The sequence below is a fragment of the Allobosea sp. OK403 genome (assembly GCF_900113835.1).
GTDB lineage: Bacteria > Pseudomonadota > Alphaproteobacteria > Rhizobiales > Beijerinckiaceae > Allobosea.
Genome location: NZ_FOQV01000007.1, coordinates 177478 through 233134 on the forward strand (window position 1 = coordinate 177478; position 55657 = coordinate 233134).

General features: G+C 65.5%; 54 protein-coding genes and 2 tRNA genes (2 of these 56 running past the window's edge). 33 read left to right on the plus strand and 23 right to left on the minus strand.

The window, feature by feature from the left end; all coding sequences use genetic code 11:
• Nucleotides 1-123, minus strand: the 5' end (the start) of a protein-coding gene (locus BMZ97_RS21690) for an ABC transporter substrate-binding protein (RefSeq protein ID WP_092174511.1). Its footprint begins 909 nt before the window's first position; the window shows 123 of its 1032 coding nt (coding positions 1-123); its start codon is at nt 121-123; its stop codon lies beyond the left edge, outside the window.
• Nucleotides 124-345: 222 nt separating this feature from the next.
• Between BMZ97_RS21690 and BMZ97_RS21695 the strand changes: the two genes are divergently transcribed.
• Nucleotides 346-885: a MarR family winged helix-turn-helix transcriptional regulator gene (locus tag BMZ97_RS21695; protein ID WP_092174514.1), complete on the plus strand. Its 540-nt coding sequence runs from the start codon at nt 346-348 to the stop codon at nt 883-885.
• Nucleotides 886-1010: 125 nt separating this feature from the next.
• Here the strand turns inward: BMZ97_RS21695 and BMZ97_RS21700 are convergent, their stop codons facing one another.
• Nucleotides 1011-1778 carry an SDR family oxidoreductase gene (locus tag BMZ97_RS21700; RefSeq protein WP_092174516.1) on the minus strand — a complete coding sequence of 256 codons (768 nt, stop codon included), beginning with the start codon at nt 1776-1778 and terminating at the stop codon, nt 1011-1013.
• An 11-nt stretch (nt 1779-1789) separates the two neighbouring features.
• Nucleotides 1790-2989, minus strand: a complete 1200-nt coding sequence (locus tag BMZ97_RS21705; RefSeq protein ID WP_092174519.1) for a mandelate racemase/muconate lactonizing enzyme family protein — start codon at nt 2987-2989, stop codon at nt 1790-1792.
• A 208-nt stretch (nt 2990-3197) separates the two neighbouring features.
• Here BMZ97_RS21705 and BMZ97_RS21710 point away from each other — a divergent pair, with 208 nt between their 5' ends.
• The 11 genes from BMZ97_RS21710 to BMZ97_RS21760 all read left to right on the plus strand — a co-directional run bounded on the left by BMZ97_RS21710 (nt 3198) and on the right by BMZ97_RS21760 (nt 13877).
• Nucleotides 3198-3959, plus strand: coding sequence for a GntR family transcriptional regulator (locus tag BMZ97_RS21710; RefSeq protein ID WP_092174521.1), 762 nt, complete (start codon nt 3198-3200; stop codon nt 3957-3959).
• A 58-nt stretch (nt 3960-4017) separates the two neighbouring features.
• Nucleotides 4018-4998, plus strand: coding sequence for a 2-hydroxyacid dehydrogenase (locus tag BMZ97_RS21715; protein WP_092174524.1), 981 nt, complete (start codon nt 4018-4020; stop codon nt 4996-4998).
• A 98-nt stretch (nt 4999-5096) separates the two neighbouring features.
• A complete protein-coding gene (locus BMZ97_RS21720; protein ID WP_092174526.1) occupies nt 5097-5900 on the plus strand; it encodes a transporter substrate-binding domain-containing protein in 804 nt (267 codons plus the stop codon).
• 225 nt (nt 5901-6125) lie between these two features.
• Nucleotides 6126-6818, plus strand: coding sequence for an amino acid ABC transporter permease (locus BMZ97_RS21725; protein WP_244546533.1), 693 nt, complete (start codon nt 6126-6128; stop codon nt 6816-6818).
• A complete protein-coding gene (locus BMZ97_RS21730) occupies nt 6818-7471 on the plus strand; it encodes an amino acid ABC transporter permease (protein WP_092174762.1) in 654 nt (217 codons plus the stop codon). Before BMZ97_RS21725 ends, BMZ97_RS21730 begins: the two co-directional genes overlap by 1 nt.
• Entirely contained in the window at nt 7452-8183 is a 732-nt protein-coding gene (locus BMZ97_RS21735; protein ID WP_092174532.1) for an amino acid ABC transporter ATP-binding protein, read from the plus strand. The genes BMZ97_RS21730 and BMZ97_RS21735 overlap by 20 nt, the downstream gene beginning before the upstream one ends.
• A 432-nt stretch (nt 8184-8615) precedes the next feature.
• The gene (locus BMZ97_RS21740) at nt 8616-9848 is read left to right on the plus strand and encodes an ABC transporter substrate-binding protein (protein ID WP_092174534.1); all 1233 of its coding nucleotides are present in this window, start codon (nt 8616-8618) and stop codon (nt 9846-9848) included.
• 4 nt (nt 9849-9852) lie between these two features.
• Nucleotides 9853-10803, plus strand: a complete 951-nt coding sequence (locus tag BMZ97_RS21745; RefSeq protein ID WP_244546534.1) for a carbohydrate ABC transporter permease — start codon at nt 9853-9855, stop codon at nt 10801-10803.
• Nucleotides 10803-11630: a carbohydrate ABC transporter permease gene (locus BMZ97_RS21750; RefSeq protein WP_092174537.1), complete on the plus strand. Its 828-nt coding sequence runs from the start codon at nt 10803-10805 to the stop codon at nt 11628-11630. The genes BMZ97_RS21745 and BMZ97_RS21750 overlap by 1 nt, the downstream gene beginning before the upstream one ends.
• 13 nt (nt 11631-11643) lie before the next feature.
• On the plus strand, nt 11644-12831 hold the full coding sequence (locus BMZ97_RS21755; RefSeq protein WP_092174539.1) for an ABC transporter ATP-binding protein: 1188 nt from the start codon (nt 11644-11646) through the stop codon (nt 12829-12831).
• A 14-nt stretch (nt 12832-12845) separates the two neighbouring features.
• Complete coding sequence (locus BMZ97_RS21760; RefSeq protein ID WP_092174542.1) at nt 12846-13877, plus strand: L-idonate 5-dehydrogenase; 1032 nt, start codon at nt 12846-12848, stop codon at nt 13875-13877.
• Nucleotides 13878-14013: 136 nt separating this feature from the next.
• Here BMZ97_RS21760 and BMZ97_RS31615 read toward each other — a convergent pair whose 3' ends face one another.
• Both BMZ97_RS31615 and BMZ97_RS31620 read right to left on the minus strand, forming a co-directional pair.
• Nucleotides 14014-14244, minus strand: a complete 231-nt coding sequence (locus tag BMZ97_RS31615) for a hypothetical protein (RefSeq protein ID WP_244546535.1) — start codon at nt 14242-14244, stop codon at nt 14014-14016.
• Nucleotides 14245-14344: 100 nt separating this feature from the next.
• The gene (locus tag BMZ97_RS31620) at nt 14345-14689 is read right to left on the minus strand and encodes a hypothetical protein (RefSeq protein ID WP_244546536.1); all 345 of its coding nucleotides are present in this window, start codon (nt 14687-14689) and stop codon (nt 14345-14347) included.
• Between the two features lie 69 nt (nt 14690-14758).
• Here BMZ97_RS31620 and BMZ97_RS21765 point away from each other — a divergent pair, with 69 nt between their 5' ends.
• The 7 genes from BMZ97_RS21765 to BMZ97_RS21795 all read left to right on the plus strand — a co-directional run bounded on the left by BMZ97_RS21765 (nt 14759) and on the right by BMZ97_RS21795 (nt 23265).
• Complete coding sequence (locus tag BMZ97_RS21765; protein WP_280141772.1) at nt 14759-16909, plus strand: heavy metal translocating P-type ATPase; 2151 nt, start codon at nt 14759-14761, stop codon at nt 16907-16909.
• Between the two features lie 65 nt (nt 16910-16974).
• Complete coding sequence (locus BMZ97_RS21770; protein WP_092174549.1) at nt 16975-17247, plus strand: heavy-metal-associated domain-containing protein; 273 nt, start codon at nt 16975-16977, stop codon at nt 17245-17247.
• Between the two features lie 295 nt (nt 17248-17542).
• Nucleotides 17543-19048, plus strand: a complete 1506-nt coding sequence (locus BMZ97_RS21775) for an ABC transporter substrate-binding protein (protein ID WP_092174551.1) — start codon at nt 17543-17545, stop codon at nt 19046-19048.
• A 261-nt stretch (nt 19049-19309) separates the two neighbouring features.
• Complete coding sequence (locus BMZ97_RS21780) at nt 19310-20257, plus strand: ABC transporter permease (RefSeq protein ID WP_092174554.1); 948 nt, start codon at nt 19310-19312, stop codon at nt 20255-20257.
• Nucleotides 20250-21152 carry an ABC transporter permease gene (locus tag BMZ97_RS21785; protein WP_244546538.1) on the plus strand — a complete coding sequence of 301 codons (903 nt, stop codon included), beginning with the start codon at nt 20250-20252 and terminating at the stop codon, nt 21150-21152. Before BMZ97_RS21780 ends, BMZ97_RS21785 begins: the two co-directional genes overlap by 8 nt.
• A gap of 26 nt (nt 21153-21178) precedes the next feature.
• A complete protein-coding gene (locus tag BMZ97_RS21790) occupies nt 21179-22228 on the plus strand; it encodes an ABC transporter ATP-binding protein (protein WP_092174770.1) in 1050 nt (349 codons plus the stop codon).
• 68 nt (nt 22229-22296) lie between these two features.
• Complete coding sequence (locus BMZ97_RS21795) at nt 22297-23265, plus strand: ABC transporter ATP-binding protein (protein ID WP_244546545.1); 969 nt, start codon at nt 22297-22299, stop codon at nt 23263-23265.
• 212 nt (nt 23266-23477) lie between these two features.
• On the opposite strand, the gene BMZ97_RS21800 is transcribed toward BMZ97_RS21795, so the two are convergent.
• Both BMZ97_RS21800 and BMZ97_RS21805 read right to left on the minus strand, forming a co-directional pair.
• A complete protein-coding gene (locus BMZ97_RS21800) occupies nt 23478-24668 on the minus strand; it encodes a nickel/cobalt efflux protein RcnA (RefSeq protein WP_092174559.1) in 1191 nt (396 codons plus the stop codon).
• Between the two features lie 141 nt (nt 24669-24809).
• Nucleotides 24810-25367: a GNAT family N-acetyltransferase gene (locus BMZ97_RS21805; RefSeq protein WP_175525662.1), complete on the minus strand. Its 558-nt coding sequence runs from the start codon at nt 25365-25367 to the stop codon at nt 24810-24812.
• A gap of 194 nt (nt 25368-25561) precedes the next feature.
• Here BMZ97_RS21805 and BMZ97_RS21810 point away from each other — a divergent pair, with 194 nt between their 5' ends.
• The 4 genes from BMZ97_RS21810 to cueR all read left to right on the plus strand — a co-directional run bounded on the left by BMZ97_RS21810 (nt 25562) and on the right by cueR (nt 30080).
• Nucleotides 25562-25852 (plus strand): metal-sensing transcriptional repressor, encoded by a 291-nt coding sequence (locus BMZ97_RS21810; RefSeq protein ID WP_092174564.1) that lies wholly within the window; start codon nt 25562-25564, stop codon nt 25850-25852.
• An 89-nt stretch (nt 25853-25941) separates the two neighbouring features.
• Nucleotides 25942-26589, plus strand: a complete 648-nt coding sequence (locus tag BMZ97_RS21815) for a hypothetical protein (RefSeq protein ID WP_092174566.1) — start codon at nt 25942-25944, stop codon at nt 26587-26589.
• Nucleotides 26590-26909: 320 nt separating this feature from the next.
• Entirely contained in the window at nt 26910-29450 is a 2541-nt protein-coding gene (locus BMZ97_RS21820; protein WP_244546539.1) for a heavy metal translocating P-type ATPase, read from the plus strand.
• 147 nt (nt 29451-29597) lie between these two features.
• Nucleotides 29598-30080, plus strand: coding sequence for a Cu(I)-responsive transcriptional regulator (gene cueR, locus BMZ97_RS21825; RefSeq protein WP_092174569.1), 483 nt, complete (start codon nt 29598-29600; stop codon nt 30078-30080).
• Between the two features lie 421 nt (nt 30081-30501).
• Here the strand turns inward: cueR and BMZ97_RS21830 are convergent, their stop codons facing one another.
• Genes BMZ97_RS21830 through BMZ97_RS21850 form a run of 5 tightly spaced genes read right to left on the minus strand, consistent with a single transcriptional unit; the run spans nt 30502 to nt 34543 of the window.
• Nucleotides 30502-30792, minus strand: coding sequence for a copper-binding protein (locus tag BMZ97_RS21830; protein ID WP_175525663.1), 291 nt, complete (start codon nt 30790-30792; stop codon nt 30502-30504).
• A 35-nt stretch (nt 30793-30827) separates the two neighbouring features.
• On the minus strand, nt 30828-31322 hold the full coding sequence (locus BMZ97_RS21835; protein WP_092174572.1) for a cupredoxin domain-containing protein: 495 nt from the start codon (nt 31320-31322) through the stop codon (nt 30828-30830).
• A 27-nt stretch (nt 31323-31349) separates the two neighbouring features.
• On the minus strand, nt 31350-32822 hold the full coding sequence (locus tag BMZ97_RS21840) for a multicopper oxidase family protein (protein ID WP_092174574.1): 1473 nt from the start codon (nt 32820-32822) through the stop codon (nt 31350-31352).
• A 21-nt stretch (nt 32823-32843) separates the two neighbouring features.
• Nucleotides 32844-34310 carry a TolC family protein gene (locus BMZ97_RS21845; protein ID WP_244546540.1) on the minus strand — a complete coding sequence of 489 codons (1467 nt, stop codon included), beginning with the start codon at nt 34308-34310 and terminating at the stop codon, nt 32844-32846.
• 17 nt (nt 34311-34327) lie between these two features.
• Nucleotides 34328-34543: a hypothetical protein gene (locus BMZ97_RS21850; protein WP_092174580.1), complete on the minus strand. Its 216-nt coding sequence runs from the start codon at nt 34541-34543 to the stop codon at nt 34328-34330.
• A 190-nt stretch (nt 34544-34733) separates the two neighbouring features.
• Between BMZ97_RS21850 and BMZ97_RS21855 the strand changes: the two genes are divergently transcribed.
• Both BMZ97_RS21855 and BMZ97_RS21860 read left to right on the plus strand, forming a co-directional pair.
• Entirely contained in the window at nt 34734-35498 is a 765-nt protein-coding gene (locus tag BMZ97_RS21855) for a response regulator (protein ID WP_092174582.1), read from the plus strand.
• A gap of 5 nt (nt 35499-35503) precedes the next feature.
• Nucleotides 35504-36931 carry an ATP-binding protein gene (locus BMZ97_RS21860; protein WP_092174585.1) on the plus strand — a complete coding sequence of 476 codons (1428 nt, stop codon included), beginning with the start codon at nt 35504-35506 and terminating at the stop codon, nt 36929-36931.
• Nucleotides 36932-36966: 35 nt separating this feature from the next.
• Here BMZ97_RS21860 and BMZ97_RS21865 read toward each other — a convergent pair.
• Nucleotides 36967-37041, minus strand: a tRNA-Gln gene (locus BMZ97_RS21865).
• 147 nt (nt 37042-37188) lie between these two features.
• On the opposite strand from BMZ97_RS21865, the gene BMZ97_RS21870 reads away from it, so the two are divergent.
• Nucleotides 37189-37265 (plus strand) — tRNA-Pro (locus BMZ97_RS21870).
• A 169-nt stretch (nt 37266-37434) separates the two neighbouring features.
• On the opposite strand, the gene BMZ97_RS30825 is transcribed toward BMZ97_RS21870, so the two are convergent.
• Nucleotides 37435-37683 carry a hypothetical protein gene (locus BMZ97_RS30825; RefSeq protein WP_139221284.1) on the minus strand — a complete coding sequence of 83 codons (249 nt, stop codon included), beginning with the start codon at nt 37681-37683 and terminating at the stop codon, nt 37435-37437.
• 145 nt (nt 37684-37828) lie between these two features.
• Between BMZ97_RS30825 and BMZ97_RS21875 the strand changes: the two genes are divergently transcribed.
• The 3 genes from BMZ97_RS21875 to BMZ97_RS21885 all read left to right on the plus strand — a co-directional run bounded on the left by BMZ97_RS21875 (nt 37829) and on the right by BMZ97_RS21885 (nt 41591).
• Complete coding sequence (locus tag BMZ97_RS21875; protein WP_092174588.1) at nt 37829-39562, plus strand: ATP-binding protein; 1734 nt, start codon at nt 37829-37831, stop codon at nt 39560-39562.
• Between the two features lie 142 nt (nt 39563-39704).
• Nucleotides 39705-41315: a putative bifunctional diguanylate cyclase/phosphodiesterase gene (locus tag BMZ97_RS21880; protein WP_175525664.1), complete on the plus strand. Its 1611-nt coding sequence runs from the start codon at nt 39705-39707 to the stop codon at nt 41313-41315.
• Nucleotides 41316-41393: 78 nt separating this feature from the next.
• Complete coding sequence (locus BMZ97_RS21885) at nt 41394-41591, plus strand: hypothetical protein (RefSeq protein ID WP_092174593.1); 198 nt, start codon at nt 41394-41396, stop codon at nt 41589-41591.
• Nucleotides 41592-41675: 84 nt separating this feature from the next.
• Here BMZ97_RS21885 and BMZ97_RS21890 read toward each other — a convergent pair whose 3' ends face one another.
• Complete coding sequence (locus BMZ97_RS21890; RefSeq protein ID WP_092174777.1) at nt 41676-42293, minus strand: biotin transporter BioY; 618 nt, start codon at nt 42291-42293, stop codon at nt 41676-41678.
• A 147-nt stretch (nt 42294-42440) separates the two neighbouring features.
• On the opposite strand from BMZ97_RS21890, the gene BMZ97_RS21895 reads away from it, so the two are divergent.
• A complete protein-coding gene (locus BMZ97_RS21895) occupies nt 42441-43355 on the plus strand; it encodes an MBL fold metallo-hydrolase (protein ID WP_092174595.1) in 915 nt (304 codons plus the stop codon).
• 2 nt (nt 43356-43357) lie between these two features.
• On the opposite strand, the gene BMZ97_RS21900 is transcribed toward BMZ97_RS21895, so the two are convergent.
• The gene (locus BMZ97_RS21900; protein WP_092174598.1) at nt 43358-44134 is read right to left on the minus strand and encodes a DUF1499 domain-containing protein; all 777 of its coding nucleotides are present in this window, start codon (nt 44132-44134) and stop codon (nt 43358-43360) included.
• A 122-nt stretch (nt 44135-44256) separates the two neighbouring features.
• Here BMZ97_RS21900 and BMZ97_RS21905 point away from each other — a divergent pair, with 122 nt between their 5' ends.
• A complete protein-coding gene (locus BMZ97_RS21905) occupies nt 44257-45042 on the plus strand; it encodes an enoyl-CoA hydratase/isomerase family protein (RefSeq protein ID WP_092174780.1) in 786 nt (261 codons plus the stop codon).
• Nucleotides 45043-45324: 282 nt separating this feature from the next.
• Here BMZ97_RS21905 and BMZ97_RS21910 read toward each other — a convergent pair whose 3' ends face one another.
• From BMZ97_RS21910 to BMZ97_RS21930, 5 genes are all read right to left on the minus strand, one after another.
• The gene (locus BMZ97_RS21910; protein WP_092174600.1) at nt 45325-46947 is read right to left on the minus strand and encodes an ABC transporter ATP-binding protein; all 1623 of its coding nucleotides are present in this window, start codon (nt 46945-46947) and stop codon (nt 45325-45327) included.
• Complete coding sequence (locus BMZ97_RS21915) at nt 46944-47774, minus strand: ABC transporter permease (protein WP_092174603.1); 831 nt, start codon at nt 47772-47774, stop codon at nt 46944-46946. The genes BMZ97_RS21910 and BMZ97_RS21915 overlap by 4 nt, the downstream gene beginning before the upstream one ends.
• A 4-nt stretch (nt 47775-47778) precedes the next feature.
• The gene (locus BMZ97_RS21920) at nt 47779-48756 is read right to left on the minus strand and encodes an ABC transporter permease (RefSeq protein ID WP_092174606.1); all 978 of its coding nucleotides are present in this window, start codon (nt 48754-48756) and stop codon (nt 47779-47781) included.
• 40 nt (nt 48757-48796) lie between these two features.
• Nucleotides 48797-50401, minus strand: coding sequence for an ABC transporter substrate-binding protein (locus tag BMZ97_RS21925; protein ID WP_092174608.1), 1605 nt, complete (start codon nt 50399-50401; stop codon nt 48797-48799).
• Nucleotides 50402-50496: 95 nt separating this feature from the next.
• Complete coding sequence (locus BMZ97_RS21930) at nt 50497-51348, minus strand: VOC family protein (protein WP_092174611.1); 852 nt, start codon at nt 51346-51348, stop codon at nt 50497-50499.
• A 329-nt stretch (nt 51349-51677) separates the two neighbouring features.
• Between BMZ97_RS21930 and BMZ97_RS21935 the strand changes: the two genes are divergently transcribed.
• The gene (locus BMZ97_RS21935) at nt 51678-53006 is read left to right on the plus strand and encodes an NAD(P)/FAD-dependent oxidoreductase (protein WP_092174614.1); all 1329 of its coding nucleotides are present in this window, start codon (nt 51678-51680) and stop codon (nt 53004-53006) included.
• A gap of 84 nt (nt 53007-53090) precedes the next feature.
• The gene (locus tag BMZ97_RS21940; RefSeq protein ID WP_092174617.1) at nt 53091-54002 is read left to right on the plus strand and encodes a polysaccharide deacetylase family protein; all 912 of its coding nucleotides are present in this window, start codon (nt 53091-53093) and stop codon (nt 54000-54002) included.
• Between the two features lie 59 nt (nt 54003-54061).
• Here BMZ97_RS21940 and BMZ97_RS21945 read toward each other — a convergent pair whose 3' ends face one another.
• Nucleotides 54062-54910 carry an NHL repeat-containing protein gene (locus BMZ97_RS21945; RefSeq protein WP_210188302.1) on the minus strand — a complete coding sequence of 283 codons (849 nt, stop codon included), beginning with the start codon at nt 54908-54910 and terminating at the stop codon, nt 54062-54064.
• A gap of 11 nt (nt 54911-54921) precedes the next feature.
• A protein-coding gene (locus BMZ97_RS21950; protein ID WP_092174620.1) for an allantoinase PuuE crosses the window boundary here: on the minus strand, nt 54922-55657 show its 3' portion. The gene runs 179 nt beyond the window's last position; 736 of the gene's 915 nt are visible here — the last part of the coding sequence; the start codon falls outside the window, past its right edge; it ends in the stop codon at nt 54922-54924.

Consider the following 55657-nt stretch of genomic DNA (forward strand, 5'->3'; position numbering starts at 1 on the left):
GTTGTCGGCGAAGGAGCCGCCGAAGGAGCCGACGACGAGCTCCTCAGCCTGGGCGGAGAGCGAGAAGCCGGCGCAGAGGATGGCGGTGGCGGTGGCGGTCGCGAAGCAGAACTTGTGGCGCATGGTTGCAGGTCCCCGTCTGTTGCGTGGCGCCAACCGCTGTTCCGCGGCTTCTCGGCGCGAAGAGCAAGGCCTTTCGCCCGCCATTCCAGGGAAGCATGGCATGCCTCAATTTATCTTTCAAGAAAGATAAATGAAAGATACTCTGGGCGCCTCAAGCCCTTGCGATCACCCTTGCGGCGCGGCGCATAGCATGGTCGGAAGGGCAGGATCAGGAGGATCAGCATGCGCAACGATGCCCAGCGACGCATCGAGACCGAAGAGCCGATTGCGCTCTGGGAGAACGATCGTGTCGGCGCTGGCATGCAGCGCTGGCGCCGCGAGTTCCCCGAGATCGACTGCTCGGGCAAGGCCGTGGTCGGCCGCCTCTTGCATCTGCACGAGGTCTTCCTGACGGCGGTCAACCGCACCCTGGGCAAGCACCGCCTGAAATATCCCGCCTTTGCCGTGCTCGCGACCTTGCGCGTCGAGGGAGCGCCCTATCGGATGTCGCCCAAGGCCCTGCTCGACTCGCTGATCCTGACCTCGGGTGGTCTGTCGAACCTGCTGCGCAAGCTGGAGAAGGCCGGCCATATCCGCCGCATGGCCGACGAGACCGATGGGCGCGGCGTCATCGTCGAATTGACTGAAGCCGGCCGCCGCCTGGTCGAGCCGGCCATGCGCGACCATGCCGAGACGGAGCGCAGATTGCTCAGCGCGCTCTCGGCGGAGGAGCAGAGCGCGACCGCCCGCGCGCTCGGACAGATGATGCTCGGCGCGCCATAGGGCGGTCGGTCGCGTCCTCTAGCCCGTCTTTGCGAACGAAGTGAAGCAATCCAGGGGGACTTGGGGCGCAGCCCTCTGGATTGCTTCGTCGCTACGCTCCTCGCAATGACGGCCAGGGTTCGAGTCTAGAGGACAGACGACATCCCGCCATCGACATAGATGATCTGGCCGTTGACGTAGTTCGAGGCGTCGGAAGCCAGGAAGACGGCGGTGCCGACGAGTTCTCCGGGCTTGCCCCAGCGCTTGGCCGGGGTGCGGCCCTTGACCCAGGCGTCGAAGCTCGGATTGTCGATCAGGGCCTGGTTCATGTCGGTGATCATGTAGCCGGGCCCGATCGCATTGGCCTGGATGCCGTGCTCGGCCCATTCCGCCGCCATGGCCCGCGTCAGCATCTTGATGCCGCCCTTGGCGACCGTGTAGGGCGCGACCGTGGCGCGGGCGAGCTCGCTGGTCAGCGAGCCGATATTGATGACCTTGCCGTGGCCGCGCGCGATCATGCGTTTGGCCGCCTCGCGCCCGATCATGAAGGCCGAGGTCAGGTTGGTGTCGATGACGCGCTGCCAGTCGGCCGTGGCGAGCTCGACCATCGGCTTGCGGAACTGGATGCCGGCATTGTTGACGAGGATGTCGACAGCGATGCCCGCTGCGTCGAAGGCCTCAAAAGCGCGCAGGATCTCGGCCTCGTCGGTGACGTTGAACGGGGCGGGTTCGGCCTGATGGCCGAGCGCACGGAATTCCGCCACGGTTTCCGCCACGCGGCCCGGATCCGTGCCGTTGATCAGGATGCGCGCGCCGGCGACGGCCAGCCCTTCCGCCATGGCGCGGCCGAGCCCGCGCGACGAGCCGGTGACGAGCGCGGTCTTGCCGCTGAGGTCGAAGAGGGGATTGCTCATTTGGGCACCCGTCAGAGGCTGGTGCGGCGGACGGTGAGGTCCGAGCGCTCGAAGACCGCTGGCAGGAGTTCGACACCGAGCCCCGGCCCTTCCATCGGCAGGACATAGCCGTCCTTGATCACCGGCATGGTGGTGACGAGCTCATTGTACCAGCCGGTATAGAAGGCGCGCACCGATTCCTGGATCAGCGTGTTGGGCTGGCTGAAGGAGGCGTGGATGGCGGCGATGAAGCCGACCGGGCCGATGCAGTCATGCGGCGCGAAGGGGCGGTGATAGGTTTCCGCCATCGCCGCGATCTTGCGCCCCTCGGTCAGGCCGCCGGTCCAGCACAGGTCGGCCATGACGATGTGCATGGCGTCGCGGTCGAGCATGTCCTTATAGGGGAAGCGCGAGCCCAGGGTCTCGCTGGCGCAGACCGAGACCGTCGTCGAGCGGGCGTATTCGGCCAGCGCCTGCGGCGAGTTCATCCGGATCGGATCCTCGTACCAGGTCGGGCTGTACTGCTCGAGCTCGCGGGCGATCTTGATCGCGGTCGGCAGGTTCCAGAGCGAGTGGAACTCGACCATGATCTCGATCTTGTCGCCGACGGCCTTGCGGATCTTCTCGAAGGGCTCGACTGCCTTACGCATCTGCGCGGGCGTGATGTAGAGGCCCTGGTTCTCGATCGCGGGCGGGTCGAACGGCCAGATCTTCATCGCCGTGATGCCGCTTTCCAGCAGGCTCTCGGCCACCGCATCGGCGCGGTTCATGAAACCGTCGAGGTCCTCATAGGGGCCGGAGGTTTCGCCGAGATTCCAGGTCGAGACCGGCTTGATGTTGTGCGAGCGGACATATTTGTAGCCGGCGCAGGTGTTGTAGATGCGCTGCTTGTCGCGGCAGAGGCCGCCGAGCATCTGGTGCACCGGCTGGCCGCAGACCTTGCCGAACACATCCCAGAGCGCGATGTCGACGGCCGAGGTTGCGCGGGATTCGACGCCGGTCGAGGCCTGCGCCATCGGCAGGTTCGACATCTCGCGATGCAGCGCCTCGATATGCAGCGGGTTCTTGCCGAGCAAGCGCATGGCGAGCGTGTCGTGCAGGTGGGATTCGACCGCGCCGGCGCCGTAGAAGGTCTCGCCGAGTCCGATCACGCCGGCATCGGTATGCACGCGCACCCACAGGACATTGGCGAACTCTTCCGTCCGCAGCGTTTCGATGGCGGTGATCTTCAAGGCCTGCCTCCCATGGCGGCTGGCGTTCTTCGCCGGCTTGCGCGCCGGGGAACGCCTTGGTTGATTGTCGTGTCGACCATAGCTCCGAGTGGAGGCATCAGGTCAAAGCAGGGCGACCATAGGAGCGCTTGTAAAATATCACAACATGTTTATGGTCGATGCCAAGATGGAGCCGCACTAATGAGCTCCACGGCGGAGGAGATGCAAATTGGCTAAGCGCGCAAGCCGGCCGGCCTTGATCGAGGTGGGAGAAGCGGGCGCTCCGCCGCGGCGCAACCGCGTCAATCTGTTCGAGCTGGCCTATCACCGCATCGAGGAATTGCTGGTGAAGTGCGAGCTCGCGCCCGGCCGCTTCCTCGCCATGCAGGATCTCCAGGACATGACCGGTTTCGGCCGGACGCCGGTCCATCATGCCGTGAACCGTCTCGCCGCCGACACGCTGATCATCATCCGCCCGCGTCACGGCCTGCAGATCGCGCCGATCGACCTCGCCCGCGAGCGCGTGCTTTTACATCTGCGCCGCGATATCGAGCGCTTCGTCATCAGGCTCGCCGCCGAACGCGCCGGACCCTCGCACCGCAACCAGATGCTGCATATGGAGCGGCTGCTGCGCGAGAAGCGCGATGGCTTGACGCTTGCCGAGTTCAATACGCTCGACCGCCGCATCGACCAGATGGTGCTGGCCGCCGCCGGCGAACCCTTTCTGGAGCATACGCTGCGGCCGCTCCACACCATCTTTCGCCGCATCGGCTTCATCCATCACAGCTATATGGCTGAGAGGACGAGTCTCGACGGCACGATCGACCACCATCTTGCCGTGCTCAACGCCGTCGCCACCAGGCATGTCGACCGCGCGGTCGCGGCCTCGGATGCGCTGATCGCCTTCGTCGACGGCATGTTCGACGAGATGGAGAGCCGTATCGACCCTTCTCTCCTGGATTGCAGCATCGAGCCCCTGCTCGGCGCCTGAACCGCAAGAAGCCCTGAAACACGACAAGTCCCTGAAACACGAAAAGTCCTGCCCGCCCATGCGCATCATCTTCCACGGCGAGAACGCCGCCTCCTTCAGCAGCGGTTTCGCTGAACTCGTCGGTCCGCAGGCCGATATCCGCATCCTGCCGGATGTTCTCGGCGTCGGCGCCGATCAGCGCGCTTATGCCGATGCCGATGTCATCATCGGCACGAAGTTCGGTGCGAGCCTGCCGGTTCCGTCGCGGTTGAGGCTCTTCCATGTGCCTGGCGCCGGCTATGACGCGGTCGATCTCGGCCTGCTCCCGGCCTCGGCGAGCGTCTGCAACTGCTTCGGCCATGAGCAGGCGATCGCCGAATATGTGATGAGCGCATTGCTTGCCCGCAGCATTCCGCTCGCGGATGCCGACCAGCGTCTGCGCCGGGGCGATTGGGCCTATTGGGCGGGCTCTCCCGAGCGGGTCCATGGCGAGATCGCCGGCAAGACCATCGGCCTGCTCGGCTTCGGCCATATCGGCAAGGCGATCGCAAGGCGCGCCAAGGCCTTCGAGATGAACGTCCATGTCGCCAACCGCAGCGCCGTGCCGGTTTCGGACATCGTCGATCGCGCCTTCACGCTCGACCGGCTCGACGCGTTCTGGGGCTCGGCCGACGCCATCATCGTCTCGGTGCCGTTGACTGAGGAGACCAAGGGCATCGTCGGGGCCGCGGCCTTCGCCGCGATGAAGCCTGACGCCGTGGTCGTCAATGTCGGGCGCGGCCCGACCATCGATGAGACGGCGCTGTTCGAGGCGCTCAAGGCCGGCCGGATCGGCGGCGCGATCATCGACACATGGTATCAGTATCCCGGCCCGGACCAGGCCGAAACCTTGCCGTCGAAACAACCTTTCCACGAGCTTTCAAACGTTTTAATGACGCCGCACATGTCCGGCTGGACCAGCGGAACCATCCGCCGCCGCCAGCAGACCATGGCCGACAACATCAAGCGTTGCTTCTCCGGCTCCTCGCTCGAGAATGTCGTGAGAGCAAGCGTGTCGTGAGAGAAGGACGTTCCGCGACCTGACGATCAAGCAACCGGCCACACGAAGCCGGGGCATAAAGAGCAAACCCATCCGCGAAGCCCAAGGAAACGCAACCAATGAACCTGATGAAACATCTCAAGGTCGCCGGGACGCTGCTCGCGCTCGGCGCCGGCATGCTGGCGGCGAGCCAGGCCTCGGCCCAGTCGATCACCGACATCATCAAGCGCGGCTCGGTCAAGATCGGCGTGCTGATCGGCGCTCCGCCTTATGGCTCCGTCGACTCGCAGGGCAATGCGGTTGGCTATGATGCCGACGTCATCGCGCTGATCGGCAAATATCTCGGCGTCAAGGTCGAGATGGTGCAGCTCACCCCGCCGGCCCGCATTCCGGCGCTGGAAGCCAACAAGGTCGACTTCCTCGTCGCCACGCTGGCCCCGACGCCCGAGCGCGCCAAGGCGGTGATGTTCTCGATCCCCTACAGCGCCTTCCAGACCGGCATCTACGCCAAGAAGAACGTCGCCATCAAAACCTGGGACGACCTCAAGGGCAAGAAGGTCGGTGTCAACCGCGGCTCCAGCGTCGAGCGCGAATTCACCAGCCGTGAGAAGGAGCTGAACCTCACCATCCTGCGCTTCGAGGACGACGCCACCACCATGCAGGCGCTGTTCTCCGGCCAGGTCGAGGCGATCGCCGGTCCCGACGCCCAGGCCAACGCGGCCATGAAGGCGCGCGGAGAGACCGAGACCGAGCTGAAGTTCTTCTTCGGCATGCAGCCCAACTCGATGACCATGCGCAAGGACGCCTATGAGCTGCGCCAGTGGCTCAACAACTTCATCTACTACGTCAAGCAGAACGGCGAGCTCGACGCGATCTCGCAGAAGTGGGTCGGCGGCCCGCTGCCGCCGCTCCCGACCTTCTGATCCGCCTGAAGGCGGAACGGAAACGTAGCCCTCATCCTGAGGTGCCGCGACAGCGCGTCTCCTAGGATGATCCAGCGCCCTTTGAAACATCCTGCGAGGCGCGATCGACGATCGCTCCTCGGGATGAGGGCTCGGGGCTCTTTCGTTCGATCTCCGAAACATCGGTGCGACATATCCCGTGTCGCGCCGGTGGTCCTCGACCTCAAAGGCCGAAGGAGCGCGCTGTTGCTCTTCCAAGACGTCATTTCCAAATGGCCCATGATCCTGAACGGGGTCATGCTCACCATCGCGCTGTCCTTCGTCGCGATCGCGCTCGGCCTTGTGCTGGCGACGCTGATGAGCGCGCTGCGCAGCCTCGCGGGCAGCTGGGCCGGCTACATCGTCGACGCCTATGTCGAATTGATGCGCAACACACCCTTCCTGGTGCAGCTCTTCATGATCTTCTTCGGGCTGCCCCAGATCGGCATCCGCATGAACGGCCTCGAAGCCTCCATGCTGGCGATGACGCTCAATCTTGCCGCCTATGCGACCGAGATCATCCGCGCCGGCGTCGACTCGATCCACAAATCGCAAATCGAGGCCGGGCTGGCGCTGGCGATGAGCCGGCGCCAGGTCTTCCAATATGTCGTGCTGCAGCCGGCCTTCGCTCGCGTCTGGCCGGCGCTGTCGAGCCAGTTCGTGCTGATGATGCTCGCCTCCAGCATCTGCTCTTTCGTCTCGGTGCAGGAGCTCTCCGGCACGGCCGCGATCATCGAGCAGGACACCTTCCGCAGCTTCGAGACCTACATCATCGTCACCGTGATCTACCTCGTGCTGGCGCTCTCGCTGAAGCTCTTCCTGAACTGGCTCGGCCGCAGGATCTTCCCCCAGGTCTCCGGGCTCGCCCGTGTCACCGAAGCGCATGGGGAGGCCGCCTGATGCAGACCTTCGGTTGGCCCGAGGCCTATTTCATTCTTCGCGCCGCGAGCTGGACAATCGCGCTCACCGCCATTGCCTTCGTCATCGGCGGCATCTTCGGCGGCGTTCTCGCGATTATGCGGCTGTCGCGGGTGAAGCTGCTGCGCCGCTTCGCTGCGGGCTACATCCTGGTGATCCAGTCCATTCCCGTGCTCATGGTGCTGTTCATGAGCTATTACGGGCTCTCGGCAGTCGGCATCGAACTGCCGCCCTTCCTTGCGGCGTCGGCCTCGCTTGCGATCTACGTCTCGGCCTATCTCGCCGAGATCTGGCGTGGCTCGATCGAATCCGTGCCGCGCCAGCAATGGGAGGCCTCGGCCTCGCTGGCGCTGACGCGCGGCCAGCAATACCGCTACATCATCCTGCCGCAGGCCGCGCGCATCTCGCTGCCACCGACAGTCGGCTTCCTCGTCCAGCTCGTGAAGAACACCTCGATCGTCCAGGTCGTCGGCTTCGTCGACCTGATGCGGGCCGGCATGCTGGTCAACAATGCGACCTATCAGGCCTTCCAGATCTTCACCCTGGTGGGAGCGATCTACTTCGCCATCTGCTTCCCGCTTTCCAGGCTCAGCCGACATCTCGAAAAGGTGATGAATGCCAGCCGTAGTCATTGACGACGTCTACAAGAAGTTCGGCGCGCTCGAGGTCCTGAAAGGCGTCTCGCTCAGCGTCGACACAGGCCAGGTCGTTGCGATCATTGGCCGCTCCGGCTCGGGCAAGAGCACGCTGCTGCGCTGCATCAATGGGCTCGAGGTCTTCCATGCCGGCCGCATCGAGGTTGCCGGCCACAACGTCGACCAGGACCCCAAGCGCCTGCGCGAATTGCGCAAGGATGTCGGCATCGTCTTCCAGAGCTACAACCTCTTCCCGCATCTGACTGTCGGGCAGAACATCATGCTCTCGCCGCGCATCACTCAGGGCGTCTCGCCGGCCGAGGCGATGACGCTGGCGCGCGACGTGCTGGCGCAGGTCGGCCTCTCCGAGAAATTCGACAGCTATCCCGATAATCTCTCGGGCGGGCAGCAGCAGCGCGTCGCCATCGCCCGTTCGCTGGCGATGCGCCCGAAGGTGATGCTGTTCGACGAGGTCACCTCGGCGCTCGATCCGGAGCTGACCGGTGAGGTGCTGCTGGTGATGGAGAAGCTCGCCAAGGGCGGCATGACCATGCTGCTGGTGACGCATGAAATGAATTTCGCCCGCACCGTGGCGAGCACGACGGTGTTCATGCACCAGGGCAAGATCTGGGAAAGCGGGCCGTCGAAGACGCTGTTCGCGGATCCGCAGACGCCGGAACTGCGCAATTTCGTCAGCGCCGGCGCGCATTAGAGCGTTTTCGACCGTCATCGGGAACGAAGTGAAGCAATCCAGGGAGACGTCGGGCACGGCCCTCTGGATTGCTGCGTCGCTCTGCTCTTCGCGATGATGGCGGGGTGGCTCATATTGTAAAATATCACAATATGTCTATCATCGCTCGCGATGGAACCAGGCTTAAGAAGTTCCGAAGTGGAGGAAAGTCAGACGGCATGCCCCGGGGGGAATTCCGGGGCGCCGAGGGAGCGAGCGCTCCATCCCACCTTCGCTGGCTGGAGATGCGGCCCGTTGTCCGGGCTGGACTTCATGAATCGAACGGGCAGCGGCATTTGGAATGCCGTTTGACGTGGCGAGAGACAAAAAATCCGCGGCTGAGCGAGCTGCTTCAACCATCGCGACCCGGAAAACCGGGCGCTTTCGCCCATTGGGGCATATCGGAGGAACGCCATGACTGGGATTTCGAGACGCACATTGCTGCAGGCCGCATCGGGCGCCGCAGCCATGAACGTGACGCGCAGCTTCGCGCAGGCCAAGGAGACCGTGACCTTCGCGGCCGCGACTTTTGCGGAAGCCGGCCGGGGCGACAAGCTGAAGGCCTGGATCGAGAAGTTCAACGCCTCGCAGGACAAGGTCGAGGTCCAGCCGGTGGCGATCCCGTTCTCCCAGCTCGCCAATACCGTCTTCACGCAGATGGGCGGCGGCGGTGGGCCGGACCTCGTGCGCTTCGACCAGACCGACTTCTTCGCGGCCCTCCCCGCCAAGCGAATCCTGCCGATCGACGACATCGTCGACGCGAGCAAGTACACCTTCCAGGCGCCGGACAAGTTCCTCAACGTCGAGGGCAAGCGCTACGGCGTCGTCTTCGAGCTGGCCAACTACCAGCTCATCTACAATCCGGCGCTGCTGAAAGGCGGCGAGCCGCCGAAGACCTTCCCCGAGTTCCTCGCCGCGGCGAAGGAGGCGACGGGCAAGGGCCAGTTCGGCTATGCCTTCCGCGCGACGATGCCCGAGCGTTCCGGCTTCTGGCAGGACCTGACGAACTATGTCTACGGCTTCGGCGGCAACTGGGCCGACGGCAAGCAGCTCACCCTCAACAGCCCCAAGGTCGTCGAGGCCATCACCGCCTACAAGCAGGTCTACGATGCCGGGGTGATCCCGAAGGGCGCCGATGCGGCGACCTATCGGCGCATGTTCTGGGAAGGCAAGATCGCCATGAACATCGACAATGGCGGCGTCGCCGGCATCTTCGCCGCGCAGAACCCCAACCTGAAGTTCGCCGCCGCGCCCTCGCCCTTCCCGAACCGCCAGCAGGGCCTGATCCTGACCGCATTGTCGGTCAACGCCAACACCAAGAACAAGAAAGCCTGCGGCGTCTTCATCAACTGGATGCTGCAGCAGGCCGCGCAGTCCGAGCTGCAGGGCATCCTCGGCGCCGCGAGCGTCGCGACCCCGGTCGAGCGGCCGAAGGCGGATCTGGAGCGTTCGCCGTGGCTCGGCGTCTACGACGCGCAGACACCCTATGCGCTGCCGCAACTTGTGCTCGGCTTCGAGACCAAGACGCTGGAAATCCAGCAGATTGTCGTCGAGCAGGTGCTGAAGATCCTGGTCGGCAACGCTGATGTCCAGAAGACGCTGGACGAGGCGCAGTCGCTGTCGCTGAAGCGCATCGAGCGGCAGTGAAGCCATGACGGACGCCGCCAAGCTCGGCACGGCGATGGCCGGCCGCTCCCCGCGAAGCGGGGGGCGAGACCGGGAGAGTCGCTGGACGCCTTATCTCTTCATCGCGCCGGTCGCGCTTTATCTGGCGGTGTTCCAGGGCTATCCGCTGCTGAGCGAATTCGTGCTCAGCTTCACGCAGACCTCGCTGCTGGCGCCGCAGGATGCTCGCTATGTCGGCCTGCGTAACTATCGCGACCTCGCAACCTCCAGCGATTTTGCCTCGGTGCTCTGGATCACGGCGCTCTATACCGTCGCCTGCGTCGTCTGCGCGATCGCGCTGGGTTTGGGGGCGGCGCTGCTGCTCGACCGGCCGTTCCGCGGGCGTGGGCTGGCGCGAGCGCTCGTCACCGTGCCCTGGGCGGCGCCGCCCGTTGCCGTCGCCACGATCTTCGCTTGGATGCTCAACGCCCAGTACGGCATCTTCAACCACGTCCTGAAGCTGATGGACTTCGAGATCGGCTATGAGAGCTGGCTCGACAATCCCAAGCTCGCCATGCCGGCGATCCTGTTCACCACGGTCTGGCAGATCTTCCCCTTCGCCTCGGTCGTGCTGCTCGCGGCTCTGCAGGGCGTCTCGGAGGAGGTGCGGGAAGCGGCGACGATGGACGGGGCGGACCGGCTCAGCGTCTTCAAGGTGGCCGTCTGGCCGACGATCCAGCCGACCGTCGCGCTGCTCGCGCTCTTCGTCACGATCTGGTCGCTGCGCCGCTTCGACCTGATCTGGGTGATGACGCAGGGCGGGCCGATCGGCGCGACCAAGACGCTCGTCATCGAGCTCTATACGCGCGGCTTCGTTACCCGCGAGCTCGGCGAGGCCGCCGCGGTCGGCATGATCGGTCTCACGATCGCCCTTGTCGTGACCTTCGTCTACTTCTGGTACACGCAGCGCACCGAACGCGCGCAGGGGCGTCGCTGATGAGATCGCCCGCCTCCCACGCCGTGCGCATGGCGCTGATCATGGTGCTGCTCAGCGCCGCGCTGTTCCCGATCTACTGGATGGTGGTCACCTCGCTGACCTCCTCGGCGAACCTCTTCGCCGACCGGCCGCAGATGCTCCCCGACCCGAGCCAGGCGTTCAACTACGCCGAGACCTTCGCCAAGACGAGCGTGCTGCTCTGGCTGAGGAACAGCGCCATCGTCGCGGTCGGTACGATGGTGCTGTCGATCCTGCTGGCGATCCTGCCGGCCTATGCGCTGTCGCGCTTCAAATTCCGCGGCAAGGGCCTGCTTGGCTTCGTGCTCTTCGCCACGCAGATGCTGCCGGAGGCGATGCTGGTCGTGCCGCTCTACGCGATCTTCGCCAAGCTCCTGCTGCTCGACACGCTCGGCGGACTGATCCTCGCCAATGCGGCCTTCACGGTCCCGGTCATCACCTGGATTCTGAAGGGCGCGATTGATGGCGTGCCGATCGAGATCGAGGAAGCGGCGCGCATCGACGGCTGCTCGCGCATCGACATCGTGCTCGGCATCGTCCTGCCGGTGGTGGCGCCGACGCTTGCGGCGGCGTCGGTGATCGCGTTCTTCCACGGCTGGAACGAGTACGTCTTCGCGCAGACGCTGGTGCTGAGCCAGGAGCTGCGCACCGCTTCGGTCGGCCTCGCCAGCTTCGTCGGCGAGCTTTCGACCCCGATCCACACCGTCATGGCCATCGGCGTGATGTACACGCTGCCGGCCGTCGCCTTTTACCTGATGGTCCAGCGCTATGTCGTCGCCGGCATGACCGCCGGCAGCGTCAAGGGCTGAGAAAGAAACATAAATGGCCTCGATCACGCTCAACCACGTCGCCAAGCATTTCGGCAACAAGGTCGCGATCTCCGACATCGACATGAAGGTCGAGGACGGCGAGTTCCTTGTACTGCTCGGGCCCTCAGGCTGCGGTAAGTCCACGCTGCTGCGCATGTTGGCCGGCCTGGAGACCGCAACCAGCGGTGAAATCCATGTCGGCGGTCGACGCGTCGACCAATTGCCGCCCAGCGCCCGCGACATGGCCTTCGTCTTCCAGTCCTATGCGCTCTATCCGCATATGAGCGTGCGGCGGAACATCGCCTTCCCGCTGATCATGCGGCAGTTCAAATGGTGGTTCCACATCCCGCTCCTGGGCGGGCTTGCCAAGCGCCGCATCGAGCGCTCGCCGGCCGTCAGTGAACTCGTCGAGAAGACGGCGCGGACGCTCTCCCTGACCGAGATGCTCGACCGCTACCCGCGCACGCTCTCGGGCGGGCAGCGCCAGCGCGTCGCGCTGGGGCGCGCCATGGTGCGCCAACCCGAGGTCTTCCTGATGGACGAGCCGCTCTCCAATCTCGACGCCAAGCTGCGCTCGGCGATGCGGGCGGAAATCACGCGGCTGCACCAGCGCGTCGGTGGCACCTTCGTCTATGTGACGCATGATCAGGTCGAGGCCATGACCATGGGTACCCGCATCGCCCTAATGCGCGACGGTGTGATCCAGCAATTCGGCACGCCGCGCGAGATCTACACTTCGCCTGCCAATACCTATGTCGCGCGCTTCATCGGCACCCCGCCGATGAATCTGATCGAGGGCCGCGTCGATGCCGGCATGATCAAGCTCGGCGAGGCGAACCTGCCTTTGCCGCAGGCGCTGGCGGCGGCCGGTCGCGAGGCCGGGCGCGACCCGGTCCTGCTCGGCATCCGCCCCAACGCTCTGACGCTGGCCGCGTCCGGCGGCCAGGGCCAACTCGCCGGTACGGTCAGCCTCGTCGAGCATGTCGGCGCGGAATCGGTCGTCGCCGTCAAGCTGAGCCATGCGGCGACTGCTCATGACGAGGAAGGCGCGGTGGCGGGCGAGATCATGATCACCACGCAAGGCTATAGCGAGCTCAAGGCCGGCGATCCGGTCTCGGTCGTGCTGGATCTCTCCGAGGCCGTGCTGTTCTCCCGTAGCACGGGCGAGCAACTGCGCGCCGGTCTCGCTTTGGCGGCTTGAAGGAGGCCATCCCGATGAAAGGCGTCATCATTCACGCCCCTCGCGATCTCAGGATCGAGGATATCGCAGTCGTTGCGCCTGAAGCCGGCCAGGTCCGCATCCGCATCGCCGCCGGTGGCATTTGCGGGTCGGATCTGCATTACTACCAGCACGGCGGCTTCGGCACGGTGCGGATCAAGCAGCCCATGGCGCTCGGCCACGAGATCGCCGGCGTGATCGAGGAGATCGGCGAGGGCGTCTCGCACCTCGTTCTCGGCATGCGCGTCGCGGTCAATCCGAGCCAGCCCTGCAATGCCTGCCGCTATTGCCATGAAGGCATGCGCCATGAATGCCTGAACATGCAGTTCATCGGCAGCGCGATGCGCTTCCCCCATGCCCAGGGCGGCTTCCGGCAAAGCCTGACCGTCAACGCCTATCAGGCGGTGCCCGTCGGCGACACTGTCAGCATGGGCGAAGCCGCGATGGCGGAGCCCTTCGCCGTCTGCCTGCATGCCGGCAAGCAGGCTGGACCGCTGCTTGGCAAGCGCGTGCTGGTGACGGGCTGCGGGCCGATCGGCGCACTCTGCATCGTGGTCGCGCGCCTGGGCGGGGCGGCCGAGATCCTCGCGACCGATGTCGCGGATGCGCCCCTAGTGACGGCCCGGGCACTTGGTGCCACGCAGGCGGTCAACATCGCGGCGCAGCCTGAAGCGCTCGGGGCCTATACCGCCGACAAGGGCAGCTTCGACGTCCTGTTCGAAGCCTCGGGCAATGGCCGCGCTTTGGCGGGTGCGCTCGATGCCATGCGTCCTGGCGGCGTCATCGTGCAGGTCGGTCTCGGCGGCGACGTGACCCTGCCGATGAACCTCATCGTTGCCAAGGAACTGCGCCTGCACGGCACCTTCCGCTTTGACGCGGAGTTCCAGCTCGCGGTCGATCTGATGAGCAATGGTCTCGTCGATCTGAAGCCGCTGGTCAGCGCCACCTTGCCGTTCGAGCGTGCGGTCGAGGCCTTCGAACTCGCCGCAGACCGATCGCGCGCGATGAAGGTGCAGCTGGCGTTCTGAGGTCCAAATCCGGGACGGTGCGGTCGCTGGCCATGAATCGGGCCTGCGATCGCGCCTTCTCCCGATCGAGGAAAATCCCGCATAGCCTGCAAAATACCCCTTGAACCTCTAGTGACTAGAGCAATTAAGCTCGTCATCACTGGTCAAGGAGATTTGTGATGACGCTGCCCGCGGAAGCCCTCAAGGGACTGGAATCGCAGTCGAAATCCATCACCTGGAAGGTCGATGGCATGGATTGCGGCAGCTGCGCCTCGACCATCCGGACCGCGCTCGAAAAGCTGCCGGGCGTCTCCGACATCAAGATTTCCGTGACCAAGGAGACGCTGAGCCTGGCCTTGGCGGAGGGAACCACGACTGCGGACGCCATCGAGGCGCGCGTGAAGCGGTTGGGCTTCGGGCCGACATTGCAGGCCGCCAAAGCAAAGCCGGCAGAAGCCCGCAGCCACGACCATCACGCGCATGACCACTCAGCGTGTGACCATGACCACGGCGCTCATGACCACAAGGCTCATGATCACGACGTTCTTGGCCACGCGCCCGCGCAAGCAGCGGTGGATGAGTGTGGCTGCGGCCATGACCATGCCGCGCCGGCTCCAAAGCCCGCCGAACAGCATGCGCACGACCACTCTGCTTGCGGGCATGATCACCACGCTCATGACCACGCCGCTCATGGCGATGCGCCCGTGCAAGCTGCCGCGGATGAGTGTGGCTGCGGCCATGACCATGCTGCGCCGGCTCGCAAACCTGTCGAACAGCACGCGCACGACCATTCCGCTTGCGGCCATGATCACCACGGCCACGATCACGCCCATGCCCACGCCTCTGCAAACCGGGCTGCCGAGGTCGTCGCAGCCGATGCGCTGAGCTGGAAGGTCGCCGGCATGGATTGCGGCAGCTGCGCGGCGACCATCCGGACGGCTCTGGAAAAGATGCCGGGGGTCAGTGATCTGAAGATCTCGATCACCAACGAGACCTTGTCCTTGCGCCTTGCCGCCGACAGCGCCGGGGTTGCGGCGATCGATACTCAGCTCAGCCGCCTCGGCTACAAGCCGACGCTGCTTACTGTGCCCTCAACTGTGAGCGAGGACGCCCCGATTGCGACGCCCGAGGCGCCGCGCCGCTGGTGGACGACGTCGAAGGGCAGGGTGGCGATCACGGCCGGCCTGCTTCTGGCCGCCGCCTATGCTGTTGGCCTGGTCTTTCCGCAGGCCGCCTTCGCGGTCTTCGCGCTCGCGACGGTTATCGCCGTGGCGCCGATCGCCAAGCGTGCCGTGATGGCCGCGCTTGCAGGCGCGCCCTTCACCATCGAGATGCTGATGACGATCGCCGCCGCCGGCGCGCTCTTCATCGGGGCGATCGAGGAGGCGGCCGTCGTCGTCTTCCTTTTCGCCGTCGGCGAGGTGCTCGAAGGCGTTGCCGCCAACAAGGCGCGCTCCGGCATACGCGCGCTTGCGGCGCTGGTGCCCAAGACGGCTTTGCTCGATGAGGGCGGCAGCGTGCGCGAAGTCGCTGCCGCCTCGCTGCGGATCGGACAGATCGCGCTGGTGCGGCCGGGCGACCGTGTCCCTGCCGATGGCAGCGTGGTCGCCGGGTTCTCCAGCGTCGACGAATCGCCGATCACCGGCGAATCCGTGCCCAAAGGCAAGGAGCCGGGAGCGGCTATCTTCGCCGGCTCGATCAACCAGGAAGCGGCGCTGCGCATCAAGGTCGAGCGTGCGCCGGAGGACAACACCATCGCCCGCATCGTGGCGCTGGTCGAGGAGGCGCAGGACGCCAAGGCCCCCACCGAGCGCTTCATCGATCGCTTCTCGCGCATCTACATGCCTTGCATCGTCGGCCTGTCGCTGCTCGTCGCCGTGCTGCCGCCGCTGTTTGCCGGTGCGGAGTGGTCGGTCTGGATCTATCGCGGCCTGACGCTGCTGCTGATCGGCTGCCCCTGCGCGCTCGTCATTTCTGTGCCTGCCGCGATCGCCTCAAGCCTGTCGATGGCGGCCAGGCGCGGCCTGCTGGTCAAGGGCGGCGCGGTGGTCGAGGCGCTGGCCCGCACCCAGATCGTCGCCTTCGACAAGACGGGCACGCTGACCTGGGGCAGGCCGGTGGTGACCGACATCGTGCCGGGCGCTGCCAATGCCGGCCGCCTGTTGGCACTGGCTGGCGCGGTCGAGCGCGAATCCAGCCATCCGCTGGCGGAAGCCATCGTGGCGCGGGCGCAGGACGACCGGGCTGTCAAGCTCGTGGTCTCGGCCACGCGCGCCATTCCCGGCAAGGGCATGGAAGCCTTTTTGGGCGAAACCCCGATCTTCATCGGCGCGCCACGCTTCGCGGCTGAGCGGACGGCGCTGCCGGCCGAGATGAATGAGCGGATCGCGGCACTGGAGGCACAAGGCAAGACCGTCGTGGTCGTGCTCGAGGGCGAGATCGTCGCCGGGGTGATCGCCCTGCGCGACGAGCCGCGCCCGGACGCCCGCACCGCGATCGCGGAGCTCAAGGCGCTCGGCCTGCGCGCGGTCATGCTGACGGGCGACAACCGCCGCACCGGCGAGGCTATCGGCGGCCAACTCGGCATCGAGGTCCAGGCCGAGATGATGCCCGAAGCCAAGGTCGAGGCGGTACGCGCCTTGCGGCAGGCGGGTCATGTCGTGATGGTCGGCGACGGCATCAACGATGCGCCGGCGCTGGCTGCGGCCGATGCCGGCATCGCCATGGGCTCGGGCACGGATGTCGCCATCGAGGCCGCGGACGCGGCCTTGCTGAAGAGCCGCGTCGGCGATGTCGTCAGGCTGATCCGGCTGTCGCGCGCGACCATGGCCAATATCCGCCAGAACATCGTCATTGCGCTCGGGCTGAAGCTGCTCTTCCTCGTCACCACGATCATCGGCGCGACCGGGCTCTGGATCGCGGTCCTGGCGGATACGGGGGCGACGGTTCTTGTCACGCTCAACGCACTGAGGTTGCTGGGTTTCTTCAAGGGCGAGGACAGCCCACAGACCGCCGTGCCCGTGACGCGAAATTTTTCGCCTGAACACGCTTGACCTTCCCATCAGGGCAAGCCGCAGCCTGATCCCACCATCAGCCAAACCACAAAGGACGCTTTCTCATGTGTTCATGCAGCCAGCATGCGGCCCCCACCAAGACTGAGACCGGCGCGACGCCGGACCAGGCGGTGATCCTCCTCGTCGACGACATGACCTGCGGCCACTGCGCCGGCACGATCAAGGGCGCGATCGAGCAGGCGCTGCCGGGCTCCTCCGTCACCGCCGACCCAGCCTCCAAGCGTGTCACCATCACCGGCGCCAGCGACAGCGCCGCGATCCAGGCGATCGTGACCAAGGCCGGCTATACGCCGCTACTGGCAGGCGCTTCTGCCTGAAATCCGCCAGGCACTGCCTGAATCTCGGGCGTCGGCGAGAAATTCCATACAATACGGGACCCCTGGCTGGGTCTCGAATTGCGACAAGACGGACGGCTCCCGCGACTGAGCCGTCCGTGAAAGCGAGCGGGCCGGCCCGGCAAGACATGCGGGAGAGCTATCGTATATTAATATTATAACATATCAGATCGACGGCATCATGAACTCGGCGAGACCGCCTTCGCGGGCGTTCCCTCCGATACCGCGAGAGCAAGTCGGCGAGACGGGAACAGCGAACAACAACGGAGTCGTCAGCATGATTACGCGAGCAGGGCTTGTTGCATCCTTCCTCTACACTCTGGGCGTTGCGGGTGCAGCTTTCGCGCAGGGCGGCGGAAAATTCGTCATCGCCGAGAATTTCCCGCCGCGCGCCGGCTTTGCGCTCGAAACCGATGACGCCAACGTGCTGTCAAAGGCGGGTTGCCTGGAAATGCTGACGCGCATCGATTTCGACGGCAAGCTGAAACCTGCGCTCGCGACCTCATGGACGCAAACCGCTCCCGATACCTGGGATTTCACCTTGCGCAAGGGCGTCAGCTTTCAGGACGGCCAGGCGCTGACGGCAGCAAACGCCGCTGCCGCGCTCAATGCGGTGCTCAAGGTCACCGCGCCGGCCCGCGCCTTCTCGCCCAAGCTGATCAAGTCGGTGGAGGCGATCAATGAGGACACGGTGCGCGTGACCACGCCCGTTGCCTCTGTGCTGACGCCGCTGCGGTTGGCTGCGGCCAATACCGGCATCCTCTCGCCAGCGGCCTATAAGGACGGCAAGATCGACCCTGTCGGCACCTGCACCGGCCCATTCGTCATCACCCGGGTCAACGGCCAGCAAGGCATGTCGCTGAAACGCAACGACAAATACTGGGGCGGGGCGGTCAAGCTGGCGGAAGTCGAGATCAAGTTCATCCCTGACGCCAATGTCCGCGCCACGCAGGTGCGCACCGGCGAGGCCCATGTCGGCGGGGCGGTGCCGGCCTCCACGCTGGCCACGCTGAAATCGACCGCTGGCCTCAAGATCGAGAGCATCGCCACGCCGCGCACCAGCACCTTGCTGATCAACACGAAGAAGGCGCCGCTCGACAATCCCAAGGTCCGTCAGGCCCTGCAGATGGCGCTCGATCTCCAGGGCATCGCGGCCAGCGTCTATGAAGGCTCGGTGCAGCCGGCTGTCGGCCCCTTCGCTCCGACCGAACCCTGGGCTCCCAAGGGCGCCAAGCCCGCAGCCTATGATCCCAAGAAGGCGCAGGCCCTCCTGGCCGAGGCCGGCATCAAGCCCGGTTCGCTGACGCTCGATCTCTTCGCCTATGTCGAGAAGATCGAGTTCAAGGATCTCGCCGCGATCCTCCAGGACCAGTTCAATGCGATCGGCGTCAAGGCCAATATCCGCGTCGCCGAATACAAGGCGCTGGAGCCTGATATTATCGCGGGGAAATATGATCTGGCGCTGCTCTCGCGCAGCCATATGGTCGATGTCGCCGATCCCGCGGGATATCTGCAATCGGACTATGGTTGCGGCGGTGGGTACAACCTGTCGCACTACTGCAACGCCAAGTTCGACGAGAAACTGGCCAAGGTCGCAGGCGAGGCCGATCCCGCCAAGCGCTACGCCGTTTATGCGGAACTGGCTCAGGATTTGCAGAACGACGCGGTGAACATCTTCGTCATCCACGAGGCCGCCAACGACGCCTACAGCACGAAGGTTCGCAACTACAAGATCCATCCGCTGTATCAGTATACGCTGACGCCAGAACTCGCACTCGAGTGAGCTGCCGCTTCGCCAATAGCGGAGGCGCCTGCGATCCGCGCGGACGCCTCCGCGACTAACCCGAGAGTATTGCGCGAAAAAGTGGGTACCGGTTTTTCGCAAGAGCAATACTCTCACCTTTTAGTATCGATCACGTTTTTCGCTTCGAACGATTCCATCCGAATGCGACGTGATCGAGGGCATTGTGCGAAAAACGGGGCGCCGGTTTTTCGCGGGAGCAATGCTCCAGACTTTTAGCATAGCCGCGGAGAGGAACCTGCCATGTGGCTCTTCGTTACCCGCCGACTGGCCGTTCTCGTGCTGACATTGCTGGTGGTGTCGGTCTTCGCCTTTCTGATCCCCTATCTCAGCGACGGTGACCCGGCCGTGCTCGTCCTGCGTTCCCGCGTGGCCGATTTCCAGGTCGATCAGGCTGCGGTCGAGGCGCTGCGCCATCAGCTCGGGCTCGATCGCTCCTTGCTCGCGCAATATCTCGGCTGGCTCAATGCAGCGCTGCATGGCGATTTCGGCTACTCCTACACCAGCCGCGCTCCGGTGATCGACCAGATCGGCCGTGCATTGCTCGTCTCGATCACGCTTGCAATGTCGGCGCTCGGCATCGCCATCGTCATCGCGGTGCCGCTGGGCACAGCGGCGGCGACGAGACCGGGCGGGCCCATCGACACTGCCGCGACCTTCATCACCCAGACGCTGGTCGCGATCCCCGAATACTGGATGGCGCCGATGGGCATCCTGGTGTTCGCGCTGTATCTCGGCTGGCTGCCTTCGGCCGGCTGGGACGGCATGTCGTCGCTGGTGCTCCCCGCGATGGTGCTGGCGCTGCGGCCTTTGGCCTATTTCACCAGGGTGACGCGCGCGGCGATGATCGACGTGCTGCAGGCTCCCTACATTACCGCTGCGCGCAGCCGGGGCCTGGGCATGACGCAGACGGTGCTGCGCCATGGCGTGCGCAACGGTGCCATTCCCGTGGTCACATTGTTTGCGCTCTGGCTTGCCGGCCTGCTCGGCGGCTCGGTCGTGGTCGAGGTCATCTTCGCCATCCCCGGCATGGGCCGATTGATCTACGAGGCGGTGATCAACAAGGATATTCCGGTTCTGCAAGCGAGCTTCGTCGCGATCGTCGCCTTGTCGGTGCTGATCAATACGCTTGCAGACATTCTCTACGCGGTGCTCAATCCGATGGTGAGGATGGCCCATGCACATGCCTGACGCCATGGCCGCACCGCTCTTCGATGTCGCGAACAGGGCTGCCTCGCCCCCGTCCTTACTGCGCCGCGCGCTAGGCTTTGCGCGCCAGCGGCACTGGGTCTTCTCCGCCGGCGTGGTGATGTTCGCGATCGTCCTGCTGATGCTCTGCTGCGCGCATTGGCTGACGCCTTATGATCCCGCCGCGCAGAGCCTGCTGCAGCGCTTGCAGGGGCCGAGCAGCCGGCATTGGCTGGGCACCGACCATCTCGGCCGCGACCAGCTAAGCCGCCTCCTGGTCGGTGGCCATTTCGCCATCATCATCGCAGCGGTGACCCTGGTCTTGTCGGCGGTGATCGGCACGGTGATCGGCGTGATCAGCGCGCGTCAGGGCGGCTTCGTCGACGAGATCACGATGCGGATCGTCGATCTGCTGATCTCCTTTCCCGATGTCGTCGTGGCGATCTTCCTGATCGCGCTGATGGGGCCGGGCTATGGCACGCTGATCGTGGCGCTGACGGTGGTGAGCTGGACGCCCTTCGCCCGGCTGGCGCGCGGGCTCGCCATCGAGATCAACGCCAAATCCTATATCCGGGCGGCGGAGATTCTGGGCTGTTCGCGCCGCTTCATCATCCTGCGCCACATCATCCCCAACGCGATCCGGCCCCTGGCGGCGATGGGGTTCCTCCGCTTCGGCCACAAGCTCATCACCGTCGGCGGCCTGTCCTTCATCGGGCTCGGCGTCCAGCCGCCCCATGCCGACTGGGCGGCGATGATGGCGAGCTCCCAGCCCTATCTTGAGCGCGCCCCACTGCTCGTCATCTGTCCGGGACTCGCGATCTTCCTGACCGCGCTCAGCGTGACCTGGATCGGTCAGGGCCTGGAGACCAAGCGCAAGACGGCGGGAGACCAGGCATGATCGCACCAGCCGCCAACGAGTCCCGGATGCGCCCGGCCTCCGGCCTGCAGCCGGCGGCGGAGCGCGACGCCGAGCCGCTGCTCGCGATCGAGGGGCTGCGGGTCAGGATCGGTACCGGAACCCGCCCCGTCATCGACGGCCTCGACCTCGAAATCAGGCGCGGCGAGGTCGTGGCGCTCGTCGGCGAATCCGGTTCGGGCAAGAGCCTCACCGCCCTGTCGGTGCTGCGGCTGTTGCCGCCCTCGGTTTCGATCACGAGCGGCTCGGTCCGCTTCGGTGGCGACGATGTCGGCGCGATGCGGCCTGCCGCCCTCAATGCGCTGCGCGGCGGCCGCATCGGCATGATCTTCCAGCAGCCGCTCGCCATGCTCGATCCGACCTGCCGCGTCGGCGACCAGGTCGCCGAAAGCCTGCGTATCCATCGCGGCCTTAGCCGCGAGGTTGCCTTGGAGCGGGTCGTCGCACTCTTCCGTGAGGTCGGCATTCCCGCGCCGGAGACGCGGCTGCGCTGCTACGCGCATGAGCTCTCGGGTGGCATGGCGCAGCGCGTGATGATTGCGGCCGCGCTCAGCGCCGATCCCGATCTGCTCATCGCCGACGAGCCGACCACGGCGCTCGATGTCACCGTCCAGGCCCAGATTCTGCGCCTGCTCGACGAGCAGCGCCGGAAGCGCAACATGGCGGTGCTTCTGATCACGCATGATCTTGCCGTGGTGGCCGCGCTCTCGGAGCGGGTCGCGGTGATGTATGCCGGCCGCCTCGTCGAGGAAGGACCGACGCGTGAGGTCCTGAACGCCCCGCGCCACCCCTACACCAAGGCGCTGATCCGCTGCTCCCTGTTGCAGCGTGACGAGACCGGCTCGCTGATCTCGATTCCCGGCGGCGCAGCCTCGGCGCGCGATATCGCCAGCGGCTGCCGCTTTCAGCCCCGCTGCAGCGTCGCGGCGACATCCGAGCACGCGCATGCCTGCTGTAGCGCTGAGCCGAGCCTGGAATGCTGCAGTGGCCAGCACAAGGCGCGCTGCTGGAACGTCAATGCCGCTCCGGCGACGCCTGTCGTGGAGCACAGCGCATGAGCGTGGCATCGCTCGCCCCTGCCCCGTCAAACGGGATCGAGGTCCCGCATCGGGAGCCGCCGGCCTTCGTGGTCGTGGATGATCTGGTGAAGACCTATCCGGTTGCCGGCTGGGGCCCGGGCGGCCGACGCGTGGTCAATTCGGTCGATCATGTCTCGCTGTCGATTCCCGAAGGCGAGGTGCTCGGCCTCGTCGGCGAATCCGGTTGCGGCAAGAGCACGATCGCCCGGTTGCTGGTCCGGATGACCGCTGCCGACAGCGGCTCGATCAGGATCGCCGGCAAGGATGTGGCGCAGCTGCGCGGCCATGAATTGCTCGATTTCAGGAAGCTGGCGCAGCTCGTCTTCCAGGATCCGTTCGGCGCGCTCGATCCGCGCATGCGGCTCGGTCTCAGCCTCGATGCGCCTCTGAGCGCGCATGGCATGGGCGATCGCGGCCAGCGCCGCGCCATGGTGCTGGAGATGCTGCGCGAAGTCGGGCTCGATGAGAGCTTCTACGATCGCGTGCCCGGAGAGTGCTCCGGCGGGCAGCTCCAGCGCGTCGTGATCGCGCGTGCACTGATCCTGAAGCCGCGCTTCCTGGTCTGCGACGAGCCGACCTCGGCGCTCGACGCTTCGATGCGGACGCAGATCCTGAACCTGCTGCTTGATCTCAGGAAACGCTTCTCGCTGACCCTGCTGATGATCTCGCATGACCTGCGGGTCGTTCGCTATCTCTGCGACCGGATCGCGGTGATGTATCTCGGCCAGATCGTCGAGATGGCGCCGCGCGACGAGCTCTTCGAGCGGCCGCGCCACCCCTATACCAAGGCCCTGATCGCGGCCTCGATGCTGGAGGAGAACGGGCTTTACGGCGCAGCCGCGCTGGGCGGGGAGCCGCCGAGCCCGATCAACCCGCCGCATGGCTGCCGCTTCCATGGGCGCTGCCCCCAGGCCGAGCCGCTGTGCCATGCGCAGCCGCCGGAGCTGGTTCCGCTCGGGGACGGTTCCCTTGTGCGCTGCCATATCGCACAGCGCGAGGTCGCGTCCGCCTCCTGACCGGATGATCTTATACTGACGGCCTTGGGCGCTGAGCGCTGGCGTCATTCTCCGCCGTCATTCCGGGGCGATCCGAAGGATCGAGCCCGGAATGACGGCGGAGAATGACGCCATAAGTCGGAGTCAAAGGCTGTTGGTATTGGCCTAAATAAAAATCAGGGGAGCGTCCTGGACGCTCCCCTGATGCATTGTGTCGCTCAACCTGGCGTCGCTCAGCCTGCCTTGGGCTGGGCGGCTGGCGTGCTCTGCGCGGCCGGAGCGTTATGCTGCGCCTGCAGCCCGGTCCAGCCGTGATAGCCGGTATAGAGCCCGACGAGGACGATCAGCGCACTGGAGAAATACGGCGCGCGGCCGGCCACCGTCGAGAGCCAGCTCACCCGCTTCGTCGCCTGCCGGATGCTGATGGCGGCGACTGCTCCGACCGTGACCAGCGTGATCGCAAGTCCGATCGAGAAGCACAGCACGAGAACCGCACCGAGCGTGAACTGCTTGATCTGGACGCAGAGCAGCAGGACCGTGATCGCGGCCGGGCAGGGGATCAGGCCTCCGGTCAGGCCGAACATCACGATCTGCCAGGTCGTCACCTCGCGATTGGTGAAGCGCTTGCGAATGTCGTTGGCATGGGAGAGCTCATGCGCGTCCATATAGCCGTCGGTGGCGACGGCGAGGCCCTTCTCCTGGCGGTGCAGGGGATCGGTGCCTGCCATGCCTTGCAGGAACGAGACGTCGTAATCATGCTCGTGGTCGCCATGGTCGAGGCTCAATCGCACCATGAAATCATAGGGTTCGGCGATCGTCTCGGCCGATTCCATATAGCCGTCGCGGTCGAGGAAGCTGAAGACCTGGCTCGTGCCGTCAGGGCGCTCGGTGGTGATCTTGACGTACTCGCCGGCCCATTTGTCACCGCTGATGACGGTCAGGCGGAAATGTGCCGGCTTCTCCGGTGGGATCTCCAGCGACATGAAGCCGTGGCCGGTATCGACGCGGTGCGACAGCGCGGTCTTGGCCTTGTTCTTCTCATAAGCCTCGACCTCGCGCGCATATTGCTTGGCGCGCTGCTGGTCCTGCCAGGTTCGCCAGAACATCCAGGAGGCGATGCCGATGATGATGACCGCCGAGGCAAGCTGGAAATAGGGCTCCGTGGTCTCGGGATCGAGGCCCTTGAAGATGTACATGCCTCCCAGAGCGACTGCCCAGACGACGAGCGTGTGCGAGAAGGTCGCGGCGAGCCCGAGCAGCACGGCCTGGAACACGGTGCCGCGCACGGCAACGATGAACGCGGCCATCATCGTCTTGGAATGGCCGGGTTCAAGGCCGTGAAGCGCGCCGAGCAGGATCGCGCTCGGGATGAACAGCCAGGCATTGCTGGCCCCCTGGGCCAGCAGTTCGGTGAATGACGGCACGACAATGCTCCTCAGATCCGGACATGAGGCTGGGCCGCCGCACCGGCCGGTCCAACCGGCTCTGGTCGAGGGCGCTTTGCCTCCTGTCCTCGTCTTCTCGATCCCGGGGAGGCGCCTGGACTTGTGCCGGCGCTTGCCCGATCAAGCTGGTGTGTTCGACAAGCTCTTGTCGAAATGGGTTGTGGCCTCGTCGCTCGCGATCTCGGCATAACCGCGCCCCTGCCAGAAGCCGATTGTAGCCGGTGTATCGGTGCTGGCATGCAGGTAAAGCGTCGCAAAGCCCAGGCGCTTGGCTTCGGCTTCAGCAAGCGCGTTGAGCCAGCGTCCGATCTGGCGGCCGCGCTGGTCCTTGCGGATATAGACGCGGACGAGCTGCGTGACCTTTGCCGGGTCAGGGTAGCGCGTGGCGAAGGAGGCTGCCAACTGCGGCTTCCATGTCAGGCAATACAGGCCCGCCGCCGCGACGAGCGACCCGTCGGGTGCGCTCAATGTCCAGAATGCGCCGCGGTTGCGCGCGCTGAACCAGGATTGCTCCGGTCCCAGGATTAGCGAGTCGAGGTCGGCGTGCCAGCTGGGTCGATAGTCGAAATCGTAGAATTCCTTGATCACGTCGAGGCAGAACTGGCGCGCGGCCTTATGCTGCTCGCCGGATTCGTCGGGCAGCAGAGCGAGCGTCAAGCCATGAGGAGCATCGGTCATCGACATCAATCCAACTCCAGCCATACCAGCGAGGGCGCTGGCCTTTTCGACAAGAGCATCGCGCGAAAAAGTGGGTACCGGTTTTTCGCATGAGCAATGCTCGCAACCTTTAGAGGCTCGCGAGAGCTTGAATTCAGCTTCCACTTGCCAGCCGTTGTGATTGGCTATAACCCCTCCAGGGGGATAGGATCAATATGAAAAACGAACCGCACGAAAAAATCCACCATCACCGCCATCCGGAGATCATCACCCGGTTGAAGCGGGCCGAGGGCCATCTGCGCTCGACGATCGAGATGGTGGTGAATGTTCGCTCATGCCTGGAGATCGCGCAGCAATTGCAGGCAGTCGAAAACGCCATCGCCAATGCGCGCAAGATTCTGATCCAGGAACATATCGACCACTGCCTGGAAGAGGCGGCCGGTCACATCCCCACAGATGCGCGTGAGCTCCTGAAGGAGTTCAAGGCGGTCACGAAATTCCTCTGACGATCCAGATTCCTCCGACGCCCCTGGCGCGGAGCGATAGCCTAGCCGGCGGGATGGGCCTGCCGGCGCGAATGAAGCGGAGACCGAACATGTCGCAGCCAGCATCGATCCATATGGGCCACGGTCAGATGGTGGACATCGTCGCGCGCGATGCCGGCCAATGGGAAATCGTCTTCAGCGAGGCCGGCGTGCCAGATTACAAGGCGCCGCCGCTGAACGAGGTCGAGGTCGATGCGATCGACACCCAGGGCCGGATTCATCCCCTCGCCATCTCGGCCAGCGGAACCGTCTCCTCCGTCCTGGCCAGTGGCCATGTCGAAGGCGCCTATCGCGTCCGCATGCGCGTCGTTCACGGCACACATTTCCACACCCGCGAGTCGCTCCTGCCGGGCGCGGCAGTGCTGCCGCCGAAACTTGGCGCGCGCGGAGGCGCACTCGTTGCGCTCGAGGGTGGGCTTGAGGCCGAGGTCAAGCGCCTCGACGAGGCGCGCTGGGAGATCAGCTTCCTGAAAGGCGGGGCCGTCGTCGCGCCGCCTCCGGCTGAGAGCGTGGTCGTGCAGGCGATCGGCCCGCGCGCCGAGGACTACCAGATCCGCAACCTCGCGACCGAGCCGGGTGAAATGCCCTCGACCCTGATCGCCGGCGGCAAGATCAAGGACGCGACGCATGCGCGCCTGACCATCAAGACCGAGGGCGGCGAGCAGATCCGCGCTTTCCCGATCGTCAGCGCGGCCTGAGGAGCCTGGCCGACAACGACGCCGCTGTTTTCAAAAGCTTGAACATTGGGGACAAACGCGCCGTCATCCCGGACAAGCCGCGTCAGCGGCGCCGATCCGGGATCCATTCCGGAGCGCCAGAGCCGGATGACTTCAGACGGAATCACGGAGTGATCCCGTCTGAAGTCTGAATCCGTCTCTCGTCAAAGAGTGAGAGCAGGATCAATGCGAAAAACCGGTGCCCACTTTTTCGCATCCTGCTCTGGGCTGACGAAAGGCTCTTGACCTTCCCATTATGGGAAGGAGCATATCTCTCGCCAGATTGAGTCTGGAGTGACGTTATGTCGACTGACACGGTTCTGAAAGCCACGGCTGGGCGCAGCATGCAGCTCGACATTCCTGTCGGCGGCATGAGCTGCGCCTCCTGTGTCGGCCGGGTCGAGCGCGCGGTCGCGGCCGTGGAGGGTGTGGAGTCGGTCGCGGTCAATCTCGCGACCGAACGCGCCCATGTCGTCCTGTCCTCGGCGAAGGTCGATCCAGCAGCCATCGGCGCGGCCATTCGCAAGGCCGGCTACGAGCCGTCCGAGAGCACGGTCGAACTGAGCGTTGCCGGCATGAGCTGCGCCTCCTGCGTCGGCCGTGTCGAGAAGGCGCTGAAGGCGGTGCCCGGCGTTCTCGATGCCAATGTCAATCTAGCGACCGAACGGGCTTCCGTGCGTGTTCTGGGCGGAGCCGACATCGCCTCCCGGCTCGCGGCCGCGGCGACGGCCGCCGGCTATGCCGCCGAGCCGATCCAGGCGGGCATCGATATGGCCGATCGCGAGCGCCAGGCGCGCGAGATCGAGCAGACGAGCTTGCGTCGTGCCGTCATCGCGGCGGCGATCGCCACCGCGCCATTGCTCGTCTTCGAGATGGGAATGCATCTCTCGGAGACGCTGCATCATGTCCTCGCGGGGAAGCTCGGCGAGTTCAACATCAAGGTGATCTCGTTCCTGCTCGCGAGCTTCGTGCAGTTCGGCCCGGGGCTGCGCTTCCTGCGCAAGGGCTGGCCGGCGCTGCTGCGCGGCGCGCCCGACATGAATTCGCTGGTGATGCTGGGCACCAGCGCAGCCTATCTCTACTCGACCGTGGCGACCTTCGCGCCGGACTGGCTGCCTGACGGCACGGACTACACCTATTTCGAGGCCGGCGCGGTCATCGTCACGCTGATCCTGACCGGGCGCTGGTTCGAGGCGCGCGCCAAGGGCCAGACCAGCGAGGCCATTCGCCGCCTGATGTCGCTGCAGGCGAAATCCGCCCGCGTGCTGCGTGATGGCACCGAGATCGATGTTGCGATCGAGACCGTGGTGCCCGGCGACATCGTCATCGTGCGGCCCGGCGAGCGTATCCCGGTCGATGGCGAGGTTCTCGAAGGCCTCTCCTATGTCGATGAGGCGATGATCACCGGCGAGCCGATCCCGGCCCGCAAGGAGCCGGGCGCGACCGTGACCGGCGGCACCGTGAACGGCACCGGCGCGTTCCGCTTCACGGCGCGCAAGGTCGGTGCCGACACGCTGCTCGCCCAGATCGTGCGCACCGTCGAGGCCGCGCAGGGCTCGAAGCTGCCGATCCAGGCGCTCGTCGACAAGGTGACGATGTGGTTCGTGCCCGTCGTCATCGCATTGGCGCTGCTGACCTTCGCCGCCTGGCTGGTTTTCGGTCCAAGCCCGGCCTTCGCCTTCGCGCTGGTCAACGCGGTCGCGGTCCTGATCATCGCCTGCCCCTGCGCGATGGGATTGGCGACGCCGACTTCGATCATGGTCGGCACCGGCAAGGGCGCCGAACTCGGCATCCTGTTCCGCCAGGGCGAGGCGTTGCAATCGCTGAAGGACGCCAGGATCGTGGCGCTGGACAAGACCGGCACGCTGACCAAAGGGCGGCCCGAATTGACCGATCTTTCGGTCGCGCCGGGCTTTGCGGAGGACGAGGTGCTGCGCCTGGTCGCTTCGGTCGAGGCGCGCTCCGAGCATCCGGTCGCCGAAGCGATCGTCGCAGCGGCCCGTTTGCGCGGGTTTGCGCTGGCGGAGCCGGCGGAGTTCGCCGCCGAGCCCGGCTTCGGCGTCAAGGCCAAGGTCGAGGGCCGGGCGATCGAAGTCGGCGCCGACCGCTTGATGCGCCGCCTGGGCCTGGATCTCGCAGCCTTCGCCGATCAGGCCGGGCGATTGGCCGCTGCGGGCAAGACGCCGCTCTATGCCGCGGTCGACGGCAAGCTCGCCGCGATCATCGCCGTCGCTGATCCGATCAAGGAGACCACGCCGGCGGCTATCGCCGCGCTGCACGCACTCGGCCTGCGCGTCGTGATGATCACCGGTGACAACAAGGGCACGGCCAATGCCATCGCCGCGCGGCTTGGCATCGACGAGGTCGTGGCGGAGGTTCTGCCGACGGGCAAGTCCGAGGTCGTCAAGAGCCTCCAGGCCGGCGGCGTCAAGGTCGCCTTCGTCGGCGACGGCATCAATGACGCGCCTGCCTTGGCCCAGGCCGATGTCGGCCTCGCCATCGGCACGGGCACCGACATTGCCATCGAGAGCGCCGATGTCGTGCTGATGTCGGGCGACCTCAACGGTGTCGCCAAGGCGATCGCGCTGTCGCAGGCAACGATCGCCAATATCCGCCAGAATCTGGCCTGGGCCTTCGGCTACAACATCGTGCTGATCCCGGTCGCGGCAGGTGCGCTCTATCCGGCCTTCGGCATCCTGATGTCGCCGATGTTCGCAGGCCTCGCCATGGCGCTGTCGAGCGTCAGCGTGCTGACCAACGCGCTGCGGCTGAGGCGCTTCGGCGGTGCCGCAGCCGCGGCGCCGCTGCAAAACCCCGTAGCGGAACTCGCGCCGGCCGAGTGAAGCGATCCCAAGAGCAGGATGCGAAAAAGTGGGCACCGGTTTTTCGCATTGATCCTGCTCTCACTTTTAGATGAGAGACGGATTCAGATTTCAGATGGAATCACTGCGTGATCCCATCTGAAATCATCCGGCTCTAGGAGACGGGCTATGAACATCGGACAAGCCGCCAAGGCCTCGAACGTGACCGCCAAGATGATCCGCTATTACGAGAGCATCGGGCTGATCACTGCCCCGGTTCGCACCCAGGCCAATTACCGCGTCTATGCCAATGAGGACGTGCATGCGCTGCGCTTCGTCAAGCGGGCGCGGAATCTGGGCTTCTCGATCGAGGAGGTGCGCGAACTGCTGGCGCTCTGGCGCGACAAGAGCCGCGCCAGCGCCGATGTGAAAAGCGTCGCGATGAAGCATGTCCAGGATCTCGAAACCAAGATTTCCGAGCTCCAGGCGATGGCGCGCACACTCTCGCATCTCGCCCGGACCTGCCATGGCGACGGGCGCCCGGATTGCCCGATCCTGGCCGATCTCGCCGACCCGGCCGCGTCGCTCGCGCCCGTGCCCGGCAAGCCCAAGCGCAAGGCGCGGCAGGAGGCCGGCTGCGCCTGCCACGAGGATGCGGCGCTGCCTGCCTAGCGACTATTTGGAAACCTCCCGAGCCCTCATCCCGAGGATTCTGGTGTGGATTGAAGCCAATGATTTCAAGGGCTCTGTCCTGACCACCTACGCGCCGTCATCCCGGGCCCATGCCCGAACGCGCCTGTGCGCTGCGGCGTTTCGACCGGGGCGCGGGAACCTCGACAGAGAACCCTCTCCTGTAAGGAGAGGGCAGGGTGAGGTGTAGGCCGTCATCCGCTGGGGCGCGGCCTCACCGCCGCGTGCGGATGGCTTTGCGCTCTACTGGTCCAGGGGCCGACACCTCATCCCTGCCCTTCTCCTTACAGGAGAAGGGTTCCCCGCGCCTTTCGCCACAGCCGCGACGCCTCTTCGATCCTTCGGATCGCCCCGGAATGACGGCGGAACCCCAGCCATAAGTCGGGGTCAAAGGCCGCTGGTATTACTTCGCCTTTTGCAGCTTCGTGACCGTGATCTGGCCATTGACCCGGTCGGCGGTGAACATCACCTTCTCGCCGGCTTTCACATCCTTGAGCATGGCGGGATCGGCGGCCTTGAACACCATCGTCATGCCGTCCATGTCGAGGTTCTTGATCGGGCCGTGATCGAGGGTGATCTTGCCCTGAGCCGTATCGACCTTCTTGACCGTCGCGCTCACCAGCGGTGCGTCCTGCGCCAGGGCTGCTCCGGCAAGGCCGAGGCTGACGAAGGCGATTGTGAGGAGTCTGCGCATTATGATCTCCATGGTTGGTTTGGGAACAAGGGCGGTCACTTGACGACGACCTTGCCGGTCATGCCCGCATCGCGGTGACCGGGGATCAGGCAGGAGAAATCGAACTCGCCGGCCTTGGTGAACTGCCAGACGATCTCGCCGGTCTTCTTCGGCGCGAGGCGCTTGGCGTTGGGGTCGTCATGCTCCATGTCGGGGTTCTTCTGCATCTCGATAGCGTGCTTCAGATTCTCCTCGAGCGTCGCCAGCACGAGTTCATGGTCGAGGTCGCCATTGTTGCGCAGCTGGAATTTGACCTGCTCGCCGCGCCTGACCTCGATCCTGTCGGGAATGAACTGCATCTTGCCGTCGCGCTCGCCCATCGAGATCTGGATGAGGCGGGCCGGCTTCTTCGGGTCGCCGGGCTTGCCATAGGCGGTCTCGTCGCCATGACCATGGTCGTGGCCGGCAGCGCCTGGACCAGCCAGAGCCGCTCCGGTCGAGAGCAGCAAGGCCAGCGCGGCCAGTTTCGGTATCGACATCATCCGCTTCATGCGTTCGCTCCTGTCCGGTGGTTCGGGTCAGTGGTTGGAATGCGGGTTCCTGGCGGCGGGCAGCGGCTTGCCGTCCGGGCCGAGCCTGGGCTTGCGCGGATCCTTGACCCGCCATTCCGTCGGCTCGGTCTTCGCGCCGGGTGCGATCTTGGCGCCAGGTGCGACCTTGGCGTCGAGCGGCTGCGCGCGCGGCGCCTCGGTCAGGCCTGCGCCCTTATATTCATAGGCGACGGTGCCTTGCGGGTTCTTGTACGAACCGGGGTCCTTGTAGTCGCCCTTCGCCAGCCCCTCGCGCACCTTCACCACCGAGAACATGCCACCCATCTCGACCGGGCCGAACTGGGCGAAGCCGGTCATCATCGGCAATGTGTTGTCGGGCAGCGGCATCTCCATGCCGCCCATCTCGCCCATGCCGTTCGAGCCCATCGGCATGTAGCCGGGAGCGATCTTGGCGATCCGCTTGGCCAGGTCCTTCTTGCCGACGCCGATATAGGTCTTCACCGAATGGCCCATGGCGTTCATCGTATGGTGCGATTTGTGGCAATGGATCGCCCAGTCGCCGGGCTCGTCGGCGACGAAATCGAAGGCCCGCATCTGGCCGACGGCGCAATCGACCGAAACCTCCGGCCAGGCGGCGGCAGGGTCGACCCAGCCGCCATCGGTGCAGGAGACCTTGAACTCGTAGCCATGCATATGGACCGGGTGGTTGGTCATGGTCAGATTGCCGAAGCGGATGCGGACCTTGTCGTTGAGACCGACCACGAGAGGGTCGATGCCGGGGAAGACCCGGCTGTTCCAGCACCACAGGTTGAAATCGAGCATGGTGTTGACCTTCGGCACATATGAGCCGGGCTCGATGTCGAAGGCGTTGAGCAGGAAGACGAAGTCGCGGTCGACCCGGCGGAAGGCCGGGTCCTTCGGATGCACCACGAAGAAGCCCATCATGCCCATCGCCATCTGCACCATCTCGTCGGAATGGGGATGGTACATATAGGTGCCCGAGCGCCTGAGCTCGAACTCGTAGACGAAGGCCTTGCCGGGCGGGATATGCGGCTGCGTCAAACCGCCGACGCCGTCCATGCCATTGGGCAGGCGCTGGCCGTGCCAGTGCACGGTGGTGTTCTCCGGCAGCTTGTTGGTGACGAAGATGCGGACCTTGTCGCCCTCGACCGCCTCGATCGTCGGCCCCGGCGACTGGCCGTTATAGCCCCAGAGGAAGGCCTTCATGCCCGGCGCCAGCTCGCGCTCGACCGGCTCGGCGACGAGGTGGAATTCCTTCCAGCCCTCCTTCATCCGCCAGGGCAGGGTCCAGCCGTTCAGCGTCGCGACCGGCTGGTAGTCGGGCCCCGATGTCGGTACGAACGGCGCCTGCGTCGTCGCCTCCGCCATGGTCGGCGCTTCCGGCACCGCGGCGAAGGCGGTTCGCCCGGAGACGGCGGCCGCGCCTGCAAGCACGAGGCCCGACGAGCCGATGAACCCCCTGCGTGACAATGCGGTCATGTCGATGTCCTTCCGCTGGGTTCAATGAGTCGGCGCATCGCCGCCGCCGCCGACTGAGGCGACGACGGCTCCGCTGCCTGCGCCGAGCCCGCCGCCGATGATCGCGTGCTTGAAGTCGGTATGGGCGATCCAGACATCGCGCTTGGCATTGATCGCGGCGACATTGGAGAGGATGCGGCCGCGTGCATCGACGATGAGCTGGGTCACGTCGATCAGCATGCCGTTATACTGCAGCAGCGCCTCGTCCTGGATGATCTTGCGCAAGGGCAGCACATTGCTCTGGTACTGCCGGGCGATCTCATGGGAGCCGCGATAGGCTGTATAGGCCTCGCGCGCCTCGGAGCGGACATTGACCGCCTTCTCGGCGAGCGTGTTGGCGGCCTGCATATAGGTCTGCTCGGCCTGGACGACGCGCGACTGGCCGAAATCATAGAGCGGGATCTCGATTTCGAGCTCCAGCGTGCGGCTGCGCTTGGCCTCACGCTCGACATCACCATCGGCCAGGACATTGCGGCCGCGATCATAGGTGCGTCGCCCCAGCAGATCGATGTCGTTCACGAAGCGGGTCGCCTGCGTCAGTCCCAGTGACTTGGCGAGGAGATCGAGCTCCGCACGCGCGACCTGCATGTCGATGCGCTTGCGCAGCGCCTCGGCTTCAACAGCCTTGACGGTCTTCAGCGGCGGCAAGGGCGGCAAGGTGCCGGGCAGCTTGAACTTGAGGTCGTCGCCCCAGAGGCCGAGCTGGCGCACCAGCCGCTCGCGCTCTTGGCGCTGCTGCAGCCGGGCTTGCGCGAGCTGTGCGCCGAGTTCGGCGTCGAAGGCGAACTCGCGTGCCTGGTTGAGCTTGTTGATGCCACCGGATTCGCCCAGCCGCTTGAACAATTCGGAGGCCGCGTCGGATGACGTCTTGGCCTCCTGGAAGAAAGCCGCCTGGGCATTGGCTGCCACAGTGCGGTAATATTGCCGCCGCGTCTCGGCGGCGAGCTTCAGCACGGCCTCAGTCGCGCGCAATTGGGCCGCGCCAAAGCGATCGCGCGCGATCTCCGCCCGCGCCGGCAAGGTGGCAAGCGCGAGCAGGCTTCCCGCGACCTGGCGCTCGATCTCGATCTCGAACCGTCCCGAAAGCTTGGAGATGCCGAAGCGCGGATTGGGCGGCAGGCTGGCCGCGACCATCTGCGCCTCGGCGATGCCGAGTTCGTTGAAGGCGGCTTGCAGGCCGCGATTGTTGAGCAGCGCGATCTGGACGGCGCTGTCGGCCGTCAATGGCGACTTCAGCAGCTTGTCGACGCGCGCCTTGGCTGTGCCGGCGGAGGCATCGTCGCCGATCTTGACGACATCCTTGTTCAGCTCGGAATAGACGATGGCTTGCGCCGTTCCGACGCCGCCATCGGGCGAGAAGCTGGCGCAGCCGCCGAGCAGGCCGGCGATACCGGCCAGCAAGGCGAGGCGGGAGATCCGGGCCGCTTGGATGGAGGTAGGGATGGGCAAGGCGGTTCTCGTCTTGGTCATGATCGCGGACCGACCTGACGATTGAGCTCGCGCCAGTCCTTGGGCTCTGCCGGGCGCAGCGTGGCCGACCCCGCGCCGACGCTCTGATAGGCCAATGCCGGAACGCGGATATCGGGATCGGCCGGTCGCGCCAGATAGCGCGGAACAGGCGCGGCCGAACAGGCGCCAAGCGTCAGTCCGAGCAAGGTGATGAGGAGCAGTCTTGGGCGCATCGCGGGGTGGCGTGTCCTGAGCGTCGATGGCATTTGGGTAGCAACCGGGCCCGGCCCGCGTCCGTTACAAATTGTTGCGATGCCGGCCGCGCACGCAGAGCCGAGTGGCGCTATCCTGCAAATGAGACTGGGGGCTCTTCGCTCCCGCAGACGACATGTGCAGCTGATGCGCAGGCAGGGATAACCGGATTTGGATCAGGCACCCGTCACAGCAACGGCCGACGACCACGGCCATGTCCTGGTGGTGGATGACGACCCGCAGATCCGCCTGCTGGTCGCGCGCTTCCTGCAGCGTCACGGCTATCAGGTGACGGGCGCGCCGGATGGCCGCGTGATGCTCGAAATCCTGGCGCATACGGCGATCGACCTCGTCATTCTCGATCTGATGCTGCCGGGTCGCTCCGGCATCGAATTATGCGGCGATATTCGCGCGACCTCGCAGGTGCCGATCGTGATGCTGACCGCCCGCAGCGAGGAGAGCGATCGCATCCTGGGCCTGGAGGTCGGCGCCGATGACTACGTCACCAAGCCGTTCAGCCCGCGCGAATTGCTGGCGCGGGTGCGCGCCGTGCTGCGGCGCGCCCGGGCGACGCGCAAGGCGGATGCCGGCCAGGTCAATCAGTCCGTGGCCTTCGACGGCTGGAGCGTCGATCTGCGCCGGCGCGAACTGGTCTCGCCTTCGGGCACGCTGGTCGATCTCTCCACAGGCGAATTCGACCTGCTCGTCGTCTTCGTCGAGCATGCCAACCGTGTGCTCTCGCGCGAGGCGCTGATGCAATACGCCAAGGCCAGGACCAGCGACGATCCCTTCGACCGGACGATCGATGTCCAGATCAGCCGACTGCGCCGCAAGCTGGAAGCCGACGCCCAGGGCGGCCAATTGATCAAGACGGTCAGGGGCGCGGGCTATATCTTCACGCCCGATGTCAGGTCGCGCGCAGGGCAGCGGGCGTGAGGAGCATGCTGAAACGGGGTCTGCCCGACACGGTGGCGAGCCGGGCCATCCTGGTCCTCGTCGTGGCGCTGCTGGCTTTCCATCTCGCCGGCTACTGGGCCTATCATATCGGCGTCGAGAGCCAGGCGACGCAGCAGAGCGCTCGCGGCCTCGCCGAGCGCATCGTTTCGATCAAGCGCGCCATCGCCAGCATTCCGCAGGAGCCCGAGCGCGACCGCGTCGCCCATGACCTGTCGAGCGCGAGCCTCGAAGTGCATTGGAGCAAGGTCAGCCTGGTTCTGGGCACGGCGCCGGCGACCGAGCGCACCAAGGCGATGGAAGCCCGGCTCAAGGAGCTCGTGCCTGATCTCGCGGCCGAATCCTTCCGCCTCGGCTTCGCCGATGATGGCGCGCTCCGCTCGGGCGAGGCCGATGCCTACCGCCATATGATGCTGGTCTCGGTCAGGCTCGAGGATGGCTCCTGGGTGAATTTTTCGTCGACGGCGGGCGCGGCTCAGCATGGTGATGACGGGCTGATGACCGTGATGATCTGCCTCGGCATCGGCATCATCGTCGTCGCCGTGCTGCTGCTGCGCTGGGCGACGCGGCCCTTGCGCGATCTCGCTATCGCCGCCGAGCGCTTCAGCCTCGACCAGACGCCCCAGCCGCTCGATGAGTCCGGCCCGGCCGAGGTGCGCCGCGCCGCGCGCGCCTTCAACACCATGCGCGAGCGCATCCAGCGCCTCGTCGGCGAGCGGACCCAGGCGCTCGCCGCCGTCTCGCATGATCTGCGCACCCCGATCACGCGTTTGCGCCTGCGCTCCGAATTGCTCGAGGACGAGGCGACGCGCGATCTCGTCGACGCCGACCTTTCCGAGATGGAGGGGATGATCGATTCGACGTTGGAATTCCTCCGCGGCGGCGACTCGAGCGAGGCTGCCCGCCCGATCGACGTCGTCTCGGTGCTGGAAACCATCGTCGATGACGAGGCCGATCAGGGCCGCCGGATCACGCTCGATGCACGCGCCCATGGCCGCGTGCTCGGCCGCCTGCTCGCCCTGAAGCGGGCCTTCTGGAACATCGTCGGCAATGCGGTGAAATACGGCGACAGCGCCGTCGTCGTGATCGCGGAGACGCCGACACAGTTCGCGATCACGGTCGAGGACGATGGTCCCGGCATTCCCGAGGCGCAGATGGAGCGCGTCTTCCAGCCCTTCGTGCGGTTGGAGGAATCGCGCGGCCGCGAAACCGGTGGCTCGGGGCTGGGCCTGACGATCGCCCGCGCTGTCATCGCCTCCCATGGCGGCGAGATCGCGCTGGCGAATCGCCGCGAGGGCGGCCTGCGCGTGACGATCACCCTGCCGAAACTGGATCCGTCAGCACGTCAGCCGGCGGATGCGGTTCAGGACCGCCCTGCGCAATCAGGGGCGGCCGCTGAATCACGACCAGTTTGACTGCGGCAGCCGATTTGGAGGTTTTTGCGGGGAACTGGCTGGGGCGGGAGGATTCGAACCTCCGAATGGCGGTACCAAAAACCGCTGCCTTACCACTTGGCGACGCCCCAACGTGCCGCGCCTTCTAGAACGCGGCGCAGCCGCGCGCAACCATTCGCACCGCGGCAGAATATCTCTTTGCAGAAATCGGCGTCACAATGCCCCGGAGGCTGTTGCGCCCGCGCCCGACGCTGGCTATAAGCCCGGCACCAGCTAATCGGAGTGTGGCTCAGCCTGGTAGAGCACCTCGTTCGGGACGAGGGGGTCGCAGGTTCAAATCCTGCCACTCCGACCACTGGTTTCAAGGGGTTAGCGCATCCCGATTGGCGCGCCCCGACATTAGTCCAGATAATATCGAGCCTTTGCACATGGCATCTGCGTTGCGCATGGCAAAGCAGCCCGGCCGGACCGTCGTCCCCGATTTCGAAATCGAGCGCTTGGCGCAGCTTTGGTCGGTGTCTGCATCAAACATCCGGGAAGCTCGGCGGGAACCATCGCCGATACGCTGACGAGATCGCGCCGCACCCCGTCAGGCGAAGACCAAACTCGCTCAAACCGAGCCCATGCACCCTGCTCTCATCGTTCTCGCCTTCCTTGAGAAGGCTCCCGCCGGTTTCCTGTTCGTCGACGACCTCGTCCAGAATTAATGAATGACGTAAGTTCATCAAGAACAGCGGGCGCGGAGAAGCAGGATTAATGGCGCGGAAACTCAAATTTTAAACAGTCTTGTTTGCGGGAATCGGATCAACCTCTTCGTAAGCCCTTTCATGCTTAGTTCCTGAGCAGGCCGTTTTCTGCTTGAGGGGGCTTCTCTTGAACCAGCTTAGCGACGACCATGGAGGCTGGGAGTCCGCCAGAATGGCTGGTCCCGTCGGCCACGTTCTTTCCGTGCGCGGCTCTGAGGCCCAGATCGATCTGCCTGCGCCCTGGCCCGACAAGGGCGCGAGGGCGACTGTCGGTCGATTCCTGGCTATCGATGCCGGTCCCCTGTCCCTCATTGGCATGATCACCGAGGTTACGACGCGGCCTTCCGCTCCCGAAGCCGCCAGGGAGCACCATGCGGTGGCGCGGGTCGCGCTGATGGGCGAAATCGTCAGCAATCTCGACGGATCGCAATCCTTTCGCCGCGGTGTGTCCGACTACCCCGCTATCGGCGACGCAGCCCATCTCATCAGTCGCGAGCATCTTCGATTGATCTACACCCCGGCTGGCCAACGCACGATCAATATCGGTCATCTCAACCACGACAATTCCATCTCGGCCCATATCGACGTCGATAGCCTGATCTCCAAGCACTTCGCGATTCTGGGCTCCACGGGCGTGGGTAAATCCAGCGGCGTCACCGTCATCCTTCAGGAAATCCTCAACGCACGACCGGATGTGCGGATTTTCCTGCTTGATGGTCACAATGAGTATGGCCGCAGTTTCGGTGAACGGGCCAATGTCATCAGCCCTCGCAATCTGAAGCTGCCTTTCTGGCTGTTCAGCTTCGAGGAACTGACCGACGTCATCTATGGCGGCCGTCCCGCTGTGGCCGAGGAATTGGAAATACTCTCCGAGCTTATCCCAATCGCCAAGAGTACCTACCTTCAGTACAAGCCTGCCACCGATCGGCTCGGCTTCAAGAAAAGCAATCCCAAGCGTACCGGCTACACGGTGGATACGCCGGTACCCTATCTGCTGCAGGATTTGCTGGCGCTCATCGATGATCGCATGGGCAAGCTCGAGAACCGATCCTCGCGCATGAACTATCATCGCTTGATGACGCGGATCGAGACCATCAAGAACGATCCGCGCTACGCCTTCATGTTTGAGAATGCCAGCGTCGGTGGCGACACCATGGTTGGCCTGCTCACTCATCTTTTCCGACTCGAGCCCGACGGTAAGCCCATCAGCGTCATGCAGCTCGCCGGCTTGCCGGTGGAAGTCGTTGATGCGGTGGTCTGCGTGCTATGCCGGCTCGCCTTTGATTTCGGTCTATGGAGCGACGGTGCAATGCCGCTGCTCTTTGTCTGCGAGGAAGCACACCGCTACGCTGCTGCCGATCACAGCCTCGGGTTTGGCCCGACCCGCCGCGCCTTGGCCCGCATCGCCAAAGAGGGCCGCAAATACGGCGTCTTCCTTGGCCTTGTCACCCAGCGGCCGGCTGAGCTCGATCCCACCATCATCTCGCAATGCTCTACCCTGCTGGCGATGCGTATGGCCAACGACCACGATCAAGCGCTGCTCCGCTCGGCCGTGGCCGATGCTGGAGCAAACTTGCTCGATTTCGTGCCCTCCCTCGGCACCGGCGAGGTGGTCGGCTTCGGCGAGGGCATGCCGATGCCGGCCCGCCTGACCTTTCGGCGGCTGGGCGAGTCGGCGGTGCCGCGCAGCGAATCCACCGCCCCTTCGGCCATTGACGATGAGGTGGCGACGCAGCGCGAGTTCATTACAACGGTCGTTGCGCGGTGGCGCGGCACGGTGAAGGACGAGGAGGCAAGTGCCGCCCCCGTCCGCGAGCCTCCGGTGCCCGACAGCTCCAGCGAATTGCCGGGCTCTGGCGTCTCGCGCCTGCTGGAAGACGCGCGCCTGCAGATTCTCAAGCGCTAGAGCCGGATGATTTGAGATGGAATCACGGAGTGATCCCATCTCAAATCTGAATCCGTCTCTCATCAAAGAGTTAGAGCAGGATCAATGCGAAAGACCGGTTCCCACTTTTTTTGCATCCTGCTCTAGCCGCGACAGATCGCAGATGACCGCATCGATCGACTTCAAAACCCTGCTGGAAGTCCTTGACGGCATTCCGGTCGGAATTGCCGCCGCAAGCCAGGACATATCGATCTATTCGAACCGCCAGGGTTTGGCTCATGCCGCCTTGCCGGCGGGCCAGCGAGATGCCGCGCTGGCCGGCCGCACCATCGATGTGCAGCAACTCTCGCTTTCCATCGGTGGGGTGCCACATCAGGTCCGCCTTTCCCTTGACGTCACCGAACAGCGCGCGCTTGAGGACGATCTCTTCCGGCGTGCCTATTTCGACGATCTCACCGGTTTGCCCAATAGAGGCCTGCTTGAGCGCAGCGTGGCAGCGCTGACGGCATCGGATCGCGAACAGACCTTCGCCCTGGCCTTTCTCGATCTCGACGGCTTCAAGAACATCAACGACTATTACGGACATGCCGTTGGCGACGCGCTGCTGGTCAAGGTCGCCCGGCGCCTCAGCCGCGAACTGCGCCCCTGCGATCTGATAGCGCGCGTGGGGGGTGACGAGTTCGTGTTGCTGCTCTCGCCCGCCGGGCCGATGGAAGAGATCGCCGCCAGGGTCGAACATTTCCTCGCCAGGCTGAAGGAGCCCTACTTCATCGAGGGCAGCGAAATCCTCACCTCCGCTTCGGTCGGCGTCAGCCTCTACCCAGCCGACGGCCGCTCCTATGACGCGCTCTGCTCCAATGCCGACCGAGCGATGTACCGGATCAAGGGCACCACCAAAGGCAGCGTGCAGTTCTTCAGCCCCGGCGTTGACCACGCCGCGAGCGAACGGATGAAGATCGAACAGCGTCTTCGGCTAGCCGTGCGAGACCGACGCCTCCGCTGCGCCTATCAACCGAAGGTCGATTTTCGTTCGAACGAGGTTGTCGGCGTCGAGGTGCTGCTGCGTTGGATAGACGAGGAGGGCACGATCCACCCGCCGGGTGACTTCGTCAATCTAGCGGTAGAGCTGGGGCTCATGGACGAGATCACGCATCTCGTTCTTGCCGAAGCAACAGGCGCAATCGACCGTATCGACGGCGCGTTCGGCGCGGCCTCAACCATCAGCCTCAATGTTGCCGCGCGCCAGGCGGACGAGCCCGTATTCATGCGCTCGCTGGTCGACGCCATCGAAGCCACCGGCTGCGCCCAACGGTTCATGATCGAGCTGACTGAGGAAGCGTTTCTTTCGAAGAGCCGGTTCCAGACGCAGGTCCTGCCGATGATTCGCGAGATTGGAGCGCGCGTTTCCATTGATGATTTCGGTGTCGGATATTCGTCGCTGGCGGCGCTCGCTGACATCACGGCCGACGAGATCAAGGTGGATCGCTCATTCATAACCGCGATTCACCAGCGCCCGCGCAGCCAGAGCATTCTGAAGACGATTGAATCGCTAGCCGACGCGCTGGACATGTCAATCATCGTAGAGGGCGTCGAAACTGCCGAGGAGCTCGTATACCTCCAAGCCGCCACGCGCATCCGGCTCGCGCAGGGCTACTATTTCGCCAAACCCATGTTCCTCGATGAAATCACGACCAGAACGCCCGACCTTTCCCTGCGGCAGCCCTCGGTTTCGTCGCGCAGTCCACTGGTGCGCGCGGTCGGCTACAGATCGTAGCCCGCAAGCGATGGAGTTGGGTTCCAGCGGTGGCGCTGTCTCGATTCACGCCCCGAGCGGCCAGCAAGCATTTCCGTGATGGCGAAGCGCGGTCAGGCCCTGTACGCTGCGGGCCAATTCAGCAGCGGTCTCGACATCATGAAGCGTAAGCGTCTCTTCCAGATCATCGGCATTCTCGGCCTGGCGACCATGCTGGCGGCCTGCGACAAATGCGGCGAGCCGCTGCGGCCGTTCAACATGCCCAAGAGCTGCGGCGATTCGCGCCCGGCCGGCTGAGCCCTTCAGAGCACGTCCCCGACATCTCGACATGAAAAAGGCCGGGGTTTCCCCCGGCCTTCACATTGCGTTGCTGCGCGCGGTTCAGCTGCGACGCTGGAGCATCGACCAGCCGGTGCCGACAAAGCAGGCCGCCAGCGCGACCTTGAGCGCATCGCCGATCAGGAAGGGTTGAACGCCGAAGGCGAAGGCCTTGGCGAAGCCGACGCCCATGGCGCCGCCAGCCATCTGCGCGCCGAGAGCCAGCCACAGGCAGCCAAGGCCCAGCATCAGCGCCTCGGCCGTGAGCAGACCGACGATGAGACGGGTCAAGGAGGCGCCGCGCGCCGCCGCCCAGCCGGCCACAGCCGCCGCCAGGACGAAGCCGACGAGGAAGCCGCCGGTCGGCCCCACCAGGTAAAGCGGGCCGGCCGCGACCGGAGGCGTATTGGTGAAGACCGGCAGGCCGGCGAGGCCATAGGCGATGTAGAGCGCGACCGTCGCTGCACCGAGCCGCGAGCCATAGGCCGCGCCCAGGCTGAGCACCGCCAGCGTCTGCAGCGTCATCGGCACCGGCCAGAACGGCACCTTGATCTTGGCAGCGAGCACCAGCAGCAGGCTGCCGGCGACGGCGAGCGCGATGTTGCGGGCCACAGCGGCTCGCGGACCCGAGACCGCCGGGAGCGCCGCATGGACGAGGGTGGGAGCTTGAAGGGGGAGCATGTCTGCCATCCGCGTTGGATCCTGTTCAGCAGGGCCGCGCCGCGCGACCATCTTTCCCGTCTATAGGAAATGCGGCAAAGCCTCACAAGCGCGCGGAAGCTGTGCGCATGGGCGGCCCGGAGCGCAAGGCGAGGCAGAGGCAGCGGCATGAGCGGCGAGATCGAGTTCGACAGGACGGCCACGACCCCGCCGGGCGAGATCGCGGAGCTCTCGCCATTGGTCCGGCGCGTCATCGCTGGGAATGGCGGGCCGATGACCTTCACCGGCACCTGTACCTATATCGTCGGGCGCGGCCGGGTCGCGATCATCGATCCGGGGCCGGACGACCCAGCCCATGTCGCGCGGCTGCTCGCGGCGGTGGCCAGTGAGACCGTGACCGATATCGTCGTCACCCACACCCATCGCGACCATTCGCCGGCCGTCCCCGCCGTCAAGGCAGCGACTGGCGCGCGCATCGTCGGCTGCGGCCCGCATCGCGCGGCGCGCGAGCTTGCACTCGGCGAGGTGAATCCGCTCGATGCCGCGGCTGACCGTAGCTACGCGCCCGACCTGCTGATGCGCGACGGCGACCATGTCTCCGGGCCAGGCTGGACGCTGACGGCGGTCGACACCCCCGGCCACACCGCCAACCATGTCGCCTTCACTCTTGCCGAGGAGGCGAGCCTGTTCTCGGGCGACCATGTCATGGCCTGGTCGACGAGCGTCGTTGCTCCGCCCGATGGCTCGATGGCGGCCTATATGGCCTCGATCGAGAAACTGCGCGGCATGGAGCACCGCCTCTACTGGCCCGGCCATGGTGGTCCCGTCATGGAACCGCAACGCCTCCTGCGCGGCCTGGTGCAGCATCGTCGCCAGCGCGAGGCGGCGATCCTCAACCGGTTGAGCGTGGGTGACGAGCGCATCGCCGAGATGGTGCCGGCGATCTATCAGGGGCTCGCCCCGGCCTTGCATGGGGCGGCCAGCTTATCGGTGCTGGCGCAGCTGGAAGATCTCGTCCAGCGCGGCAGCGTCTCCTGCGACGACGCCCTGCCGCTGCTGACGAGCCGCTACCGGCGAATCTAGCTTCAGCGGGTCTCGACCAGCAACTCGACCTCTTCAGCGAAGGCCGCGATGCGCGCGGCGTTGGCGCCGAGATCATGCGTGCCGAGGCGCGAGGCCGAGCGGATATCGATCCGGCTGCCATCGGCACGCGGGCGCACCCGGATGGTGATGTCGTCGGAGAAGCGCAGCAGGCGCGTGCGCGCCACCGCCTCGATGCGGCCAGCCCCGCTGCGGCCGCCCGGCCGCGCCGATTCGAGCACCTGCCAGCCACGATTGAGCGCCGCGCGCCTGGCGATGTCGAAAGCCATCTCCGCCGGCACCTCCAGAATGATCGGCAAGGTCTTGGGGTAGGCCTGGCGCTGAGCCCGCCGCAGCTCAGGCGAGACATCGGGCGGTACACGGCCCTTGCGCGCATCGAGCGCGACGCGCGAGCGGCTGAAGGCGGGTGGGTCGTCGATATCGGTCGAAATGTCGTTCAGGGCCGGCAGCGTGACGAGCTTGAAGCCGACATAGCCTGCCGGCGCGAGCAGCAGCAGGGCGAGGGCGAAAGCCTGGGCCGCCATGCCGACGCCGCGATGGCCGGACTGCCAGATGCGGATGAAGGCCAATACTGACAGGAGCAGCGCGAGCAGCACGAAGCCATAGGCGCCCAGGATCGGAGCCAGCCCCTGCAGGCTCGGCTCGCCCGCCCGGAACACCAGCACCGACAGCAGCAGCACGGCGAGCGAGAACCAGGCCAGCCGCCGGCTCCATAGCGCGGCGCGCGAGACAGGCTCCTCGAAGACGAGACGACGATGCATCGCCTTTAGGTGACGCTGCGGCGGGCGGAAGGCAAGGCCGGCGATGATTCGCCGTCCATCGGCTAGAGTCCGTTGGCAACTCCGCGAGCCCTAAGGGCGGATAACAGAGAAGGATGCTGATCATGGCCGATACGGCGGTCACCGCGACATTCGATGCGGCAAGCGGCATCGCCCGCATCACCTTCAACCGTCCCGATGTGCTGAACGCCATCGATGTCGCGACCGCGACGGCCTTTCGGGAGGCTGTGTCCAATGTCGTCGCGCAGGCGGGCCTGCGCTGCATCGTTCTCGCCGGAGCAGGGCGCGCTTTCGTGGCAGGCGGCGATGTCGCGAGTTTCGGCGATGAACCGGCTCAGATCGTTGACGCCCTGCTCGGAGCGCTCCACCCCGCGATCCTCGCCTTGCGCGCCTGCCCAGCGCCCGTCCTTGCCGTCGTGCAGGGGCCGGCTGCCGGTGCCGGTCTGAGCCTCGCGCTCAGCGCCGACATTTTGCTGGCAAGCGACAAGGCTCGCTTCGTCATCGCCTATGACCGCATCGGCGCGCCGCCCGATTGCGGCGGCACCTGGTTCCTGCCGCGCAAGGTCGGGCGCGGACGCGCCTTCGCCATGATGCTGCTCGGGCAGGTTCTCGATGCGCAGGCCGCGCTGGCAGCCGGCATCGTCGCCGAGGTCGTGCCGCAAGCCGAGCTCGAAAGCCGCGCAGGCGAGATCGCCGCGCGCATCGCAGCGGGCCCGACAGAGGCCTATGGCAGCTTCAAGCGCCTGATCGACGATGCGTTCGCCACGCCATTGGAGGCGCATCTGGAGAACGAGCGCCGGCGCTTTCTGGAGGCGACGCGGACGCAGGATTTCCGCGAGGGTGTCGCGGCCTTCCTCGGCAAGCGCGAACCGGTCTTTCGCGGGCGGTGAGCCTGCCTGCGATCGCAGCGGAGCTTCGACTTATACCGTCACGGCCTCCAGAGCTGACCGATGGCGCTGTCCTCCGCCGTCATTCCGGGACATGGCGAAGCCAATAACGCGAAAGAATATGGGCCCGGAACCCAGAACCGATGCGGGTCGTCGTGAAGCGAGCCGGTGCCTCGCGCCTTCTCGAGCAGCGGCATCGGTTCTGGGTTCCGGGCTCGATCCTTCGGATCGCCCCGGAATGACGGCGGCGACTCAGCCATAAGCCGGGGCCAAACGCCGTCAGTATTATGCCGTCACCGCCTCGCGCCTTAATCCGAAGTCGCGACCGGGAATCGAGGCGAGCAGCGCCCGCGTATAGGCATGCTGCGGGTTGCCGAAGACCTCGCCGATGAGGCCGGTCTCGACCACCTCGCCGCTCTTCATCACCGCGACGAGATCGCAGACCTGTGCCGCGACGCGCAGATCATGGGTGATGAAGACGATCGACAGGCCCAGCCGCTGCCGCAATTCGGCGAGCAGCTTCAGCACCTGTGCCTGCACGGAAACGTCGAGCGCCGAGACTGGCTCGTCCGCCACCAGCACATCCGGCTCCAGCGCCAGGGCCCGCGCAAGGCCGATCCTCTGGCGCTGGCCGCCGGAGAATTCATGCGGATAGCGGTCGGTCGCTGCCGGGTCGAGCCCGACCAGTGCGAAGAGCTCCCTGGCGCGGGCCAGAGCCTGCTCGCGCGGCGTGCCATGTACGATCAGCCCTTGCGCCACCAGTTCGCCGGCCTTGCGGCGGGGATTGAGCGAGGCGAAGGGATCCTGGAACACCATCTGGATATGGCGGGTCTCGGTCCGCATCTCCTCGCGGGTCAGGCAGGCCAGATCGCGGCCGTTCAGACGGATCTCGCCGCTTTCCGGGTCGATCAGGCGCACAAGGCAGCGCGCCAGCGTCGACTTTCCGGAACCGGACTCGCCGACAATGCCGAGCGTGCCGCCCTTGGGCAGCACCAGTGAGACATCCTTGACCGCATGGGTCACGCGCTGCCCACGTCCGAGGAAGCCGCCGGTACGATAGGTCTTGGAGACATGCTCCATGCTCAGGATCGGCTCGGTCGAAAGCGCGCGCGGCGGCGGCGCCTTCAGCGGCGGCACGGCGGCGATGAGCTGCCTGGTATAGGCGTGTTGCGGGTTCTCGAGCACGGTGCCGACGCTGCCCTGCTCGACGACGCGGCCCTGGCTCATCACCGCGACCCGGTCGGCGATCTCGGCGACGACGCCGAAATCATGGGTGATGAACAGCACGGCAGTGCCCTTGCGCTTCTGCAGGTCGCGGATCAGCTCGAGGATCTGCGCCTGCGTCGTCACGTCGAGCGCCGTGGTGGGTTCGTCGGCGATCAGCAGCTTGGGGTCGAGCGCCAGCGCCATCGCGATCATGGCGCGCTGGCGCTGGCCGCCGGAGAGTTCGTGCGGATAGGCTTTTGCGGCCAGCGCAGGATCGGGAATGCGAACCTCTTCGAGCAGCGCCAGCACGCGCGCGCCGATCTCGGCTTTCGAGAGCTGCGTGTGGATCTCGAACATCTCGCCGATCTGGTCGCCGATCGAGCGCAGCGGGTTCAGCGCCGTCATCGGCTCCTGGAAGATCATCGCGATGCCGGCGCCGCGCACCCTACGCATCTGCGCCTCGCTGACGCCGGCGAGATCGTGCCCCTCGAACAGGATGCGCCCGCCATCGATCTCCACGCCGTCCGGTAGCAGGCGCATGATCGCATTGGCGGTCATCGATTTGCCAGAGCCGGACTCGCCGACGACGCAGAGGATTTCATTGGCGGCGACCGAAAGCGTCACCTCCGTCATGGCGTGCGAGCGATCCGCGCCCTTCGGCAGCTTCACGCTGACGGCGTCGAGAACGAGGATCGGGCTCATCGACCTCTCAGCCTCGGGTTGAGCGCGTCGTTGAGTCCCTGGCCGACCAGCGAGACGGCGAGCACGGTGACGAGGATCGCGATGCCGGGAATGGCCGAGACATACCATTGCACCCGCAGCACATCGCGGCCGGCGCCGATCAGATTGCCCCAGGAGGCGACATTGGGGTCCGACAGCTTGAGGAAGGCGAGCGCGCTTTCCAGCAGGATCGCGACCGCCATCACGACGCTGGCATAGACGATCACCGGGGGCAGGGCGTTGGGCAGGATCTCGCCGAAGATCAGCTTGGCGTCCTTGAGGCCGAGCGTGCGCCCGGCCTGGACGAATTCGCGATTGCGCAGCGACAGGAATTCAGCCCGCGTCAACCGCGCCGAAGCTGGCCAGGAGACGATGCCGATCGCGACCGTCACGGTGGTGATGGTCGAGCCGAAGACCGCGACCAGCACCAGAAGCAGCAGGAAGTTCGGCAGCGTCTGGAAGGCTTCGGTGACGCGCATCAGCGCGGTATCGACCCAGCCGCCATAATAGCCGGCGAAGGCGCCGATGGTGATGCCGATCATGATCGAGATCACTGTGGCGACCACGCCGATCAGGAGCGAGATACGCGCGCCATGGAAGATCTGCGCGGCGATGTCGCGGCCGGAATTGTCGGTACCGAGCAGGAAGCGCGGATTGCTGAACGGCCAGACCAATGGCCGCCCGGCGAGTGCCAGCGGATCCTTGGGATAGAGCCAGCCGGCGGTGGCGGCCATGGTGAGCACGGCGAGCAGCAGCAACAGGCCGATGATCGCCGATGGGCTGCGGAGATAGCGTTTCACCAGCGCCATCGCCTCAGGCCCCTGTGGTGATGCGCGGGTCGAGCCGAGCATAGAGCAAGTCGACGATGAAATTGACCGCGATCACCAGCAGCGCCGAGACGAAGACGATGCCGAGCAAGGTGTTGAGGTCGCGCTGCACCACGGATTCATAGGCAAGGCGCCCAAGTCCCGGCAGCGAGAACACGCTCTCGACCACGACCGAGCCGCCTAGCATCGTGCCGGCCTGCAGGCCGATCAGCGTCACCATCGGCAGGAGCGCATTGCGCAGGACATGGCGTACCACGACCCGGGTCTCGTCCATGCCCTTGGCCCGGGCCGTGCGGACGAAATCGAGGTTCAGCACCTCCAGCATCGAGCCGCGCATGATGCGCAGATAAATCGCCATGTAGAACAGGCCGAGCGTCAGCGTCGGCAGGACGAGGTGCTGCGCGATGTCGAGAATGCGCGACAGGCCGGCATGGGCGATCGTGATGTCCTCGAACCCGCCGGCCGGCAGCCATTGCAGGTAGATCGCGAAGACGACGATCGCCATCAAACCGAACCAGAAGGTCGGCATCGCATAGAAGACGAGGCCGAGCGTCGAAATCAGCGTGTCCGGCCAGCGATTGACGCCGCGCGCGGCGACGACGCCCAGGATCAGCCCGAAGAAGAAGGCAAGCGACAGCGAGGCGGTCATCAGCAGGATCGTCGCCGGCAGCCGCTCGGCGATCACGGTCGCGACCGGCTTGCCGTAGATGGCGGAGAAGCCGAGATCGAACCGGACCAATCGCCAGAGATAATTGCCGAGCTGAGCCCAGACCGAGAGGTCCAGGCCATAGAACCGGCGCAGCTCGCGCGCGGTCGCCGCATCGCCGCCGCCCATCTGCGCCATCATCGCATCGACCGTGTCGCCCGGCGCGAATTGCAGCAGCAGGAACACGCCGATCAGGATCAACACCAGCGTCGGGATCGAGGCGGCAAGCCGCCGCCCCGCTAGGACGAGAATGCGCATGGAAATCGGCCGGAAGCGACGGGTTCGATGGGTGAGGCGCTCACTCCGCCAACCACAAATCATGCCAGGAGCTGGAGCCCCAGCGCGGCGTGTTGGAGTGGTTGCGGGCCTTGGCGTTGATCACGGTCAGGAAGATCTGCTCGATCGGCGTCCAGATCGGGATTTCCGTATTGGCCCGGCGTACGAAATCGCCATAGAGCGCCTTGCGCTTGGCGACATCGACCTCGGTCGCGGCGTCGTCGATGATCTTGTCGATTACCGGGTCGGTCCAGTCCCATTGGTTGGTCCAGGGCGCGCCCTTGGGCTGGCCGGAGCGGTACCATACCGTCGTCGAGACGGCCGGGTCGTTGCGGTACTGGTGCCAGCCGGTGGCGAGGTCGAAGGCGTGATCGTCATAGACCTGCTTCAGGAAGCCACCGCCATCGGTGCGCACGACCTCGACCTTGATGCCGACCTCGGAGAGCGACTGCTGGATGAAGGTGGCGAAGAGCGAGATGTCCTCGCCCCAGGGCGCGGGCAGCAGCCGCAGCGAGAAGCGCGTGCCGCCAGCGCCGGCCTTGAAGCCGGCTTCGTCGAGGAGCTTGGCCGCGAGCTTCTTGTCGAACGGGTACTGCGGGCCGTTATCGGCCGGGTAGAAATCGGTCGAGACCGAGGGCACCGGTCCGGTGCCGCGCTTGGCGAAATCGCCCAGAAAATTCTCGATGAAGAAGGGGATGTCGAGCGCATGTGCGATCGCCTGGCGGACGCGGATATCGGCGAGCTCCTTGCGGCGGAAGTTGAACTCCACCGTGTTGGTGCGGGCATTGCCCTCATTGCCCTTGGTCGAGACGATGAAGCGCGGATCCTTGGCGAGGCGGGCGGAGTCCGAGATCGTCAGCCCTGAGAACGGGCTGTAATGGATTTGGCCTGCTTCCATCTGGGCAGCCGCTGCGGCGCGGTCCGTGACGACGCGCCAGACGATGCGGTCGAGATAAGGCGCGTTCGGCCGCCAGTAATCGGCGTTGCGGTCGGCGATGACATGCTGGCCGCGCTCATAGGTCACGAATTTGAACGGGCCGGTTCCGATCGGCGCGAGATTGACCGGGTTTTGCCGGATGTCGCCCTTGCCCTCATAGAGATGGCGCGGCGAGATGTAGCCGAGATCGGGCAGCGCCCGCAGCAGCAGGGCAAGCGGCATCGGCCGCTCATAGCGGAACACGGCGGTCAGCGGGTCGGGCGTGTCGACGGCGGTGAGGAAGAGCTGCAGCGTCGTGCCGTAGTTCAGGATCTTCTTCCACATCTCCATGGCGGTGAACTGCACATCCGCCGAGGTGAAGGGCTTGCCGTCATGCCAGCTCACGCCCTTGCGCAGCTTGAAGGTGATGGTTTTGCCGTCGGGCGCCGCCTCCCAGCTCTCGGCGAGCACGCCGACAGGCTGGCCGGCCGCGTCGAGATCGACCAATTGCTCCTGGATCTTGCCGCCGATGATGTAGACGCCGGTCGAGGCCTGCAGGCTCGGGTTCAGCTGGCGCTGCTCCGCACCGTAATGCACCGTGAAGACCCCGCCCTTGCGTGGCGTCGCCTGCGCGAAGGAGCGCATCGGGTTCAGCACGTTCGCGGCAATGGCGGCGCTGGTCAAAAGCGCGGCGCGGCGGGTCATGTCCATGACGGAAATCCTTGGTCCTGCGATCACGTAACGGAAACGATGCGAGCCTTGGCAGCGCCGGTCAACAACGGCGCCGCCCAAAAAGAAGGCGCGCTCTACTGTGGTACGAAGCTCACGATGATGCCGTTGGCGGCGCTCGCGGGCACGCTGACGGCGCCGTCATGGGCGAGCGCCTCTGCGCCGAGCGCAGCCTTCGTCAGCGCGATGTCGGCGCTTTCCAGCACGACCGAAGCCAGCCCCTCGGGCGGGACCCCAGTGCGCGCCGCCTGCGGGTAGCGCCCGGCGAATGCGGCAGCCTCGGAGAAGAGCACATCGGCGCGTTTGCCGCCGGAGGGCACTTGCCAGCCGCCCTCGACTTCCGAGGCTGGCTCGTCGATCAGCCGGCTCAGATGCGCGGCTGCCGCCTTGGGGTCGGCAGTGAGAACTTCAACCCGCCGGATGCGGGTCGCACCATTAGCGTGGCTCTGCCACTCCGGGACCCAGACCGTCTCGCGCGTCAGGTGCTGGCAGGCGAAAATCCGCAGGCCGCCCGGATTCTCGTCCAGCGGCCAGCGAAAGACGTTGAATTTGGCCTCGCCGACGCGTCCGCCGGGCAGTTCGACCGGTCGGCCGAAATGCACCGGCCCGTCCGCGGCGATGCCGCGCGCCTGCAATTCGGCGACGCCGGCGGCGGCATCGTCGGTCGTGAAGGCCACGCGCTCCACACCCTCGCGGGTTCTGAGGAAGTCCCGCATCGGCTTGTTGTGCTCGGTCTCGGTGAGAATGCCGAGCAGCTCGATATAATCTTCGCCGAACATGATCGTGTAGTTGCCGGAGCCGAGATGCGGCGAATGCGTGCCGCGCGGCGAGACCGTGAACCCCAGGCGCTTCCAGGCGGCGGCCGACGCATCGAGATCGCGCACCGTAACCATGACGTGGTCGATACCGAGAACATGCTTGAGTGGCATGACGCCCCCTTGAATCCAAAGCCAACGGGTGCCGAGTTCAGCCGAACGGGCCCGGCCGCGCAACCGGCGCGCCAAAGCGTTTCCGGCAGATCGCGCTGCGCCGCACACATAGCGTTTCGAAGATGAAACTTTCAACAGAAGGAAAGAAGACGCGAAAGAACGATCAGTTAATTCTCTTTTCCGGTTGATTTATAGCAAATACATCTCGTCTTGGTCGCCTTGGGGGGAGGCGCCGACTTGCGGCTGGGACAAAGCGAGGCGAGGATGGCGCCCTTCACCCGGAGGCGCATCATGCTGCGCCTTCGTCTTCGCCTGACGAGACCCACCCCATGACAGCCTCCCCTTCCATCACCTGGCCGCCCTCGCTTTGGGCCGCGACCGCTCAGCCCGGCCCGGCCCTTGCCGCGCTGGACGGGGATGTCACCACTGACGTCGTGGTCATCGGAGCCGGCTTCACCGGCCTCTCGACCGCGATCCATCTGCGCGAGGCCGGAATCGGCGTCGTGGTGCTGGAGGCTGCCGAGCCCGGCTGGGGCGCCTCGGGGCGCAATAACGGCCAGGTCATCCCAACGCTTGCCGGCCACGACCCCTCCGCCATGGTCAAGCGCCATGGCGCGGCCGGCGAGCGCTTCAACGCGGTGCTACGCGACAGCGCCCAGTATCTGTTCGACCTCATCAGCAAATACGACATCCCGGCCGAGGCCGAGCAGGCCGGCTGGGTCCAGCCGGTGCATTCGCCCGGCCGGTTCAAGCTCGCCGAGAAACGGGTCAGGGAGTGGTCGGCGATCGGAGCGCCGGTCGAGCTTCTCGATCGCGCCGCGACTGCCGAGATGCTGGGCTCGCAGGCCTGGTTCGGCGGCTTCTGGAACCCGACCGGCGGCCATATCAACCCGCTCGCACTGACCCGTGGCCTCGCTGAGGTCGCGCTGAAGCTCGGCGCGGTCATCCATGCCCGCTCGCCTGCGATCGCGATGGCGCATGAGAACGGCCGCTGGCGCGTGAAGACAGCGCGGGGCTCCGTCACGGCACCAGCGCTGGTGCTGGCGACCAACGCCTATACCGGCGAATGCGAGGCAGGCCTCGCGCCCGAAATCGCCGATGAGGTCATCCCCGTCCTGTCCTGGCAGATGGCGACCAAGCCGCTCAGCGACAACATCGCCAAGACCGTCATCCCTGCCCGGCAGGCCATGTCGGACACTCATCGCGAGCTCTATTTCGCCCGCTGGGACGCCCGCAATCGCCTGGTCACCGGCGGCGCGGCGGTCTTCCCCGGAGCAGGCGGCGCCAATCTGCGTCCGGCTGTGGCGGAGCGCCTGAAGCGGCTCTGGCCGCAGCTCGGCGATGTCGAGTTCGATTATGTCTGGTCGGGCTATGTCGGCATGACCCCGGACAATCTGTTGACGCCGCAGGTGCCGGGCTTCCCGCGCATCCATCGTCTGGGACCGGACGGCTTTGCCTGGGTCGGTTGCAATGGCCGGGCGGTCGCCTTGTCGATCTCGCTTGGGCGCGAGCTCGCCCGGGCGACGCAGGGCGTGGCGATCGAGACGCTGGGCCTGCCCCTGTCGGAGCCAAAATCCCAGCCCTTCCGCAGCATCGTGCGCCGGATCGCGCCGCTCGCGCTGCCGCTCTATCGGCGGCTGGATGCGGCCGAGATCTGAGCTGTGGTCTCGCAATCATGATGGCGGGCGAAAACGCATTGCCCATGATTGGCCGCGGCGCCGGTCGCAGCTAGGCTCGCCGTCATGAGCGAACGCGATCTCCTCGGCTATGGCGGTACCTGGCCCGATTTCACCTGGCCCAACGGCGCGCGTCTCGCCGTCTCCGTCGTGGTCAATTTCGAGGAAGGCGCCGAGCTTCAGGTCGGCGACGGCGATGCGCGCTCGGAGACCATGGGCGAGGTGATCAGCGTGGTGCCGCCCGGCAAGCGCGACCAGGGTCAGGAGCAGATCTTCGGTTACGGCACACGCGCCGGGCTCTGGCGCATGCTCGCTGCGCTCGACGAAAGCGCGATCCAATCGACCTTCCTGTTCTGCGGTCGTGCGGTCGAGCGCCTGCCGGGGCTGGCGAAGACGATCGTCGCGCGCGGCCATGAACCTGCCATCCACGGCTGGCGCTGGCGGCCGCATGCCGATTACGACGATCCCGAACGCGAAGCGGCCGACATCGAGCGCTGCGTCGAGGCGATCACGACCGCGACCGGGCAGCGGCCGCTGGGCTTCTTCTGCAGGGGTGGCGAAAGCCCCTGGACGCGCGAATTGCTGGCGCAGCGCGGCTTCCTCTACACCTCGAACGGCTTCGACGACGATTTGCCGTATTGGGATCGCTCGCCGGCGAGCGGCCCCTTGCTGGTCGTGCCTTATGCGCTCGACAGCAACGACATGAAGTTCTTCCATCCCAACGGCTTCGTCCGCGCCCGCGAGATGGTCGACTATGTCGAGGATGCGCTCGGCGTTCTGGAGGACGAGGCGGCGCGCGGCCTGCCGCGGCTTTTGAACATCGGCTTCCACCTGCGCATCGTCGGCCGCCCGGCGCGCTTCGCCGCCTTTCGCGATATTCTGCGACTGCTGGCGGGACGGCGGGAGAAGCTCTGGGTCGCGAGCCGCGCTGAGATTGCTAACGCTTTCAGCGCAGCGGTGCCTCCGCTACCACGCTGATCACGCGAGGCCGGCCCCTCCGCGCCATTCCGTTCAAGCCATACAAATCGGCGCGGTCGTCAAAGCCGCCGCAGCCGCGTGAGCCGGCTGGGGCTGCTCTCGGCCAGCAGGATATCGCCCTCGGGCGTGCCGAAGATGCCATGCGCGCCGTTCAGGAACGGGCGGCAGCGGCCGAGCTTCTCGCCCTTTGGGCTGATTTTCTGCAGGGTCGGCTGGGTATCGGTCACATAGCTATTGCCGTCCTCGTCGCCCCAGATCGCCACGGGGTCGCGGAAATGGGTCCAGTTCCCGAGATGGTTGCCGTTGTGGTCGAAGATCTGGACGCGGTCATGCGTACGGTCGACGACCAGCACGCGCCCATCGGCATGCGTCCAGATCGCGTGCGGCCAGCCGAACTGCCCGTCGCCGTCGCCATGCTCGCCCCAGCTCTGGATATGAACGCCATAGGCCGAGAAGCGGTGCACCCGGCTCGCCGCATAGCCGTCCGCGACATAGATCTCGCCCCAGGCCGAGACATGGATGTCGGTGGGGTGGTTGAAGGGCGCGAGCGGCTGGCCGCGTTGGCCCAGCCCGTTGATCCGCTCGCCCGTGGCCGAGCAGATGATGATCTCGTGCATGTCGCGATCGACGCAGAGGATGCGCCCGGCGGCATCGGCCGTCAGCATATGGGAATCCGCGATCAGATCGCCGCCCCAGCCGCCGAGATAGGTGCCATCGGGTGCCAGTTCGATCACGCGGGGATCGTTGGGATGCACCAGAGGGTCGTGCCGCAGCATCACGAAGACATGGCCGCGGGAATCGACCGTGACATCGGTGACGAAGCCGGTGTTCTGCGGCCAGGAGCCGAAGGGCCGTTCGACGCGGTAGCGCGTGTCGCCGAGCGCGACGATCAGATCATGCGAGGCCAAGATAGGTTCCTTCAGGCGAGGGCGCCGGCAAAGGGATGCGTCTTCACCCAATGCCTGGCAATGTCGAGACGGCCGGTGATCCAGACGTCTTCATGGGCCTGGACATAGTCGAGGAAGCGCGCGAGCCCCGCCGCCCGGGCGGGATGGCCGATCAGGCGCATATGCAGACCCACCGACATCATCTTGGGCTGCGTCGCGCCTTCGGCATAGAGCATGTCGAAAGCGTCCTTATGCCAATCGAAATAGTCGGACGAGGTCGCGAAATAGCCCGAGCCGAACTTGCCGTCATTATTGGCGAGCGAATAGGGCACGACGAGATGCGGCTTGCGGTCGACGACCTTCCAATAGGGCAACTCATCGTCATAGGCGTCGGAATCGTAGAGGAAGCCGCCGTCCTCGACCACGAGCCTGCGCGTGTTCACGCTCGGCCCATAGCGGCAGTACCAGCCGAGCGGGCGCTCGCCGAGCGTGGCTTCGAGCGAGGCGATCGCCTTGGCGATATGTTTGCGTTCCTCCTCCTCGCTCAATTCGTAATGCTTGATCCAGCGCCAGCCATGGCAGCAGACGTCGAAGCCCGAGGTCCGGATCGCGGCGGCGGCCTCCGGGTTGCGCTCGATCGCGAGCGCGCAGCCGAACACGGTCAAAGGCAGGCCGCGCTCCTGGAAGAGCCGCATCAAGCGCCAGAAGCCGACGCGGCTGCCATAGGCGAACATGCCTTCGCCGGCGAGATCGCGCCCCTTCACCGCC

What these genes read in the sequence shown, in the direction of transcription:
- BMZ97_RS21910 (WP_092174600.1), bottom strand. Translation starts at nt 46,947, where the DNA reads ATGAGCCCGATCCTCGTTCTCGACGCCGTCAGCGTGAAGCTGCCGAAG.
- BMZ97_RS21920 (WP_092174606.1), bottom strand. Translation starts at nt 48,756, where the DNA reads ATGCGCATTCTCGTCCTAGCGGGGCGGCGGCTTGCCGCCTCGATCCCG.
- BMZ97_RS21900 (WP_092174598.1), bottom strand. Translation starts at nt 44,134, where the DNA reads ATGCATCGTCGTCTCGTCTTCGAGGAGCCTGTCTCGCGCGCCGCGCTA.
- BMZ97_RS31615 (WP_244546535.1), bottom strand. Translation starts at nt 14,244, where the DNA reads ATGGCGTCCGCAGTCGTGGTTCCCTCCGCCAAGGCCAGGCTCAGCGTC.
- BMZ97_RS21730 (WP_092174762.1), top strand. Translation starts at nt 6,818, where the DNA reads ATGCAGACCTTCGGTTGGCCCGAGGCCTATTTCATTCTTCGCGCCGCG.
- BMZ97_RS21885 (WP_092174593.1), top strand. Translation starts at nt 41,394, where the DNA reads ATGGCGAAGCGCGGTCAGGCCCTGTACGCTGCGGGCCAATTCAGCAGC.
- BMZ97_RS21890 (WP_092174777.1), bottom strand. Translation starts at nt 42,293, where the DNA reads ATGCTCCCCCTTCAAGCTCCCACCCTCGTCCATGCGGCGCTCCCGGCG.
- BMZ97_RS21740 (WP_092174534.1), top strand. Translation starts at nt 8,616, where the DNA reads ATGACTGGGATTTCGAGACGCACATTGCTGCAGGCCGCATCGGGCGCC.
- BMZ97_RS21770 (WP_092174549.1), top strand. Translation starts at nt 16,975, where the DNA reads ATGTGTTCATGCAGCCAGCATGCGGCCCCCACCAAGACTGAGACCGGC.
- BMZ97_RS21935 (WP_092174614.1), top strand. Translation starts at nt 51,678, where the DNA reads ATGACAGCCTCCCCTTCCATCACCTGGCCGCCCTCGCTTTGGGCCGCG.
- BMZ97_RS21905 (WP_092174780.1), top strand. Translation starts at nt 44,257, where the DNA reads ATGGCCGATACGGCGGTCACCGCGACATTCGATGCGGCAAGCGGCATC.
- BMZ97_RS21750 (WP_092174537.1), top strand. Translation starts at nt 10,803, where the DNA reads ATGAGATCGCCCGCCTCCCACGCCGTGCGCATGGCGCTGATCATGGTG.
- BMZ97_RS21695 (WP_092174514.1), top strand. Translation starts at nt 346, where the DNA reads ATGCGCAACGATGCCCAGCGACGCATCGAGACCGAAGAGCCGATTGCG.
- BMZ97_RS21820 (WP_244546539.1), top strand. Translation starts at nt 26,910, where the DNA reads ATGTCGACTGACACGGTTCTGAAAGCCACGGCTGGGCGCAGCATGCAG.
- BMZ97_RS21715 (WP_092174524.1), top strand. Translation starts at nt 4,018, where the DNA reads ATGCGCATCATCTTCCACGGCGAGAACGCCGCCTCCTTCAGCAGCGGT.
- BMZ97_RS21930 (WP_092174611.1), bottom strand. Translation starts at nt 51,348, where the DNA reads ATGCCACTCAAGCATGTTCTCGGTATCGACCACGTCATGGTTACGGTG.
- BMZ97_RS21895 (WP_092174595.1), top strand. Translation starts at nt 42,441, where the DNA reads ATGAGCGGCGAGATCGAGTTCGACAGGACGGCCACGACCCCGCCGGGC.
- BMZ97_RS21765 (WP_280141772.1), top strand. Translation starts at nt 14,759, where the DNA reads ATGGATTGCGGCAGCTGCGCGGCGACCATCCGGACGGCTCTGGAAAAG.
- BMZ97_RS21760 (WP_092174542.1), top strand. Translation starts at nt 12,846, where the DNA reads ATGAAAGGCGTCATCATTCACGCCCCTCGCGATCTCAGGATCGAGGAT.
- BMZ97_RS21775 (WP_092174551.1), top strand. Translation starts at nt 17,543, where the DNA reads ATGATTACGCGAGCAGGGCTTGTTGCATCCTTCCTCTACACTCTGGGC.
- BMZ97_RS21850 (WP_092174580.1), bottom strand. Translation starts at nt 34,543, where the DNA reads ATGCGCCCAAGACTGCTCCTCATCACCTTGCTCGGACTGACGCTTGGC.
- BMZ97_RS21875 (WP_092174588.1), top strand. Translation starts at nt 37,829, where the DNA reads ATGGCTGGTCCCGTCGGCCACGTTCTTTCCGTGCGCGGCTCTGAGGCC.
- BMZ97_RS21745 (WP_244546534.1), top strand. Translation starts at nt 9,853, where the DNA reads ATGACGGACGCCGCCAAGCTCGGCACGGCGATGGCCGGCCGCTCCCCG.
- BMZ97_RS21915 (WP_092174603.1), bottom strand. Translation starts at nt 47,774, where the DNA reads ATGGCGCTGGTGAAACGCTATCTCCGCAGCCCATCGGCGATCATCGGC.
- BMZ97_RS21925 (WP_092174608.1), bottom strand. Translation starts at nt 50,401, where the DNA reads ATGGACATGACCCGCCGCGCCGCGCTTTTGACCAGCGCCGCCATTGCC.
- BMZ97_RS21755 (WP_092174539.1), top strand. Translation starts at nt 11,644, where the DNA reads ATGGCCTCGATCACGCTCAACCACGTCGCCAAGCATTTCGGCAACAAG.
- BMZ97_RS21735 (WP_092174532.1), top strand. Translation starts at nt 7,452, where the DNA reads ATGCCAGCCGTAGTCATTGACGACGTCTACAAGAAGTTCGGCGCGCTC.
- BMZ97_RS31620 (WP_244546536.1), bottom strand. Translation starts at nt 14,689, where the DNA reads ATGGGCGTGATCGTGGCCGTGGTGATCATGGCCGCAAGCGGAATGGTC.
- BMZ97_RS21940 (WP_092174617.1), top strand. Translation starts at nt 53,091, where the DNA reads ATGAGCGAACGCGATCTCCTCGGCTATGGCGGTACCTGGCCCGATTTC.
- BMZ97_RS21810 (WP_092174564.1), top strand. Translation starts at nt 25,562, where the DNA reads ATGAAAAACGAACCGCACGAAAAAATCCACCATCACCGCCATCCGGAG.
- BMZ97_RS21815 (WP_092174566.1), top strand. Translation starts at nt 25,942, where the DNA reads ATGTCGCAGCCAGCATCGATCCATATGGGCCACGGTCAGATGGTGGAC.
- BMZ97_RS21860 (WP_092174585.1), top strand. Translation starts at nt 35,504, where the DNA reads ATGCTGAAACGGGGTCTGCCCGACACGGTGGCGAGCCGGGCCATCCTG.
- BMZ97_RS21785 (WP_244546538.1), top strand. Translation starts at nt 20,250, where the DNA reads ATGCCTGACGCCATGGCCGCACCGCTCTTCGATGTCGCGAACAGGGCT.
- BMZ97_RS21835 (WP_092174572.1), bottom strand. Translation starts at nt 31,322, where the DNA reads ATGAAGCGGATGATGTCGATACCGAAACTGGCCGCGCTGGCCTTGCTG.
- BMZ97_RS21700 (WP_092174516.1), bottom strand. Translation starts at nt 1,778, where the DNA reads ATGAGCAATCCCCTCTTCGACCTCAGCGGCAAGACCGCGCTCGTCACC.
- BMZ97_RS21805 (WP_175525662.1), bottom strand. Translation starts at nt 25,367, where the DNA reads ATGACCGATGCTCCTCATGGCTTGACGCTCGCTCTGCTGCCCGACGAA.
- BMZ97_RS21830 (WP_175525663.1), bottom strand. Translation starts at nt 30,792, where the DNA reads ATGCGCAGACTCCTCACAATCGCCTTCGTCAGCCTCGGCCTTGCCGGA.
- BMZ97_RS21720 (WP_092174526.1), top strand. Translation starts at nt 5,097, where the DNA reads ATGAACCTGATGAAACATCTCAAGGTCGCCGGGACGCTGCTCGCGCTC.
- BMZ97_RS21840 (WP_092174574.1), bottom strand. Translation starts at nt 32,822, where the DNA reads ATGACCGCATTGTCACGCAGGGGGTTCATCGGCTCGTCGGGCCTCGTG.
- BMZ97_RS21790 (WP_092174770.1), top strand. Translation starts at nt 21,179, where the DNA reads ATGCGCCCGGCCTCCGGCCTGCAGCCGGCGGCGGAGCGCGACGCCGAG.
- BMZ97_RS21780 (WP_092174554.1), top strand. Translation starts at nt 19,310, where the DNA reads ATGTGGCTCTTCGTTACCCGCCGACTGGCCGTTCTCGTGCTGACATTG.
- BMZ97_RS21880 (WP_175525664.1), top strand. Translation starts at nt 39,705, where the DNA reads ATGACCGCATCGATCGACTTCAAAACCCTGCTGGAAGTCCTTGACGGC.
- cueR (WP_092174569.1), top strand. Translation starts at nt 29,598, where the DNA reads ATGAACATCGGACAAGCCGCCAAGGCCTCGAACGTGACCGCCAAGATG.